General features: G+C 57.6%; 61 protein-coding genes (1 of these 61 only partly in view). 26 read left to right on the top strand and 35 right to left on the bottom strand.

The features are described 5' to 3' along the window. From RSK20926_RS05960 to hmgA, 3 genes are all read right to left on the bottom strand, one after another. A protein-coding gene (locus RSK20926_RS05960; protein WP_008205095.1) for an MBL fold metallo-hydrolase crosses the window boundary here: on the bottom strand, positions 1-918 show its 5' portion. It extends 33 nt beyond the left edge of the window; only the first 918 of its 951 coding nucleotides appear in the window; the start codon lies at positions 916-918; the stop codon falls past the left edge of the window. Positions 919-984: 66 nt separating this feature from the next. Continuing rightward, positions 985-2,244, bottom strand: a complete 1,260-nt coding sequence (fahA, locus tag RSK20926_RS05955) for a fumarylacetoacetase (RefSeq protein ID WP_008205093.1) — start codon at positions 2,242-2,244, stop codon at positions 985-987. A 118-nt stretch (positions 2,245-2,362) separates the two neighbouring features. Continuing rightward, positions 2,363-3,718: a homogentisate 1,2-dioxygenase gene (gene hmgA / locus RSK20926_RS05950; RefSeq protein ID WP_008205091.1), complete on the bottom strand. Its 1,356-nt coding sequence runs from the start codon at positions 3,716-3,718 to the stop codon at positions 2,363-2,365. Between the two features lie 70 nt (positions 3,719-3,788). Here hmgA and RSK20926_RS05945 point away from each other — a divergent pair, with 70 nt between their 5' ends. Both RSK20926_RS05945 and RSK20926_RS05940 read left to right on the top strand, forming a co-directional pair. Further along, positions 3,789-4,238 carry a MarR family winged helix-turn-helix transcriptional regulator gene (locus tag RSK20926_RS05945; RefSeq protein WP_037254046.1) on the top strand — a complete coding sequence of 150 codons (450 nt, stop codon included), beginning with the start codon at positions 3,789-3,791 and terminating at the stop codon, positions 4,236-4,238. An 87-nt stretch (positions 4,239-4,325) separates the two neighbouring features. Further along, positions 4,326-5,585, top strand: coding sequence for an adenylate/guanylate cyclase domain-containing protein (locus RSK20926_RS05940; protein ID WP_008205087.1), 1,260 nt, complete (start codon positions 4,326-4,328; stop codon positions 5,583-5,585). A gap of 67 nt (positions 5,586-5,652) precedes the next feature. Here RSK20926_RS05940 and RSK20926_RS05935 read toward each other — a convergent pair whose 3' ends face one another. The 16 genes from RSK20926_RS05935 to ffh all read right to left on the bottom strand — a co-directional run bounded on the left by RSK20926_RS05935 (position 5,653) and on the right by ffh (position 17,666). Then, positions 5,653-6,462, bottom strand: coding sequence for a division plane positioning ATPase MipZ (locus tag RSK20926_RS05935; protein ID WP_008205086.1), 810 nt, complete (start codon positions 6,460-6,462; stop codon positions 5,653-5,655). Between the two features lie 114 nt (positions 6,463-6,576). After that, complete coding sequence (locus RSK20926_RS05930) at positions 6,577-8,289, bottom strand: tetratricopeptide repeat-containing sulfotransferase family protein (RefSeq protein ID WP_198136560.1); 1,713 nt, start codon at positions 8,287-8,289, stop codon at positions 6,577-6,579. Between the two features lie 237 nt (positions 8,290-8,526). Further along, entirely contained in the window at positions 8,527-8,748 is a 222-nt protein-coding gene (rpmE, locus tag RSK20926_RS05925; protein WP_008205082.1) for a 50S ribosomal protein L31, read from the bottom strand. An 11-nt stretch (positions 8,749-8,759) separates the two neighbouring features. Beyond that, a complete protein-coding gene (rplS, locus tag RSK20926_RS05920; protein ID WP_008561639.1) occupies positions 8,760-9,134 on the bottom strand; it encodes a 50S ribosomal protein L19 in 375 nt (124 codons plus the stop codon). A gap of 262 nt (positions 9,135-9,396) precedes the next feature. After that, the gene (locus RSK20926_RS05915; RefSeq protein ID WP_008205079.1) at positions 9,397-10,854 is read right to left on the bottom strand and encodes a M20 family peptidase; all 1,458 of its coding nucleotides are present in this window, start codon (positions 10,852-10,854) and stop codon (positions 9,397-9,399) included. Positions 10,855-11,041: 187 nt separating this feature from the next. Further along, on the bottom strand, positions 11,042-11,392 hold the full coding sequence (locus RSK20926_RS05910) for a YegP family protein (protein ID WP_008205077.1): 351 nt from the start codon (positions 11,390-11,392) through the stop codon (positions 11,042-11,044). 121 nt (positions 11,393-11,513) lie between these two features. Further along, positions 11,514-12,344: a tRNA (guanosine(37)-N1)-methyltransferase TrmD gene (gene trmD / locus RSK20926_RS05905; protein ID WP_037254156.1), complete on the bottom strand. Its 831-nt coding sequence runs from the start codon at positions 12,342-12,344 to the stop codon at positions 11,514-11,516. A gap of 52 nt (positions 12,345-12,396) precedes the next feature. After that, positions 12,397-12,900: a ribosome maturation factor RimM gene (rimM, locus tag RSK20926_RS05900; protein ID WP_008205073.1), complete on the bottom strand. Its 504-nt coding sequence runs from the start codon at positions 12,898-12,900 to the stop codon at positions 12,397-12,399. Positions 12,901-12,904: 4 nt separating this feature from the next. Beyond that, a complete protein-coding gene (locus RSK20926_RS23005) occupies positions 12,905-13,045 on the bottom strand; it encodes a hypothetical protein (protein WP_008205071.1) in 141 nt (46 codons plus the stop codon). A 5-nt stretch (positions 13,046-13,050) separates the two neighbouring features. Beyond that, the gene (bluB, locus tag RSK20926_RS05895) at positions 13,051-13,740 is read right to left on the bottom strand and encodes a 5,6-dimethylbenzimidazole synthase (RefSeq protein ID WP_008205069.1); all 690 of its coding nucleotides are present in this window, start codon (positions 13,738-13,740) and stop codon (positions 13,051-13,053) included. Between the two features lie 6 nt (positions 13,741-13,746). Next, a complete protein-coding gene (rpsP, locus tag RSK20926_RS05890) occupies positions 13,747-14,103 on the bottom strand; it encodes a 30S ribosomal protein S16 (protein ID WP_008205068.1) in 357 nt (118 codons plus the stop codon). 41 nt (positions 14,104-14,144) lie between these two features. After that, positions 14,145-14,471 carry a chorismate mutase gene (locus RSK20926_RS05885; protein WP_008205066.1) on the bottom strand — a complete coding sequence of 109 codons (327 nt, stop codon included), beginning with the start codon at positions 14,469-14,471 and terminating at the stop codon, positions 14,145-14,147. After that, positions 14,464-15,066, bottom strand: a complete 603-nt coding sequence (locus RSK20926_RS05880; protein WP_008205065.1) for a GNAT family N-acetyltransferase — start codon at positions 15,064-15,066, stop codon at positions 14,464-14,466. The genes RSK20926_RS05885 and RSK20926_RS05880 overlap by 8 nt, the downstream gene beginning before the upstream one ends. Next, on the bottom strand, positions 15,063-15,590 hold the full coding sequence (locus tag RSK20926_RS05875) for a GNAT family N-acetyltransferase (protein WP_008205063.1): 528 nt from the start codon (positions 15,588-15,590) through the stop codon (positions 15,063-15,065). The genes RSK20926_RS05880 and RSK20926_RS05875 overlap by 4 nt, the downstream gene beginning before the upstream one ends. Beyond that, a complete protein-coding gene (locus tag RSK20926_RS05870) occupies positions 15,587-16,132 on the bottom strand; it encodes a GNAT family N-acetyltransferase (RefSeq protein WP_008205061.1) in 546 nt (181 codons plus the stop codon). Before RSK20926_RS05870 ends, RSK20926_RS05875 begins: the two co-directional genes overlap by 4 nt. A 4-nt stretch (positions 16,133-16,136) precedes the next feature. Beyond that, complete coding sequence (ffh, locus tag RSK20926_RS05865) at positions 16,137-17,666, bottom strand: signal recognition particle protein (RefSeq protein WP_008205058.1); 1,530 nt, start codon at positions 17,664-17,666, stop codon at positions 16,137-16,139. 524 nt (positions 17,667-18,190) lie between these two features. On the opposite strand from ffh, the gene RSK20926_RS05860 reads away from it, so the two are divergent. Together RSK20926_RS05860 and RSK20926_RS05855 are read left to right on the top strand one after the other, a co-directional pair. Continuing rightward, complete coding sequence (locus tag RSK20926_RS05860; protein WP_008205057.1) at positions 18,191-20,101, top strand: elongation factor G; 1,911 nt, start codon at positions 18,191-18,193, stop codon at positions 20,099-20,101. Between the two features lie 168 nt (positions 20,102-20,269). Continuing rightward, the gene (locus tag RSK20926_RS05855) at positions 20,270-20,797 is read left to right on the top strand and encodes a prolyl-tRNA synthetase associated domain-containing protein (protein WP_008205054.1); all 528 of its coding nucleotides are present in this window, start codon (positions 20,270-20,272) and stop codon (positions 20,795-20,797) included. Positions 20,798-20,830: 33 nt separating this feature from the next. On the opposite strand, the gene RSK20926_RS05850 is transcribed toward RSK20926_RS05855, so the two are convergent. Together RSK20926_RS05850 and RSK20926_RS05845 are read right to left on the bottom strand one after the other, a co-directional pair. Beyond that, positions 20,831-21,577: an aspartate/glutamate racemase family protein gene (locus tag RSK20926_RS05850; RefSeq protein ID WP_008205051.1), complete on the bottom strand. Its 747-nt coding sequence runs from the start codon at positions 21,575-21,577 to the stop codon at positions 20,831-20,833. A gap of 114 nt (positions 21,578-21,691) precedes the next feature. Continuing rightward, positions 21,692-22,273 carry an FMN-dependent NADH-azoreductase gene (locus RSK20926_RS05845; protein WP_008205050.1) on the bottom strand — a complete coding sequence of 194 codons (582 nt, stop codon included), beginning with the start codon at positions 22,271-22,273 and terminating at the stop codon, positions 21,692-21,694. A 162-nt stretch (positions 22,274-22,435) separates the two neighbouring features. On the opposite strand from RSK20926_RS05845, the gene RSK20926_RS05840 reads away from it, so the two are divergent. The 3 genes from RSK20926_RS05840 (at position 22,436) to RSK20926_RS05830 (ending at position 24,725) form a co-directional block, all read left to right on the top strand. After that, positions 22,436-23,314: a LysR family transcriptional regulator gene (locus RSK20926_RS05840; RefSeq protein ID WP_008205046.1), complete on the top strand. Its 879-nt coding sequence runs from the start codon at positions 22,436-22,438 to the stop codon at positions 23,312-23,314. After that, positions 23,311-24,213 carry a DMT family transporter gene (locus RSK20926_RS05835; protein ID WP_037254151.1) on the top strand — a complete coding sequence of 301 codons (903 nt, stop codon included), beginning with the start codon at positions 23,311-23,313 and terminating at the stop codon, positions 24,211-24,213. Before RSK20926_RS05840 ends, RSK20926_RS05835 begins: the two co-directional genes overlap by 4 nt. Before the next feature lie 101 nt (positions 24,214-24,314). After that, a complete protein-coding gene (locus RSK20926_RS05830; RefSeq protein ID WP_008205044.1) occupies positions 24,315-24,725 on the top strand; it encodes a universal stress protein in 411 nt (136 codons plus the stop codon). An 8-nt stretch (positions 24,726-24,733) separates the two neighbouring features. Here RSK20926_RS05830 and RSK20926_RS05825 read toward each other — a convergent pair whose 3' ends face one another. Beyond that, the gene (locus RSK20926_RS05825; RefSeq protein ID WP_008205043.1) at positions 24,734-25,081 is read right to left on the bottom strand and encodes an ArsR/SmtB family transcription factor; all 348 of its coding nucleotides are present in this window, start codon (positions 25,079-25,081) and stop codon (positions 24,734-24,736) included. Positions 25,082-25,418: 337 nt separating this feature from the next. On the opposite strand from RSK20926_RS05825, the gene RSK20926_RS05820 reads away from it, so the two are divergent. The 5 genes from RSK20926_RS05820 to RSK20926_RS05800 all read left to right on the top strand — a co-directional run bounded on the left by RSK20926_RS05820 (position 25,419) and on the right by RSK20926_RS05800 (position 28,117). Next, the gene (locus RSK20926_RS05820; RefSeq protein ID WP_008205042.1) at positions 25,419-25,763 is read left to right on the top strand and encodes an AtpZ/AtpI family protein; all 345 of its coding nucleotides are present in this window, start codon (positions 25,419-25,421) and stop codon (positions 25,761-25,763) included. Between the two features lie 40 nt (positions 25,764-25,803). Further along, complete coding sequence (locus RSK20926_RS05815; protein WP_008205041.1) at positions 25,804-26,604, top strand: F0F1 ATP synthase subunit A; 801 nt, start codon at positions 25,804-25,806, stop codon at positions 26,602-26,604. 89 nt (positions 26,605-26,693) lie between these two features. Continuing rightward, positions 26,694-26,930: a F0F1 ATP synthase subunit C gene (locus RSK20926_RS05810; protein WP_008205040.1), complete on the top strand. Its 237-nt coding sequence runs from the start codon at positions 26,694-26,696 to the stop codon at positions 26,928-26,930. An 88-nt stretch (positions 26,931-27,018) separates the two neighbouring features. Continuing rightward, positions 27,019-27,555, top strand: a complete 537-nt coding sequence (locus RSK20926_RS05805; protein WP_008205039.1) for a F0F1 ATP synthase subunit B' — start codon at positions 27,019-27,021, stop codon at positions 27,553-27,555. A gap of 4 nt (positions 27,556-27,559) precedes the next feature. After that, positions 27,560-28,117 carry a F0F1 ATP synthase subunit B gene (locus RSK20926_RS05800; protein ID WP_008205037.1) on the top strand — a complete coding sequence of 186 codons (558 nt, stop codon included), beginning with the start codon at positions 27,560-27,562 and terminating at the stop codon, positions 28,115-28,117. Between the two features lie 368 nt (positions 28,118-28,485). On the opposite strand, the gene RSK20926_RS05795 is transcribed toward RSK20926_RS05800, so the two are convergent. Beyond that, positions 28,486-30,426, bottom strand: a complete 1,941-nt coding sequence (locus tag RSK20926_RS05795) for an acyl CoA:acetate/3-ketoacid CoA transferase (protein WP_008205036.1) — start codon at positions 30,424-30,426, stop codon at positions 28,486-28,488. A 197-nt stretch (positions 30,427-30,623) separates the two neighbouring features. Between RSK20926_RS05795 and RSK20926_RS05790 the strand changes: the two genes are divergently transcribed. Next, positions 30,624-31,133: an AAA family ATPase gene (locus tag RSK20926_RS05790; RefSeq protein WP_083805741.1), complete on the top strand. Its 510-nt coding sequence runs from the start codon at positions 30,624-30,626 to the stop codon at positions 31,131-31,133. Between the two features lie 21 nt (positions 31,134-31,154). Here RSK20926_RS05790 and RSK20926_RS05785 read toward each other — a convergent pair whose 3' ends face one another. Next, positions 31,155-31,925: a FadR/GntR family transcriptional regulator gene (locus RSK20926_RS05785; RefSeq protein WP_008205034.1), complete on the bottom strand. Its 771-nt coding sequence runs from the start codon at positions 31,923-31,925 to the stop codon at positions 31,155-31,157. A 207-nt stretch (positions 31,926-32,132) separates the two neighbouring features. Here RSK20926_RS05785 and RSK20926_RS05780 point away from each other — a divergent pair, with 207 nt between their 5' ends. The 5 genes from RSK20926_RS05780 (at position 32,133) to RSK20926_RS05760 (ending at position 38,362) form a co-directional block, all read left to right on the top strand. Beyond that, positions 32,133-33,350 carry an aminotransferase-like domain-containing protein gene (locus RSK20926_RS05780; protein ID WP_008205033.1) on the top strand — a complete coding sequence of 406 codons (1,218 nt, stop codon included), beginning with the start codon at positions 32,133-32,135 and terminating at the stop codon, positions 33,348-33,350. Between the two features lie 64 nt (positions 33,351-33,414). Next, positions 33,415-33,738, top strand: a complete 324-nt coding sequence (locus RSK20926_RS05775; RefSeq protein ID WP_008205032.1) for a hypothetical protein — start codon at positions 33,415-33,417, stop codon at positions 33,736-33,738. A gap of 107 nt (positions 33,739-33,845) precedes the next feature. Next, complete coding sequence (locus RSK20926_RS05770) at positions 33,846-37,301, top strand: chromosome segregation SMC family protein (RefSeq protein WP_008205030.1); 3,456 nt, start codon at positions 33,846-33,848, stop codon at positions 37,299-37,301. Between the two features lie 156 nt (positions 37,302-37,457). Then, positions 37,458-37,925, top strand: coding sequence for a YbjN domain-containing protein (locus RSK20926_RS05765; RefSeq protein ID WP_037254031.1), 468 nt, complete (start codon positions 37,458-37,460; stop codon positions 37,923-37,925). Positions 37,926-37,993: 68 nt separating this feature from the next. Next, a complete protein-coding gene (locus RSK20926_RS05760; protein WP_008205027.1) occupies positions 37,994-38,362 on the top strand; it encodes a hypothetical protein in 369 nt (122 codons plus the stop codon). 8 nt (positions 38,363-38,370) lie between these two features. Here the strand turns inward: RSK20926_RS05760 and RSK20926_RS05755 are convergent, their stop codons facing one another. From RSK20926_RS05755 to RSK20926_RS05740, 4 genes are all read right to left on the bottom strand, one after another. Further along, positions 38,371-39,540 carry a lytic murein transglycosylase gene (locus RSK20926_RS05755; RefSeq protein WP_008205026.1) on the bottom strand — a complete coding sequence of 390 codons (1,170 nt, stop codon included), beginning with the start codon at positions 39,538-39,540 and terminating at the stop codon, positions 38,371-38,373. A gap of 40 nt (positions 39,541-39,580) precedes the next feature. Then, positions 39,581-40,492, bottom strand: coding sequence for an adenosylcobinamide-phosphate synthase CbiB (cbiB, locus tag RSK20926_RS05750; RefSeq protein WP_008205025.1), 912 nt, complete (start codon positions 40,490-40,492; stop codon positions 39,581-39,583). Then, positions 40,489-41,463, bottom strand: a complete 975-nt coding sequence (locus RSK20926_RS05745; RefSeq protein WP_037254143.1) for a threonine-phosphate decarboxylase — start codon at positions 41,461-41,463, stop codon at positions 40,489-40,491. Before RSK20926_RS05745 ends, cbiB begins: the two co-directional genes overlap by 4 nt. Positions 41,464-41,592: 129 nt before the next feature. Continuing rightward, entirely contained in the window at positions 41,593-42,582 is a 990-nt protein-coding gene (locus RSK20926_RS05740) for a glutathione S-transferase family protein (protein WP_037254029.1), read from the bottom strand. A gap of 302 nt (positions 42,583-42,884) precedes the next feature. Here RSK20926_RS05740 and RSK20926_RS05735 point away from each other — a divergent pair, with 302 nt between their 5' ends. Further along, positions 42,885-43,256: a hypothetical protein gene (locus tag RSK20926_RS05735; protein ID WP_008205022.1), complete on the top strand. Its 372-nt coding sequence runs from the start codon at positions 42,885-42,887 to the stop codon at positions 43,254-43,256. A gap of 62 nt (positions 43,257-43,318) precedes the next feature. Here the strand turns inward: RSK20926_RS05735 and RSK20926_RS05730 are convergent, their stop codons facing one another. Next, entirely contained in the window at positions 43,319-43,816 is a 498-nt protein-coding gene (locus tag RSK20926_RS05730; RefSeq protein ID WP_232281854.1) for a L,D-transpeptidase family protein, read from the bottom strand. A gap of 39 nt (positions 43,817-43,855) precedes the next feature. After that, entirely contained in the window at positions 43,856-45,028 is a 1,173-nt protein-coding gene (locus RSK20926_RS05725; RefSeq protein ID WP_008205020.1) for a MalY/PatB family protein, read from the bottom strand. A 176-nt stretch (positions 45,029-45,204) separates the two neighbouring features. On the opposite strand from RSK20926_RS05725, the gene def (RSK20926_RS05720) reads away from it, so the two are divergent. The 6 genes from def (RSK20926_RS05720) to RSK20926_RS05695 are packed head-to-tail and all read left to right on the top strand — an operon-like array spanning position 45,205 to position 48,169. Next, a complete protein-coding gene (gene def / locus RSK20926_RS05720) occupies positions 45,205-45,723 on the top strand; it encodes a peptide deformylase (protein WP_008205019.1) in 519 nt (172 codons plus the stop codon). A 7-nt stretch (positions 45,724-45,730) separates the two neighbouring features. Continuing rightward, complete coding sequence (def, locus tag RSK20926_RS05715; RefSeq protein ID WP_008205018.1) at positions 45,731-46,237, top strand: peptide deformylase; 507 nt, start codon at positions 45,731-45,733, stop codon at positions 46,235-46,237. After that, on the top strand, positions 46,234-46,731 hold the full coding sequence (def, locus tag RSK20926_RS05710) for a peptide deformylase (RefSeq protein WP_008205017.1): 498 nt from the start codon (positions 46,234-46,236) through the stop codon (positions 46,729-46,731). The genes def (RSK20926_RS05715) and def (RSK20926_RS05710) overlap by 4 nt, the downstream gene beginning before the upstream one ends. A 15-nt stretch (positions 46,732-46,746) precedes the next feature. Further along, positions 46,747-47,655 (top strand): methionyl-tRNA formyltransferase, encoded by a 909-nt coding sequence (fmt, locus tag RSK20926_RS05705; protein WP_008205016.1) that lies wholly within the window; start codon positions 46,747-46,749, stop codon positions 47,653-47,655. Between the two features lie 29 nt (positions 47,656-47,684). Further along, entirely contained in the window at positions 47,685-47,921 is a 237-nt protein-coding gene (locus tag RSK20926_RS05700) for a hypothetical protein (protein WP_008205014.1), read from the top strand. Between the two features lie 11 nt (positions 47,922-47,932). After that, positions 47,933-48,169, top strand: a complete 237-nt coding sequence (locus RSK20926_RS05695; protein ID WP_037254026.1) for a hypothetical protein — start codon at positions 47,933-47,935, stop codon at positions 48,167-48,169. 97 nt (positions 48,170-48,266) lie between these two features. Here the strand turns inward: RSK20926_RS05695 and RSK20926_RS05690 are convergent, their stop codons facing one another. From RSK20926_RS05690 to ispH, 5 genes are all read right to left on the bottom strand, one after another. After that, positions 48,267-48,890, bottom strand: a complete 624-nt coding sequence (locus RSK20926_RS05690) for a trimeric intracellular cation channel family protein (protein ID WP_008205011.1) — start codon at positions 48,888-48,890, stop codon at positions 48,267-48,269. A gap of 38 nt (positions 48,891-48,928) precedes the next feature. After that, the gene (gene rnhA / locus RSK20926_RS05685) at positions 48,929-49,390 is read right to left on the bottom strand and encodes a ribonuclease HI (protein ID WP_008205010.1); all 462 of its coding nucleotides are present in this window, start codon (positions 49,388-49,390) and stop codon (positions 48,929-48,931) included. After that, positions 49,383-49,970 (bottom strand): class I SAM-dependent methyltransferase, encoded by a 588-nt coding sequence (locus tag RSK20926_RS05680; RefSeq protein ID WP_008205009.1) that lies wholly within the window; start codon positions 49,968-49,970, stop codon positions 49,383-49,385. The genes rnhA and RSK20926_RS05680 overlap by 8 nt, the downstream gene beginning before the upstream one ends. Continuing rightward, positions 49,967-50,581, bottom strand: coding sequence for a LysE family translocator (locus RSK20926_RS05675; protein WP_008205008.1), 615 nt, complete (start codon positions 50,579-50,581; stop codon positions 49,967-49,969). Before RSK20926_RS05675 ends, RSK20926_RS05680 begins: the two co-directional genes overlap by 4 nt. 95 nt (positions 50,582-50,676) lie before the next feature. Further along, positions 50,677-51,630: a 4-hydroxy-3-methylbut-2-enyl diphosphate reductase gene (ispH, locus tag RSK20926_RS05670; RefSeq protein WP_008205007.1), complete on the bottom strand. Its 954-nt coding sequence runs from the start codon at positions 51,628-51,630 to the stop codon at positions 50,677-50,679. 407 nt (positions 51,631-52,037) lie between these two features. Here ispH and RSK20926_RS05665 point away from each other — a divergent pair. Next, positions 52,038-53,868 (top strand): hybrid sensor histidine kinase/response regulator (locus RSK20926_RS05665; protein WP_232281853.1); only part of this gene is annotated, 1,831 nt, incomplete at its 3' end.

The following is a 53,868-nucleotide window of genomic DNA, read 5'->3' as shown; positions in this document are numbered from 1 at the left end:
GCGCTCAGCGGTCCAGATGCGCGGGTGGGCAATGCCACGGGCCTCGTCGTAGGCACGGGCCACGTTGAAGGGCAGGCAGTGTTCGTAGATGGCGTAATCGGCAAATTTTGGGTCACATTCTGCGCGCACTGCATCCCAGGCTTCTTTCAGCGAACCGCCACGGGCTGCCACACGTGCGGCAGGCAGATAGGTGCTCTGGACAAAGTCACGGGTGCTTTCAATGGCGCGGTGTACCGCTTCCTTGCCGACTAGCGCGCCGCCACGGCCTGGTGCAATAGCATCCACGTCATAGGCCTTGATATTGTCCAGGGTCTGGCCCCAATCGGCAAAATGACCATCGCCGCAATAGCAGGCAGAGTGATCCTCGACGATGTCACCGGTGAACATGACGTTCTGGTCGGGAACATGAATAATCGCGTCTCCAGCGGTATGCGCACGGCCGATCTGCTTGATATTGACCCGGCGCTTGCCCAGGAAAACGGTCATTTCATCCGAGAATGTCGTTGTCGGAAATGTCAAACCAGGAATACTCTCGTGACCTTCAAACAGACGGGGAAAGCGCTGGAATTCGCTGTCCCAATCTTCCTGGCCGCGCTCCAACACCATGTTATAGGCGGCATTCGACATGATAACCTGCTGGGCGCCAAAGGCCGAGGCCCCCAGCACGCGCACTGCGTGATAATGGGTCAGTACCACATGGGTGATTGGTTTGTCGGTTACCGAACGCACACATTCGATGACCTTGTTGGCCAGGCGGGGCGTGGCCTGGGCCTCGACGATCATCACAGAATCATCGCCAATGATCACACCAGAGTTGGGGTCACCCTCGGCGGTAAAGGCAAAAAGCCCCTCACCGATCTCATCAAAAGTAATCTTCTTTTCGCTCATGTCCCCCTGGGACGCAAATGCCTTGGCCATATCTTCTATCCTTATGTCCGGGTCAGAGGGGGCTTGCCCCCTCCGGAATTTCTTGCTTAAGGGCGCTTATTCAGCAGGCCAGGTCTTGGCGGGCAGGATCTGGCCCACACAATCACCAAAGCCAATGGTATAGCCCTTGCCACGGGCATTGCCGCGCAGGGTTAGCGTATCGCCATCTTCAATGAAGCCACGGGTCTCGCCGGTTTCCAGGGTGAAGGGCTCACGTCCGGCCCAGCTCAGCTCCATCAGCGAACCAAATTCCGAACGTTCCGCCCCTGAGATGGTGCCAGAACCCAACAGGTCACCGGTGTTCATTTCACAGCCGCCAATCGCATGATGGCACAGTTGTTCCGCTGCCGAGTAGTACATCCGATTGTAGTTGGTCTTGGCGATGGAGCTGGCCTGTTCAGCGCCCTCGGGCTGCATCAGCACCTCCAGCTCAATATCATACAACCCATCCTTGCTGCCGTTGAGATAGGGCAGCAGTTCTTTTTCACGCGGTGGGGTCGGTGCCCGGAAGGGGTCAAGCGCCGCGGCCGTGACTATCCATGGCGAGATCGAGGTGCCGAAGGCCTTGCCCTGGAATGGACCCAAAGGCTGATATTCCCAGCCCTGAATGTCGCGGGCGGACCAGTCGTTCAGCAGAACATAGCCAAAGATCATGCCATCGGCCTCGTCCACAGTGATGGGCTGGCCAAATTCGGATCCGGTGCCGACAATGGCGCCCATTTCCAGCTCGATATCCAGGCGCTTGCTCGGCCCAAAAGAGGGCATCTCTGCGTCTGGCGCCTTGATCTGACCATTGGGGCGATGAATGGGCGTACCGGAGATCACAACAGACGAAGCGCGGCCATTGTAGCCAATTGGGATGTGCAACCAGTTGGCAGGCAGATCCGGAGAGCCGCGCAGGATTGCCCCCATGTTTTTGGCGTGCTGCATCCCGGCGTAGAAATCGGTATACTCCGCAACTGCGATCGGCATGTGCAACTCTGCCTCGGCCTGTGCCACCAGCAGCGGCTCCAGTTTTTCCTGCTCTGCAGCACCTTCGCTCAGCAGTGCGGTCAGGCGATCGCGAAGCGCGGCCCAAACGGCGGGGCCCTCTTCCATCATCTCGTTCCAGAAGGGCACTTCGAACAGCGGATAATCCGCCAGTTGCAGCAAGCCAGCCTCTTCAGCGGCCTGGCAATCCAGGATCATGTCGCCAATGGCTACGCCACAGCGCGGATCGCTATCGGCGGTGGAAAACACCCCATAGGGCAGGTTATTCAGTGGAAACGGGTGCGCGGCATCATTGGCCGAGGTAACCCAGGATTTTAGAAGCGGCATAGAGCCTCCAATACGTCTAGCGGGATAGAAACCCGCTTTTTCATTTTGCCGGAAATACCTCCGGGGTGAATGGGCCCCTCAGGCCCAGAGGGGGCAGCGCCCCCATCTTATGTCTTTGTTATTTCATACCGGGCGTGCCGTCGAATTTCTTCTCGATGTCGCTCCAGCAGTCGATGTAGTCATCCTGTAGCGGCGCCTCTTTGGCGGCAAACTCCGTCAGATGCTGCGGGAAGCGGGTCTCGAACATAAAGGACATGGTGTTTTCCAGCTTCTCCGGTCCCAGATTGGAATTCGATGCCCCTTCAAAGGCATTTTTGTCCGGTCCATGCGGGATCATCATGTTGTGCAGTGACATACCGCCAGGAATGAACCCCTGTGGTTTGGCATCATATTGACCATAGATATTGCCCATCAGCTCCGACATGATGTTCTTGTGATACCAGGGCGGACGGAAGGTGTTCTCGGCTACCATCCAGCGTTCGCGGAACAGCACAAAATCGATATTGGCTGTCCCCGGCACGCCAGAGGGCGCGGTCAAAACCGTAAAGATTGAGGGATCCGGGTGGTCAAACAGGATGGCACCCACCGGGCAATAGGTTTTCAGATCGTATTTGTATGGCGCGTAATTGCCGTGCCAGGCCACCACATCCAACGGGCTCTGGCCGATCTTTGTCTCATGAAACTGGCCGCACCATTTCACCGTGAGGGTCGAAGGCACCTCGCGGTCCTCATAAGCCGCCACTGGCGCCTTGAAATCACGGGGATTGGCCATGCAATTCGCACCAATGGGGCCACGACCGGGCAGCTCGAATTTCTGGCCATAGTTTTCGCACACAAAGCCACGCGCTGGGCCGTCCAGTACTTCGACGCGGTAAACCAGCCCACGGGGGATGATAGCGATCTCTTGCGGTTCCAGATCAATAATGCCCAGCTCGGTGGCGAAGCGCAGACGGCCCTCTTGGGGCACTACCAGCAGCTCGGAATCTGCCGAGAAGAAATAGGCATCTTGCATGCTTTCGGTGACCAGATAGACGTGGCTGGCCATACCGACTTGGGTGTTCACATCGCCCGCGGTGGTCATGGTTTTCATGCCGGTGAGCCAGGTCAGATCAGCGCCATCATGGGCCACCGGGTCCCAGCGATACTGGCCGAGGCTCGCCACATCCGGGTCAACACAGGGGGCGGATTTCCAATAGGGCAGATCAATTTTGGTGTAGCGATGCGAATGCTTCACCGAGGGGCGGATGCGGTAGCACCAAGTGCGCTCGGGCGGGTCGGCAGTAAAGGCGGTGCCCGAAAGCTGTTCGCCATAAAGGCCATAGTTGCATTTCTGTGGGCTGTTCATGCCCTGGGGCAGGGCGCCAGGCAGCACCTCAGTTTCAAAGTCATTGCCAAAGCCGGGCATATAGCCCTCGTGCGGGCCGGCAAGAGAGGGGGCCTGGATCATTTCCAGTGGATCAGCAGCTTTGTTCATGTCGCGCGCTCCTTTTCTGCTTGCGGAGTTAATAGTTGATTTTGTAACTAACAAGGGAAAGGACAGCCCCATGACAGAAAAAGATGATTTCGCTCTGCAGGATTTCCTGCCCTATCTCCTTAATCGAGCTGCGGAAGACAGTTCGCTTGAATTCCAGGCTCATTATAAGAATCGCTACGGCATGCTGCGCAATGAATGGCGGGTGCTGTTCCACTTAGGCACATACGGGCAGATGACGGCCAAGGAGATTGGCCAACGCGCCAAAATCCATAAAACTAAGATCAGCCGGGCGGTGGCAAAACTGTCGGAACGGCGGTTTGTTTTACGCAATCGCGATGAGAAGGACCGCCGGTCAGAGCATTTGGCCCTTACCTCGGCCGGAGAAGCGGCCTATCGTGATTTGACAGATCAGGCCAAGACCTATGACCGGCAGCTGGCCAGTCGCTTTAGTCCCGAAGAGGCGGCGCTTTTGCGAAACATGTTGCGCAGGCTTGCAGGTATAGAAGAACCTAGAGGGTGAGGTCTTGACCCCGGGGAAAACAGCCCCAGATAGGCAGGACGCAGGCAGGCGTGACCGTGAGTAGCGGAAGACTGAAAGGCAAATTGGATGAAATGCTTGAACGAAAGAGCGGCGCAGATCATCCCCTGGCTGATCGAGCAGGGGCTGCACAGCAGTGGCCGTCAGGAGCTGCTCAATACCTATTGCGAAAAGTTGGTGGAAATGGGCGTGCCCTTGATGCGTTTCCATTTGGCCCAGCGGGCTTTTCATCCAAAATTTGGCGGGATTGGTTACAACTGGACCCGCAGTGATGGCATCAGTCATGAGCATTACGAACGCCGGGAGACACCGCGCGAAGCCTGGCTGAAAAGCCCGTTTTATATTATGTTGGAACGCGAGCTTGAGTGTTTTCGATCGGACCTCACCGGAGAAAGTCTGGAGCGCTTTCCGCTGCTTGCAGAGCTTAAGGAGCGTGGAGTTACCGACTATTTTGCCCTGACCCAGCGTTTTACCGAAGTGGGAGAGCAGGTGAACCCCAACGCACCGCCTGAAGGGGTTTTGGCGTCCTGGTCGACGGATTCCCCCGAAGGCTTTTCCGAAGAAGATACAGAGCTTTTGAAGTCCGTCTTTCCCGTCTTGGGATTGGCATTGAAATCTATGTCCAACCGGCAGATGGCGAGTGACCTCTTGCAGGTCTATCTGGGCCGGGATCCAGGGCGGAGGGTGCTTTCCGGTGAGTTCCAGCGCGGCTCTTCAACGGAAATCGATGCGGTGATCGGGCTGTTCGATCTTAAGGGCTTCACAAGTCTTGCCGGGCAACTGCCAGGGCAAGAGCTCTTGGACATGCTGAACGACTATTTTGGCATCGCGGTGGAGGCGACCCAGGCCCATGGTGGCAATATCCTCAAATTCCTTGGGGATGGAATGCTGATCATGTTCAACCTGGGCTCGATCGAAGAGGATGCCAAAGCTGCATTGTCGGCGGCTTCAGAGTTTTGCCAAAACATCAGTGCCCGCAACAAAGAACGAGAGGCCGAGGGTCTGCCGATCACGGATTGGACCTTGGCGCTGCACGCGGGTCATATTCTCTATGGCAATATCGGAGCGGAGAACCGCCTCGACTTCACCGTTATTGGCCCAGCGGTCAATCAGACGGCCCGCATTGCCGGGATGCATCGGGCCGTCGGGCAGAATTTGATTTTTTCAGAAGTGGTTCAACAGGCCATCACCGAGAAAGAGCAGGATATGGTGTCCCTTGGACGTTATATGCTGCGCGGTGTTGAAGAGCCTATGGAGCTTTTCACTATCTACCGTCCACATAGCGAAGTGGTGCAGCTGGAGCCGCGTCTTGATGAGGCGGCTGAATAGGGCTTTGCACTCAAGCCTCTGGTAAACGCCCGCTGGAATGTCAGCGGGCGTTTTTCATGGTCGAAGCTTAGATGTCGATCTCTACACCGGGCAGGTTCACGGCCTTCATCATATCGCGCAGCTCCTGGCGGGCGGCGATGTTCGATATGTTGAGTTGTTTAACGCCAATATCCTTGAGGTCCAAAAGTGTTAGCCCGCGTGGAAACAGCTCTCGGAAGATAACGCGCTCAGAGAAGCCGGGGGCTACGCGAAAGCCGATCCGCTTGGAGAGCATATTGATGGCGCGTTCCATCTTTTCTTTGTTCACCATGCGCTGGGTGCCGACCCGGTTGCGGATGACGATCCAGTCGATGGGTTTCAGCCCCGCTTGGGCGCGCAATTGCCGCGCATTCCAGACCATCTCGGAATAGACGGAGGGGCCGGTGATTTTTTCTCCCTTCTGGTCCGTGTGGGCCAGGAGGTCGAAGTCAACAAAACTATCGTTGAGCGGGGTGATCAGCGTATCCGCCAGCGAGTGCGCCACCTGACTGAGCCGAGTATGCGATCCGGGGCAATCGATCAGAATGAAGTCGTTGTCGGGCTCCAGGCTGGAGACCGCGGCCGAAAGCCGGTGATCATAGATATTCTCACCGGGCTGCAGGCTTTCGGGGTCAATGTCCGGAAGCTCATGCAAATCAACGATAGGCAGGTCCAAACCCGCCTTGGTGACAAAGTCCTTACGGTTTTCCAGATACCGGCCCAGCGAGCGCTGGCGCAGGTCAAGATCCAGCGCCGCGATTTTATGACCAAGGCGAGCCAGAGTGGTAGCCACATGCATAGAAACGGTGGACTTGCCAGCGCCGCCTTTTTCATTCCCGACGACTATTATATGCGCCATAGCTGTCCCTTGTACCCCGGATATTGCTCGAATGCCTTCGGGCGGACCCTATAGTGTCTTCGTTCCAAGGAAAAGATTCAGCAGCGCGGATGTAGCCCTTTCATGTGAAAAAAATCACTCGAGCTCAGTACGAAAAAGGCCGCTCATGGCAGCGAGCTGTGCCTGATATGGTGTCCAATCCGGAGTTTTCTTGCGGTAGATCGGCTTCCTGACCTGGAGTGCGGATGCCGTCAGGATCGCTTGGGTTTGCCGCTCCGGGTGCAGGCAGTTTTCGGACCATTCCAGATCGCAGAATTCTACCAATGCTCGTGCTTGTTCCTCTGGGGACTTCGTTAGAGTTTCATGATCCAGATGATGGATGCGATCCGGGTAAAGTTCGTTCCACTGCTGCATTAACTCCATGGACAGGGAATGGAACCGCTCAGCGGCTTCCAGATCATAGGCAAAGCCATTGCCGTCTCCCTGGAAGCAGACTTTGTAAAGCGACCAGCAGTTGTCAGCTGCTGAGCGGGTGGTGTGAACCACCCGGGCCTCTGGGAAGGCTGCAAGCAGGGGGCCGACCCAACGCAGGTTCAGCGGCATCTTGTCAATCAGAACCGGTGCTCCCTTGCTATGGAGCATCATCTTCTCGCTCAGCTCAGCGCGCAGAGCAGCCACTTGCTCGGCAGGCATCGAGTTTTCGCCGGACAGGTTCATCTCTTGCAGATGCTGGACCATCGCAGTGGTGGCGTATTGCAGCTCACCGGCGCCGGTGACGCCATCACAGCCACAGAGGATCTGCTCGGTCAGAGTTGTCCCGGAACGCGGCAGGCCGACGATGAAGATCGGGCGAAAGGGGAGTGCGGAATGCGCTTCGGGAGCGGGTTTGTCAAACACCTGACGTAGGTGAGCAAACAGGGCTTCATCTGCTTCAATCGAATATCCGATCCGATCCCGTTTTAAGTGGTTTCCCTTCTTGAGGTGGGTAAAGGCTGTCTCAAAATCCTTGATGTCTTGATGTGCTTTGTACAGTGCGAATTCTATCTCGATCTGATTAGCTATGGATTGTTCGGGTTGTTTTGCCAGGATCTTCAGAGCTTCTAGATGTGGGTGACCCACTTCATATTGCGTAACCGCAGCGAGATTGCGGTGAGCGGTTGCCGATGTCGGAGCCAGTTCCAGAGCCTTAATGTAGTGCAGCCTTGCCTTTTGGGTATCGCCCTGCGCTTTTGCCAGAACTCCCAGATGGGATTGTGCCTCTGCTACTTCCTGCGGTGGCTCGTTGACCGCATTGTAGCAAAATTCGGCTTCTTCAAAGCAATTGAGGTGATAGAGGGCCAGCCCCAGAATGTTGAGTGTCGCCCCTTTTGACTGACCAGGTTTGAGCCAGGGAGTGAGGAGGTTTACTGTGTCCAGATAGCGACCCATTGCGTTCAGGCAGAGGCCCAGCGTTTGGGCCATGTTCTGGTTTTGGGGGTCTAATTCTAAAGCCTGTGCCAGATGCTGGGCCGCGTCGGAATAACGGCAGAGGTCGAACAGCAGGACACCGATATTAAAATGCGTATGAGCGGAAGGCCCTGAGATCTGCAGGCTACGTTCGAAGAAGGGATATGCCTCTCGCAGTTTGCCAAGCTTGCGCAATGCTGCGCCAGAAAGTTCCAGAAGTGGGACCACGTCCGGATCGCGCCTTAATAGTAATTGAGCACGCTCAAACGCCTCTTTCACTCTAGCGGATTGGAAAAGAGCCAGCGCCTTGTTTACCTCGTCCTGGGTAACAGGATTGAGGTTAAGGGGGGTGTCAGAGAACTTGAAATTCGAACCCCTGCTGGCGCCCTGCATTGCTATCATCGATGTCGCAGACTTGTTGAATTCCGCATTTGGCATGTTTTCGAATCCCAATTTGGTTCCCAGGAGTTTCGGGCAAATTGGTTACGATTTTCGAAAGTTTGTCTGGATCGTGTGGGGGCGTAGCTCCAGGGCAGAATGTGGCCGCGCCCTAGTGGATCGTGCTCTGAAACGTTAGCCTGGCAATAAAAAATGCCGCCCGAAAGGGGCGGCATTTTCGAAACTGCAAAGGTGCGGCGCTTAGAAGCCCAGACCTTCGTATTTCTTTTTGAACTTGGAAACGCGGCCGCCGGCGTCCATCAGGCGGGTGTTGCCGCCGGTCCATGCGGGGTGCACGGTTGGATCGATATCCAGCGCCATGGTGTCACCTTCTTTGCCCCAGGTGGAACGCATCTTTAGGATGGTGCCATCGGTCATTTTGACGTCGATAAAGTGGTATTCGGGATGGGTGTCTTTTTTCATGATACCACTCCTTAGGCTTTTTTGGCTTTGTAGGTTGTATCTTCAGCGATACGTGCGGACTTACCACGGCGCGAGCGCAGGTAGTACAGCTTGGCGCGACGGACGCGGCCACGGCGCACAACGGTGATGCTGTCGATATTGGTCGAGTGCAGCGGGAACACACGCTCCACGCCTTCGCCAAAAGAAATCTTACGAACGGTGAAGGAGCCGGCGATGCCAGAACCATTCTTGCGGCTGATGCAGACGCCTTCATAGTTCTGAACGCGCGAACGCGAACCTTCGGTTACTTTGTAGCCAACACGGATGGTGTCACCGGCTTTGAAGTCGGGGATGTCTTTCCCCAGGGCGGCAACTTGTTCCGCCTCCAGCTGTGCGATCAGGTCCATCTGATCATCTCCTAATTTGCTCGTGGTTTTGTCCACGAAGATTTGCGCGTCCCAAGAGCTCTTAGTCTTCACCGGGTCCCGCTTGTAGCAGCCCGCCAGAGGTCAGTCCGTCCGTTCCTTGTTGTCCGGGCCTGCCTGCGCAGCACTGGCCGAAGAAGACCAGAAACGCTATCTAAGCACACCCCAACGACTCGGACCGCAAAAGCGAATCCAAGCAGGGCTGCTTTACGGCAAATGGCGGGCCCGATCAAGAGCCGCCGGCTCATTGCTTTTGCAGAAGGGCCCCGTAGAAATTGATGCCGCGTTCCAGGTTTTCAATAGAAAGCCTTTCATTGGTGCCATGGATGCGGGGCAGGTCGGAACCGGTGATCTTGAAAGGGTTGATCCGGTAGGCATTTTTGGCTGCCTTGCCATAGTGGCGGGCATCGGTGGCGGCGATGGTTAGGCCGGGCACCGTGGCCAGCGGGCCAAAGGCATCCAGAATTGAGGATTTGATCTGCGCATAGCCCTCGGCCTCCGAAGAAGACACCGGCGAAGCGGGGGTGGCGCGTTCGCTGTCATAGAGGATCTCGACCTTGGGGTCATCGATGGTGCGGCGCACATGCTCGACGATGTCTTTGATGCTGTCGCGTGGGTGGATGCGGAAATTGATCTTAGCCGAGGCCTCTGCTGCCAGCACGTTTTCCTTGCTGGATCCGGTCAGCATTGTAGGGGCCGTGGTGGTCCGCAGCATGGCGTCGGTCGAGGGCGCGCCAGAGAGGATCTTCTCGAGCAGGGGCCGGAACAGCCACTGATTGGCAAAGACCACGCGTTGGCCCAGAGGGAAGTGCTGGCCGAGGCTGTCAAAGAACTCGGCTGAAATGCCGTTCAGCCCGCCGGGCACCGGCTTGTCCTGCAGGCGTGCAACTGCTTGAGAGATGCGCCCCACGGCGGTCGTGCGCGGCGGCATCGAGGAGTGGCCGCCTTCCGCTTTGGCCACCAGCTCCAGCGTCAGAATGCCTTTTTCCGAAAGGTTGATGCTTGCCACCGGCTGCTCCAGACCCGGAATGATCTTGTCGAGCACAAAAGAGCCCTCGTCCAGCATCCAATCCAGTTCCACACCTTGTTCTTTAAGGTGCAGGGTCACGGCAATTGCGCCCAAGCCGCCAACCTCCTCATCGCCGCCAAAGGCGAAATAAATTGTACGCTTGGGCGTGAAACCCTGCTGGATCATGTGCTCCGCTGCGGTGAGGAGCGCAATCGCAGCCCCCTTATCGTCCAAAGTGCCGCGTCCCCAGACAAACCCATCCGCAACGACGCCGGAAAAGGGCTCATACTCCCAAAGATCATGTGAACCCGGAGCGATGGGCACTACATCATAATGTGCTGCCAGAAGGATCGGTGCCTGGCTTGGGTCGCTGCCCTGCCATTTGTACAGCGGCGTCTTGCGGGCCAGTACCTCGCGCGCCATAGTCGTATGCACCGCAGGGTAGGTTTTTTGTAGGAATTCTAGGAAATCCTCGAAATCCGGATGCGTCATCTCCGTTGAAATGGTTTTAAACTTCACAGCTTGCGAAAGGTTGGAGGTGGCTGCTTCAAGATCTGCCCCCAGTTCAAAGACGGGGGCGTCTTCGCTGACGTGTTCTGGTGTGTAGCGAAGCGTATTGAAACCTATCACCGTGACGAGGGTGAGTAGGGCGACAGCCAGCCCCGCCAGAACGCGTTTGATCAGTCGCAGCATCTTGCACCATCTCCCCAAAGTTTTGCGCATATGATGCAGATGGGAGCGGTGACTGTCGCCTCTTACGAGGCGTCATTTCAATGTGCCCTTTGCCATTGGTGCTTTCAGTTACTTGCGGCCACTGAAACAGAAAAGCCCCCGACATTTTCATCGAGGGCCATTTGGCTTCGCCAATTGTGCGATTTGATCAAGCGGTCTGATCGTCGAGCTTGGCCTCTGGCGCATTGCGCATCACGGATTCGATGCCGTTGTCGCGCCCAGATGCACTGGTATAGCTCTGCGAGGTGCCGATCACCTGGCCATTGCCGGCTTTCAGGTTGAACATATGCTTGCCCGAAGAGGTTTCCTTGCGCTCATAGCGCTTATCTTCCGAAGCATTCTTGCGCACGGATTCAATACCGTTCTCAGCGCTGCTTTTCTGCTTGTAGCCCTCGCTCGCCAGAATGTTCTCGCCATTGCCTGCTTTCAGACGAAACCGGTATTCACCCGCCTTGTCTTGATAAAGTTCGAACTTCCCTGCCACTTTCTGCGCTCCCATGTTTTCAGTTGGTGATGCACAAACTAAAGCATGACAGGCCGTTCACGGCAATGTTTTCAGTTCAGGAAAGGTACTTGCAGAAAATCACCGCCGACCGTGGGCCGAGCTCTGAGCAAGATCCTCAGTCTTTGTTGTCCCGCTTGCGCTGGTAGGCTTCCCACAGGTCGGGACGCCGCGCCTTGGTGATCTCTTCGCTCATCTCCTGGCGCCATTCGGCGATTTTCCCATGGTGGCCGGACATCAGAACCTCGGGGATTTTGCGGCCCTTCCACTCGGCGGGGCGGGTGTATTGCGGATGCTCAAGCAGGCCGGAAGAGAAGCTTTCTTCCTCGGTTGAGGCCTGGTTGCCTAGGACGCCCGGGATCAGGCGCACGGTGCCATCGATCAGGGCCTGTGCCGCCAGTTCGCCGCCGGTCATGACAAAATCCCCAAGGGAGACTTCCTGGATATTGTAGTGCTGCAGAACCCGCTCATCGACGCCCTCGAAGCGGCCACAAAGAAGGGTCATGCCGTCGCAGCGGGCCAGGTTCTGCATCATGGCCTGATCCATCCGGCGCCCACGCGGTGAAAGATAGATCAAAGGCCAGTTGCCCCCCTGCGGCGCGGTGGTATCGACCATGGCATGCTCAATCGCGCTGCCCAACACATCCGGGCGCAGCACCATTCCGGCACCGCCGCCTGCGGGGGTGTCATCCACATTTCGATGTTTGGTCAGCCCAAACTGGCGAAGATCAATTGCTTCCAGCTGCCACAACCCTTCCTGCAGGGCCTTGCCGGTCAGGCTTTCGCCCAACACACCCGGAAAAGCGCTTGGAAAAAGCGTCAGAACCTTGGCTTTCCATACGCCAGCCAGGTCCGGTGTTGGAGTAATCAGCTCGCGCGGCTTCAAAGTGGGGCGAATGGCCTTGCGCCCATGTGATTTTGAAGGGGAAGCTTTGGGGTCTTGGGTCACGTGGCTGTCCTTTGCGCCGCTCACATTCGGTGAGAGGATGGATCTTGCAGTCTTAGAATAGGCCTTCGGGTGGGTCGGCGATGATACGGCCCTGTTCCAAGTCCACCGTGGGGACTGCAGCCATAGTAAAGGGCAAAAGTGCTGTGCCTTTGATCGCCTCGCCCTGCAATTCCAACAGATCGCTGGCGCCGTGGTTTTGGACCGATTTCACGGTTCCAAGCAAGACGCCGCCAGTGTCATAGACTTCCATGCCGACCAGATCGGCATAGTAATACTCATCACTGGGTAGGCTGGGTAGGCGATCACGCGGCGCAAAGAGTTTCAGGCCTTTGATTGCATCGGCCTGTTCCTTGGTCTCCACACCGCCCAAGTATCCGGAAAATCCGCCCTTGATTGCGCGGGTGAGCGTCAGAGAATAGCTCTGGCTGCCATCTTCGCTAGAGAGCGGCGAATAGGCCTCGATCTCTTCGGGGACTGCGCAAAAACTCTTGAGCCGCACCTCTCCGCGCACCCCATAGGATCCTGCGATGGCCCCAACGCAAATCAGTTCACTCATGGCTTCACTCTCCGGCACAGAACCCGCCGCGGATCCATTGCCCGCCGGATTTTGCGCATAGGTCCTTTTGATGGCTGCGCTCAAACAGAATGCCTGAGATAAAGGCGATCCCGGTAAAAAACACAAGGCGGATCAGGCGGCCCATTGGGTTTACCTGGTCTCAATTGGGAGATCTGCCTGGCGGCTTTCCCAACCTTTGAGTTCCAGTTCCGGTGTTTCTGAAGTCTTCTCGGGCCAGCCAATACAGAAATACCCAATCAGTTGCCAGCCTTCAGGGGCCTGCAAATCCCGGCTCAACTGGTCTGGATCCAGGACCGAGACCCAGCCGAGCCCCAGGCCTTCACCACGCAGGGCAAGCCAGAAGAGTGTGATGGCCGTGACTACCGAATAGCGCCGCATTTCCGGCATGGTCGCCGCGCCCAACCCGTGGCCCTGGTTGGTCTCGTCATCGCAGTAGATCGCCAGCTGTACTGGGGCTTCCTGCATGCCAGAGAGCTTCAGCCCGGCATAAAGGCTGGCCTGCTCGCCGGAATAGCCGGCCAGGGCTTCGGCATTGGCTGTCTGGAAATTCTTCAGGGCGGCATCGCGTGCGGCATCACTGTCGATGCGCAGGATGCGCCAGGGTTCGCTCAAGCCCACAGAAGGGGCCAGCTGGATGGCAGAGAGGCAACGCGCGAGCACTGCCTCATCCACCGGATCCCGGCGGAAGCGGCGCACATCACGCCGCAACCGCATGAGAAGATCAAGCTGGGCGCGGAACTCTTCCGGAAAAGCTCCCTTTGGGAGGTCTTCCTTCTGCCCCTTCTGAGGCTCAGCCTGCGGCTGGTCCCGCGCGTCCATATCCGATTACTCGGCTTCGGCAGCTTCAGCAGCCTTGGCTGCTTTTTCTTCTGCGCGCTCCTGAGCTTTCTTGCCAGGGGTGCCCTTCTTGGGGTTGTTGCGCTCGGCCTTTTCGCGAACGCCGGCAGCTTCCAGCATGCGGGCAACACGGTCGGTGACCTGTGCGCCTTCGCCCAGCCAGTACTGAACGCGCTCCAGATCCATTTTCACGCGCTCTTCGCTGTCTTTGGGCAGCAGCGGGTTGTAGGTGCCGAGCTTCTCGATGAAGCGGCCATCACGTGGCATGCGGCTGTCAGCAGCAACGATGCGGTAGAAAGGGCGCTTTTTAGAGCCGCCACGGGCCAGACGGATTTTGATAGCCATGGGTTTGTTCTCCTTTGATGGCGTTTACAGGGAGGTCCCTGTTATTCCTGGTGTTTCTTGTGGTGTCTGATGACTTCCTGAATGATGAAATTCAGGAAAGCCTTGGCGAAATCGGGGTCCAGGTCGGCCCGTTCCGCCAGATTCTCAAGCCGTGCAATCTGCTTGGCTTCGCGGGTCGGGTCCGAAGGCGGCAGGTCATGCTCTGCCTTCAGGCGCCCAACGGCCTGGGTATGCTTGAAGCGCTCCCCCAGGGTGTAAACAAGGATGGCATCAAGCCGGTCGATGCTTTCACGGTGCCCTTTCAGGAGCTCCGCGGCGCGTGCGACCACATCTTCGGCTGTGCCGGAGGTATTTATGCTGTCAGTCAATGGCCCATCCTTTTGGTTTGAACAGAGGGTCGGCGTAGTGGCTGATTTCCATCTCGATGCCATGGGCCAGCTGACTGCCCTTGAGGGCCCCGGGGCTGGGATGGCGGTAGACGGCGTCATTGCCATCAATGGTGGCAGCCTCCCGGTCCTTTAACGCACCCAGCCGTTCGGCCAGGCGGATCGAGTCCAGGTTTTTCGGGTCGATATAGCTGACGGCGGTCTCCCAACCGCAGCTCTCATAGAAATAGGCACGGGCGGCATTGGTCGCTTCCAAGGCGTAGCCATGCCCGGCGGCATCCGGCCAGATGATCCAGGCGATCTCGCGCTCGGGCCAGCCAGCGGGCATCCAGCCGCCTGCCATGCCATAGGTCTCATCCGTCACCTTGTCGTGGATCATCCACATGCCAAAACCATTGACCTGCCAATGGCCGATCTCAGCGGCATAGAGCATCCAGGCCTCATAGGCGTTCAAGGGCCCGCCCATGAAGCGGGAGCGGTAAGAGGCAAAGGTCGCCTTGAAGTCCGGGTAATCCTCGGCTTCGGGGCCGCGCAGTACCAGGCGCCGGGTTTCGATCACGGGAATACTCAGGCTCATGCCGTGCCCTCCAGGACCGGGTGGCGCCAAACCTGGCAGGGTTTGCCCAGGAGTTTGCCGTCACGCTCGAACACCGCGCCGAGCCTTTGGGCCAATGCCTGCGAGCGGCTATTGGCCGGGGCAATATAGCTGATCACGCCGTTCTGTTTCTGATGGCGCGCAGCATAGGCGCGGGCCGTTGTGGCAGCTTCAAAGGCATAGCCCTTGCCCTCGGCCCCTTCCAGCAGGGTCCAGCCCAGCTCCGGCTCATCCCAGGCGGGGGCAAAGATCATGCCGGCCCAGCCAATAAAGGCGCCGCTGGGTTTTTCCTCGATATGCCAGAGCCCATAGCCATTGAGCGACCAATGGCCAATGCGCGCGACCATGGATTGCCAGGTTCCCATGGCATCACGGGGCCCGCCTACATACTGGCTGCGCTCCGTTTCAAAGAAAGCCGACATCGGCTTCAGATCTTCAATCTGGGGACCGCGCAGCACCAGACGCTCAGTTTCCAGCACCGGAATCGGAAGAGGCATCGCCATCATGCGTAGGCCTCCATTCCGCCTTCGTTCAGGTCATCCGCACCGATGTGGCGCCAGACTTCGACTGTGCCAAAGCGGTCATGGTTGAAGTTGCCGTCACGTTTGGCGCCCAGGCGTTGCGCTACTTTGCGCGAGGCATGGTTCTCTGGTGCGACAAGGCTGATCGCGGTTTTCCAGCCCAGGACGCCATAAGCGTGTGTGCGTGCGGCAGTCGCCGCTTCGGTGGCGTAGCCTTTGCCGCCAAAGCCCTCGAACAGGTCCCAACCGATTTCCGGCTCTGGCCAGCCTGCCGGGTTCCATAGGCCAATGATCCCCGCAGCTTTGCCGCTTTCGCGTTCCACCAGGGTCCAGCGCCCGTAGCCCAGCATCTGCCAGTGGCCGATCTCAACTGCGAGGTGGCGCCAGACCTGTTCCGGCTCCATCTGTCCACCCACAAATTCAGCACGCGGGGAAGCATAGAAGGCGCACAACGCGTCGAAATCCTCGAGCGTTGGGGCGCGCATCATCAGCCGCGATGTCTGAAGTGTGGGGACAGAGAAACTCATCTCGTTACTTCTTCTTCCCGAAACCGGAAAGGCCACCGGGCAGGCCCATGCCACCCATACCGCCGAGACCGGGCAAGCCGCCGGGCATTCCGCCCTTGCCGCCAAGCGCCTTGGCGGCCGCTTCCAGCGCTTTTGGGTCCATCTGACCGGGATCCATGCCCGCCATATCGGGCATGCCGCCGCCTTTGCCGAACATGCCGCCGAGCGCCTGTTTCAGCATCTTGCCTTTGCCCATCTTGCCCATCTTCTTCATCATGTCCGACATCTGCCGGTGCATTTTCAGAAGCTTGTTGAGGTCAGAGACCTGCATGCCGGAACCGGCGGCGATGCGTTTCTTGCGCGAGGCCTGCAGCAGGGCCGGGTTGGCGCGCTCTTTCTTGGTCATGGACTGGATCATGGCGATCTGGCGGGTGATGACTTTGTCATCCATGCCGGCGTCCTGCACCTGCTTGGCCATTTTCCCCATGCCGGGCATCATCGACATCATGCCCTCCATGCCGCCCATCTGCTGCATTTGCTGAAGCTGCATCTTCAGGTCATTCATATTGAAATGACCCTTCATCATGCGCTTCATCATCTTTTCGGCCTGCTCGGCCTCGATGGTTTCCTGGGCCTTCTCGACCAGGGCAACGATATCGCCCATGCCCAGGATGCGCCCAGCGATACGCTCCGGTTCGAAGGTCTCGATGGCATCCATCTTTTCGCCAAGGCCGACAAAGCGGATCGGCTTGCCGGTGACCGCGCGCATTGACAGCGCCGCACCACCGCGCCCGTCACCATCCATCCGGGTGAGGACCACGCCTGAGATGCCGATCTTGGCGTCGAATTCTTCCGCAACCTCAACCGCAACCTGACCGGTCAACCCATCGACCACCAGCAGTGTCTCACGCGGGGAGACCACATTGCGGACGTCCTCGACCTCTTGCATCAGGGTTTCGTCGATATGCAAGCGGCCCGCTGTGTCGAGCATATAGACGTCATAGCCGCCGAGGGTCGCCTGCTGCTTGGCGCGTTTGGCGATGTCGACAGGTTTCTGGCCAGGTACGATGGGCAGGGTATCAACGCCAATCTGGGTGCCGAGAACCTTCAGCTGGTCCATCGCAGCGGGGCGGTAAACGTCGAGCGAGGCCATGAGGACGCGTTTGCCCTCTTTCTCTTTCAGGCGTTTGGCCAGCTTGCCTGTGGTTGTGGTCTTACCTGAGCCCTGCAGGCCGACCATCAGGATCGGCGCGGGCGGGTTGTCCACTTTGAGGGTGCCCAGATCTTCGTCGCCGCGCAGTACTTCAACCAGCGCGTCGTGAACAATCTTGACCACCTGCTGGCCCGGGGTCACCGATTTGGTGACTGCCTGACCGGTGGCCTGTTCCTGAACCTTTTTGACAAAGTCGCGGGCAACCGGCAGCGAAACATCGGCCTCCAAGAGGGCGACGCGCACTTCGCGCAGAGCGGTTTTGACGTCTTCCTCCGACAGCGCACCCTGTTTGGTCAGCCGGTCAAAGACCCCGGAAAGCCGTTCGGATAGATTTTCAAACATGCCCGCGGCCTCCTACGCCGATTTCAGTTCTGACGCTCCCTATCTAGTGAAGGGGGCGCCCATGCGCAAATGCCCTTGACCCGTTGTGCATGCGTCGAGAGGGCAATCCAAACAGAATTGCCCCCACGGGCGTAACACGCTGGTGGGGGGCGATCCCTGACAGGTCAGGGACCGGAAGACTCAGATCTTCCGGATGTTGGAGTTGCGTTACGCCGAACAGGTGTCAGAGTCAACGGGATATAGGGTATTTGAGCCAAACCGGTGGTCGAGAGGGGGTTTCAGTGCCAGTTTGACGCAGTTGCAGCATAGGCATAGGGGCTTTGCCTTGACAGAGAAAGCCTAGGCTGGTGATGATCAATCTCGCACCGGCCCTGAAACCGGGTGAGTCCTTCTGTGGCTATACCCTTTGACCGGTCATGACCTGCGCCTTTGAGGCAGGGCGCCATTCAGACAAGCACTACGACTTGCATCCGCAAGCCGCATCCTTCTGCGAGCAGCCATTCAGCTGAAGGAGGATCGAAGACATGCGCGTATTCACTATTCTCGGACCGTCGCAGTCCGGCAAAACGACCCTTGTCAGGGCGCTGGCAGGCCTCGAAGGGGCGGCGGGAAAACGGCGGGAGACGGCAGCGGTTGCAGCGATGCAGCCGTTTTCTTTTATGGGTGAGGACTGGGCCGCAATCGATATTGCGGGCGGGGCTGAAAACCTGGCTCAGGCGGGGCCGGCGTTGGCGGCCAGCGATGCGGCAGTGCTCTGTGTTCCCGCCGAAGCAGAGGCGGCGGTTCTGGCAGCACCCTATCTGCGAAAACTGGAAGAGGCAGGGATCCCCTCCTTTATCTTTGTGAACAGGATGGATCAGGCAGCAGACCGGGTGGCGGATATCGTCTCGGCGCTGCAGACCTATGCCAATCACAATATCATTCTGCGCCAGGTGCCGATCCGCGAGAAGGATCAGGTTGTCGGCGCGGTGGATCTGATCTCGGAGCGGGCCTGGAAGTACATCGAGGGCCAGCCCTCGGCGCTGATCGAGCTGCCGCAAGGGATGCAGAACCGCGAACAGGAAGCCCGCACCGAAATGCTGGAAGCCCTGGCGGATTTTGATGATCACCTCCTGGAAGAGCTAATCGAAGACCAGCAGGTCCTGCCGGAGGAAGCCTATGAGATTGCAACCCGGGTGCTGCAGCACAATGATCTGATCCCAACCTTGATGGGATCAGCCGAGCATAGCAATGGCATCCTGCGGCTGATGAAATGCCTGCGCCATGAGGCGCCGGAGGTCTCCGCTGCGCGGGAGCGTTTGAGCGAAGTTGGAGAGGTGGTCGCAGTCGGCTGCCTAGCGGATCAGGTGAAACACATCGGCAAGACAGTGCTCCTGCGTTCGATGGCGGGTGGTCTGGGCAATGGCGTGCCTGTTGCTGGGGATACCCTTGGCAGCCTGACCGGGGTTGGCAGTACCGCAAACGGCGGCGGCTTGGCTGCTGGTGATATGGGGCAGGCGGTCAAATCGGACCATCTGAAGCTGGGCTATTGCTACATGGCTGATGGCAGCGAAACCCTTCCGGACTGGGCCCAGCCCCGGCCTTCGACCTACCGACGGGTGGTGACACCACGGCATGAGCGGGATGATGCGCGGCTCTCCACTGCGCTGGAGCGCCTGACGGAGATCGACCCGGCGCTGCAGATTGGGCAAGACGAGGCATCAGGTCACGCGCTGTTGCATCTGCAGGGGCCGCTGCATCTGCGGCGGGTGATGGCAACTCTGCACGATGAGTTCGGTATCGAAGCCGCAGGAGAGAAGGTACCGCCCTCACTGTGCGAAACCGTCACTAAGCCGGTGGAAATCCGCTACCGCCATCGCAAGCAATCCGGCGGCGCTGGGCAATTTGCCGATGTGGTGATCGAAGTGCACCCCTTGCCGCGTGGCAGTGGCTTTCAGTTCAGCGATACGGTCAAGGGCGGTGCGGTACCCAAAAACTATATCCCCTCAGTCGAAGCTGGAGTGAAGGATGCCCTGTCAGAGGGGCTGAACGGGCATCAGGTGGTGGATATCGCGGTCAATCTGAAGGACGGTAAACATCATGCGGTGGACAGTTCTGATTTTGCTTTCCGCACCGCCGGTAAGAACGCCCTGCGCGAAGCCCTGCAGGAGGCCGGGCTGGTGCTGCTGCAACCAATTATGAAGGTCTCCATCCATGTGCCGGCGATCTTTACCGGTGGGCTGGTGCCCATGGTGAGCGGCATGAAAGGGCAGATCCTGGGGTTTTCGGCGGAAGAGGGTGCTGCGGGCTGGGATGTTTTCGAAACGCTCCTGCCGCAGGCGGCCCAGGATGAGCTTTGCCACACACTTGCCAGCGCCACCCGCGGCACTGCCTGGTTCGAGACGGGCTTTGACCATTATGAGGAGGCGCGCCGGGTCGAGTTTGCCGATGCCTGAGCGCTGGTTCCACCCTAAACTGGCCTGCTACTAGACAGGAAAGGGGCGCTGCACTGATCGCGACGCGGCGCCTCATCGCACGAAACCACCGCATCTCCTCTTGCATCTTTCGGCTGTTCCGCGTGATCTGCACGGCAACTTGGAAATGACCTAGCGGAGAAATCCCCCATGGATGCATCATCAGTCCACCAGGATAGCCTGCCTCTTTCGTCGGATGCGCTTTTGACGCATCTGCAGGACTTGGGGCTTGCCTATACTCTGCATGAGCACGTTCCGCTGCGCACCGTGGAAGATGCCAAAGAGGTTGAGGCTGACATGGAAGTGCCGGGAGTCCACAGCCTGAAGATCAAGAATCTCTATCTGCGCGATCGTAAGAAACGCAATTACCTGATTTCGCTGGAGCAGGATCGGGAGATTGACCTCAAGGCGCTGGGCAAAGAGATCGGTGCACCGGGCCTCAGCTTTGGTTCGGCAGATCGGCTGCTGGAAAATCTTGGTATCCGCCCCGGTGCGGTCAGCCCCTTGGCGATGATCACCGGCGTCGAGAAGGGTGTGATCTTCTACATGGATAGTGCTGCACAGGAGGTTGATGTGATCAACATGCACCCGCTGGTCAATGACCGGACAGTCGTGATGACACGAGCCGATTTTCTGAGCTTTATGGGACGCATCGGCTGCGAAGTGCGCTGGCTCTAATTTCCCCACAGTTTGCCAGCGCTTGGGCAGGGCTTAGCCCATTGCCCGTTCAAGCGCGGCAGTGATATGTGCGGCAGAGGTATTGATGAACAAGAAGCCCTCGGCTTCAAAAATGGGGTCATCAATCTGATCCGGAAAGGCCAGCGGCAATTCGGTACAGGCCAGGATCACCGCAGTTCCGGGCTCTGCGTTGCGGTGGCAGAACTGGAGCAGGCGCTCTCGAGCATTCTCTGATGCACCTCCGTGGAAATCCTCATCAATCATGGCCTGCGCTTCGGCGATCTCCTCTTCCGGCAGGGGGCCGAGGGTGCGGATACTGTGCTCCGTCATTACCTGGGAATAGTTCGGGGATTGCAGTGTTACCGAAGTACCGATGACCAGGGCCTTCTTCGCCCCTGCCAGCAATACAGCACTGGCAGTTGCCTCATAGATGCTCAACACGGGCATGGCCACGCCCCTTGTTATGGAGTGCAAGCGTGCATGGGGGGTGTTGCTGGCGATGACTGCAAAGTCGCAGCCAGCAACTTCGAGCGTCAACAAGGCCTCATGAAACACTGCATCAAAATCCGCCCAGCTTTGCTCATCGTCCTGCATGCCGCGCAGGCTGCGGGTTTCAGCCTGGTTGACAGATTCTATGGTGATCCGCGGGACCGGTATAGGGCCGCTCTTGGGGGCGGTTCCAGCCTCGCGTTGGTGGCTCCAAGCTCCGGCGCAGATGCCGCGGTAGTAGTCCAGGGTTGAGGCCCAGCCAACGCCGCCCAAGATGCCGATCTTTTTCATACTGCCTGCTCCCGGAATCTGTTTTGGCAAAGCATGCCAGTCAAGCGCGGGAGGGAACAGCCTCAGCACCGCCCTCTTTTGGAGGCGGTGCTGAGGCTGTTTGCCTTGGCTGGATCAGGCTGCCAGCGCTTCGATCGCGGATTTTGCCTTGGCCATGGAGCCTTCGGCATCCACTGCCAGCAGATCAGCGGCAACCAGTTCCACCTCGGTGATGCCGATAAAGCCCAGCACGTGGCGCAGATAGGTGGTGGCAAAATCAACATCAGACCCTGCCTGAGTGCCACCCGAAGCCACGGCGATAATGGCGCGCTTACCTTCCAAGAGACCCTTGGGTCCGGTTTCACTGTACTGGAAGGTTACGCCAACACGGGCAACCAGATCGATCCAAGCCTTGAGCGTGGAGGGGACCGAGAAATTGTAGATCGGCGCGCCGATGACGATGGTGTCTGCCTCTTTCAGCTCAGCGATCAGGGAGTCTGAGAGTGCGAGCAGCGCCTTCTGGTCCTCAGTGCGCTGATCTGCCGGGGTGAAATTGGCGCCAACCCAGGCTTCGTCCAGCAGCGGCAGCGGTGCGGAAAGATCGCGGCGGATAACACGCGCTGCGCCCAGTTTTTGGGTGATTTCGGCACTCAGCGAGCGGGTGACGGAACTTTCACTGCGGGCGGAGGAGTCGATATGCAAAACTGTGGAGGTCATGGGGAGATTTCCAAATTGTGAGGTTTCGTCTTCCTCACAAATGGGTTATTACAAAAATGAACGCAATCTGGGTCTCGACACATCTTCTGTGCGAATTTGTTGGATTTCCTGATCTTGAAACAGGGGCGCTCTATGCCAGCGCAGCGAAGAGGGAGAAGGCTTATGGAAAATTGGGATGAGGTCCGCACAGCCTATCAGGTGGCACGGATGGGCACTGTCAGCGGCGCGGCCGAGGTTCTGGGCGTGCATCATGCAACCGTTATCCGGCATATAGATGCCATCGAGGCGCGGCTTGGCGTGAAGCTCTTTCAGCGCCACGCCCGCGGCTATACGCCAACCGAGGCAGGTCAGGACCTTTTGCGTGTTGCTCAGGCGACGGACGATCAGTTCAGTCAGCTGGTCGGGCGGCTCAAAGGGCAGGGGGATGAGGTTTCCGGTGAGCTGGTGGTGACCTCCCTCTCCTCGATGTCCCATTTGCTGGTGCCAGTGCTGAGCGAGTTTCAGCAGATGCACCCAGGCCTGGTGATCCGCTATCTGACCGGCGAGCGTCTGTTCCGTCTGGAATACGGTGAGGCCCATGTTGCGCTGCGCGCCGGCAATGCCCCGGATCAGCCGGACAATGTGGTGCAGCCTTTCCTGAAGCACCGGATCGGGCTCTTTGCCGCCCCATCCTACGTCGAGCGCCGCGGCATGCTCAAAGGGCTGGAGGACTTGAAGAACCACCAGTTCGTCAGTGCCGATAACGAAAACAGCCGCGCGCCTTTCAACAAATGGCTGCGCGAGCACACCGCTGATGAAACGATCATCTTCCGCTGCTCGGACGGGGTTGCCATCCGCGAGGCCATCATGGCCGGCGCTGGAATTGGGTTCATGTCCATGTGGGAGGCCGCCCGCCGTCCGGATCTGGTCAAGATGATGGATCCGCAAAAGGAATGGGAGGGCAGCATCTGGCTGGTCACCCATGTGGATCTGCACCGCACCAACAAAGTCCAGAGCTTCCTCTCCTTCCTGAAAGAGCGCGCCAAGGAGTGGAACGCTTGAGCCCGGCGCTGCGTGCCCATGGTGCTATGCTGCTGTTTTCGATGCTGGTGGCCGGGTCCTTTTCGCTGGGGGTGCTGATCGCCAACGATATTACGCCCATGGCCTTGAATGCGGCCAGGTTTCTGATCGCGGCTGCGGTAATCGGTGCAGTGGCCGCCGCAGGAAGGCAGCTCCGCCGGAGCTATTTCTCCGCTTTCTGGCGCTACATCGTCATGGGAGCGCTTTTCGCCAGCTACTTTGTGCTGATGTTCTACGGGCTGCAGACCGCAGAAGCCGTAAGCGCAGCAGCGGTTTTTACCCTGACCCCTGTGCTGAGCGCGGGTTTTGGCTGGATGCTCTTGCGGCAGGTCACCACGCCACGCATGGCTCTAGCGCTGAGCATCGGTGGGGCAGGGGCGCTCTGGGTGATCTTTCGTGCCGATCTTGCGGCTCTGCGGGCCTTTGACATAGGGCGGGGGGAGATGATCTATTTCGTGGGCTGTGTCGCCCATGCCATCTACACCCCTGTTGTGCGAAAACTGAACCGAGGCGAACCCGCGATTGCCTTTACGTTTGGTACTCTGGTCGCTGGTGCTTTGGTGCTCTGTGTTGTGGGCTGGAGAGACGTAGTTGCAACCGATTGGCTGAGCCTGTCCCTTCTGGTTTGGGTGGGGCTTCTTTATGTGGCACTCTTTGCCAGCGCTGCCACTTTCGTGCTTTTGCAATTTGCTACCCTGCATCTGCCCTCGGCTAAGGTGATGGCCTATACTTATCTTACGCCGAGTTGGGTGATCGTCTGGCAGATTGCGCTGGGCAATCCAGCCCCAGGCGGGCTGATCCTGATCGGCATCGGGCTGACTGTGGCTGCTCTGTATCTGCTGCTCGAAGGGGCGCATCAGCGGCACCCGGTCCGGAGCTAGTCTGGCTGCGCCCGCGCATTGAGGGATATCAAGGCCCCGGACCCGTGCTGTGCTATCATCCGTACAAGGGAAGCGCGCCTTTAACAAGGAGGAGCGCAAGCATGTTCAAGCACATTATGATCCCCGTGGATCTCAGGTTGCCGGATCCCGTGCCCAAGGCACTGAAGCTGGCGATCAAATTCGCCCGCACAGATGGGGCGCGCCTCACCCTGGTCAATGTCTACGGAGAGCAGGCGAGCGACGCGCCCGGCGGCAAGGCGGCTGAGGAAATGGTAGCTGTGCTTGCGAGGGAAATCGGAGCAGGACTAGGCAATCCGGTGGATGGGATCGCGATCTATTCCGTTGATATCGCCGCTGAGGTGGATTCAATCCTGGCCAAAACCGCTGAGGAGATCGAGGCCGACCTGGTGGTGGTGGGCAGCCATGCGCCGCGGCTCCTGGACTATATCTTCTCGTCCCATGGCGGCTATCTGGTGCGGCACTCCAAAGCCTCGGTCTTTGTTGTCCGCTAAAGCCTGTATCAGGACCCGGCCTCAGCTGCCGGGTCATTTCCCAGCTCGCTTGCAAGGAAACGTTCAAAGGCGTCCAGATTGACCGGCTCGAACTGGCCAAACCCTTGCATCCAGACAGAGGCTGCCCGCATGGCGTCTGGCTGCAGTTTGCACCATTTCACCCGCCCTCGTTTCTCCTGCGCGATCAGTCCCGCACGGGTTAGGATAGTGAGGTGCTTAGAGATTGCTGCCAGTGACATCTCAAAGGGTTCGGCCACATCCGTGACGGCCATGTCATCTTCCAACAACATGGTCAGGATCGACCGGCGGGTCGGATCAGCCAGGGCGGCAAAAACTGTATCGAGTTCGCTGGTCATCGGCTGCACATTAGGCGTTGGGACCCATAAAGGGAAGTCGCGCAAAACCCGAGGTCAGGGTCTAAGGGTTTACCCTTCCCCAGATGTTCTCTTTGGCTGCAAACCCAATGAGGATTTCAAGGGGCTAACGCACCGGAATTCAAAATCAACCTCTTGGTTGAATATGGGTTTTTCGCTCGATCGCAGCCCTCAGCCAGGGCGACAGAAGCGCGCAGCAGGCCCAATTGAGAGATTTTCTGCTTAAAAATAACGACTTAAGGTCGCCGGAAAAGATGACTCTCTTCAATTGACTCTGTGGCCCCAGCACCTTAGCACACTGGCAAGATTTCGCGTGAGGATGGCGCCCGTGACCGATGATGACCAAAAGCAGCGCATGGCGCAGCTGGAGGAACGGCTCGCGGCGGCGCGTAAGGCCCAGGAGCCCAAGCCGCGCGTGGATGAGCACTACTCTCTGGCCAATCAGGCTTGGCGAATGGTGATTGAATTGGTGGCCGGTCTTGGGATCGGCTTTGGCATCGGATACGGGCTGGATTACCTGTTTGGGACTCTGCCGATCTTTATGGTGCTGTTCATAATGCTGGGCCTGGCGGCTGGGGTGAAGACGATGCTTCGCACCGCGCAAGAGATCCAGGAACAGAAACTGGCCGAAGAGGCCGACAAAAACGGAGAAGCCCGGGAGTGATCCTCATGATCATTCACCCGGCGACAGGAGAAGCGGAACGATGGGCAAGCTGTTCTTTTACGTAGCACTGGCACTGGTATTGGTGTCCGGCGTGATTTTTGCACCAGAGCACGCGGGCCTGGCGATCCATCCGATGGATCAGTTCGAGGTGAGCTCCTACACCAGCGACAACGTCAGCATGTTTGCGATCACCAATGTTACAGTCTGGCTCGCACTGGCCGTTGCGGCAGTCTTTGCTCTGATGGTCATGGGCTCCTCGCGCCGCGCCATCGTTCCCGGCCGCGCGCAGTCGATTGCTGAACTGGCCTATGGCTTTATTTACAAGATGGTTGAAGATGTTGCTGGCAAGGACGGCGTCAAATTCTTCCCCTATATCATGACCCTGTTCATGTTCATTCTGATGGCCAACTTCCTGGGTCTGATCCCCGGCTCCTTCACCACCACCTCGCACATCGCCGTGACCGCGGTTCTGGCGGCTCTGGTCTTCTTCACCGTGACCATCGTTGGTTTCGTGAAGAACGGTGCTGGTTTCCTCGGTCTGTTCTGGGTTTCCAGCGCGCCTCTGGCCCTGCGTCCGATCCTGGCCGTGATCGAGCTGATCTCTTACTTCGTCCGCCCCGTAAGCCACAGCATTCGTCTGGCAGGCAACGTCATGGCGGGCCACGCGGTTCTGAAAGTGTTCGCCGGTTTTGCTGCAGCCCTGGGCCTGTTCAGCTTCCTGCCGATCTTTGCCATCACCGCAGTCTATGCACTCGAAGTTCTGGTGGCCTTCATCCAGGCCTATGTCTTCACCATCCTGACCTGCGTGTATCTGAAGGACGCACTGCACCCGAGCCACTAAGGCCAGGATAGCACAACAAGTTACCGGGTGAGCCGCGCTTGGTTCACCCAGACCTGAAATCACCACATTCCATCGTAAGGAGAAAACCCATGGAAGGCGATATCGCACAACTCGGTCAGTTCATCGGCGCAGGCCTGGCAGCAATCGGTTCCGGCGCAGCCGCAATCGGTGTGGGCCACGTAGCCGGCAACTTCCTGGCAGGCGCTCTGCGCAACCCATCCGCAGCTGCTGGTCAGACTGCAACCCTCTTCATCGGCATCGCCTTTGCAGAAGCCCTGGGCATCTTCTCGTTCCTGGTTGCTCTGCTGCTGATGTTCGCAGTCTAAGACCTTAGGACACTTTATCCTTACGGCCGGGCAGTACGGCATCTGCCAGTACTGCCCGGTGTAACGGCAAGTTCCCAAGGAGAACGACATGGCATCAAATACACAAGACGCAGCTCACGGCGCCGCCGAATCTGCTCCGGGCATGCCGCAGCTGGACTTCTCGACCTTCGGGAACCAGATCTTCTGGCTGGCTGTCGCGCTGGTCGCGATCTACTTTATTCTGTCGCGTGTCGCACTGCCCCGCATCGCTGCGGTTCTGGCAGAGCGTCAGGGGACCATCACCAACGACCTCGCGGCGGCTGAAGATCTGAAAGCCAAGGCAGTTGAGGCCGAAAATGCTTATAACAAGGCTCTGGCAGATGCACGGGCGGAAGCTCAGCGTATCGCTGGCGAGACCCGCGCTGAAATTCAGGCTGACCTGAACGAAGCAATTGCCAAGGCTGATGAACAGATCTCTGCAAAAGCGGCTGAGTCTGAAAAAGCTATCGCTGAAATCAAGGCAGGCGCGCTGGAAAGCGTGAAAGAAGTTGCAGCGGATACCGCTGAAGCTCTGGTCGCTGCTCTTGGTGGCAAGGCAGATGCAAAAGCGATCGCAGCTGCGGTTGCCGAACGGACGAAAGGATAAGGACATGCGCACAGTACTGGCACTTGCCCTGACCCTTGGCACCGCAAGCCCTGCACTGGCAGCTGGCGGCGGCATGAGCCTGACCAACACCAACCTGGTTGTTGCCCTTGGTTTCCTGCTGTTTGTTGGCATCCTGCTGTTTGTCAAAGTTCCCAGCTTGCTGGGAAAACAGCTGGATAACCGTGCTGACGGCATCCAAAAAGAACTGGACGAAGCCCGCGCCCTGCGTGAAGAGGCTCAGACTGTTCTGGCGGATTACGAGCGCAAGCAACAAGAAGTTCAGGCTCAGGCCGACAGCATTGTTGCATCTGCACGTGAGGACGCTGCACGCGCTGCAGAGGAAGCAAAGGCTGAGCTGGAGAAATCCATCGCCCGCCGCCTCGCAGCTGCTGAAGAGCAGATCGATTCTGCAGAAGCTTCTGCTGTGAAGGAAGTACGTGATCAGGCCATCACCATAGCCGTTGCTGCTGCCGATCAAGTGATCGCAAAGCAGATGACCGCGGCTGAGGCAAACAAGCTGATCGACGCCGCCATCGCAGATGTAGACGCCAAGCTGCACTAAGCTGGCGCACTGCTCAGATCAAAGAACCCGGCCTTTTTGGCCGGGTTCTTTGTCTGAAGCCTTTCCAGGCCTTATGCCTCCCAGCAGGTGAGCACCATCCACAGGGTGACGGGCACTCGTCTGCTCGCCCCATGGCGTGCGGCTTTTGCTCCCGTCCGGGCTGGGGCCTAATGCGTGCGATCTTCCCTTTAGTGGGTTGCTCTTGAGCCGGTTCCTGAAAACTCAAACCGCTTTGCTTGCTAAGCCACACCCGGCCGATAGGCCGGGCAGCGCCCGGCCCCTCCCACGGGAGGGCGCTATCGCACCCGCCCTGGGTCAGGTGCTGCCCTGATGTATTCCAAAAAGCGTTTCAGCCTTTGGTTAGTTTCCTACGACCCCCAAATCGCCTGCTGCGCTTCTTCGCTGCTTTCAAAGATATGCGGTTGCACGCTTCGGGTAGACAGCGTGTCCTGCATTTTCAGGCGCATAAAGGCGCTGGTGGTGTAGTGGGCAATGCTCTCGCTGCCTGCCTCCAGCAGGGCCTCAACCGTAGCGGAATACTCATCCTGCAGGTCTTCTGCGACGCGGAAGCCGTTCTTGTTCACCACCAGGCTGACGCCCTTACCGCTTTTGGCAAAGGTTTCTTCCAGCACTCGGGCCAGATCTTCGATGTCCTGGCGTTTCTTGACGCTCCAGCCTTCGAGGTTGAGGAACAGAGTGTGCCGACCGGCATCATAGGTGACCCGTTTTGGCAGGTTCACATTCAGAAGATCATCCAAGAGCCCCATGGGTTCATCCCGGAAGATTCGCGGGTCCATGGGGATGACGTTCTCGATGATCGGCTTAAAGCCCATTAGGCTGGTGATGTCGCGTTCAATGTCGATGCCCGGCGCCACCTCGATCAGCTCCAGCCCGCGTGCGGTCAGCTGGAAGACACAGCGTTCGGTCACATAGATCACCGGCTGGGCCCGGCTGCAGGCATAGGTGCCAGAAAAGGTGATCTGATCGATGGAGCGCACGAATTTCTTGTTGCGCCCCTCCTGAACGATGCGCAACTTGCCGTCCTCGACTGCGATCTGCAGTCCGCCAGCAGTAAATGTCCCGGCAAAGACCACAGCGCGGGAGTTCTGCGAGATATTGATGAAACCGCCGGAGCCATTGAGGCGGCCGCCGAAATGGGAGGAGTTCACATTCCCCTCCCGGTCGCATTGCGCCATGCCTAGGCAAGTGAGGTCCAGACCGCCGCCGTCATAAAAGTCGAACATCTGATTCTGATCGATGATGGCATCCGCGTTGCGCGACGACCCAAAACTCGATCCGCCGGCCAGCACGCCTCCCACGGCCCCGGCTTCGGTTGTGAGGGTAATGTAGGGGGTGACCTTTTCCTCATTGGCAATGGCCGCGACCCCGTCAGGAGCGCCGACGCCCAGGTTCACAGCACCATTGGGGGGCAGCTCAAAGGCCGCCCGGCGGGCAATGATCTTGCGCGCATCCAGGGGCATTTTTGGCATGCCCTCGACCGGTACCCGGATCTGGCCGGAGAGGCCCGGATCATGCAGAACGCCGTAGTTCATCCGGTGCATCTCGGGCGTGTCAGCAACCACCACGCAATCGACCAGGATGCCGGGAATCTTGACCTCCTTGGGCTTGATCGAGCCCTCTTCGACGATGCGCTCCACCTGGGCAATGACAATGCCGCCATTGTTATGCGCGGCCATGGCCTGGGCCAGACAGTCCAAGGTCAGCGCTTCTTTTTCCATGCTGACATTGCCGGCCGGATCAGCGCTGGTGCCGCGGATGAAGGCGACATCGATCTTGGTGGCCTTGTAGAACAGCCATTCCTCTCCGTCGATTTCGTGCCGCTTGACGATATCCTCCTGGGTACGCTTATTGACCTTGGCGCCGCCGTGGCGCGGGTCGACAAAGGTATGGAGGCCCACCTTGGAGAACAGCCCCGGCTGACCTGCGGCGCAGGCGCGATAGAGCTGCGAGATCACACCCTGCGGCAGGTTATAGCCGCAGATCTTCTCTTCCTGCGCCGCCTGCGCCACCTTGGGCATGCGCCCGAAATTGCCGGCGATCACCCGGCGCAGCAATCCGTCATGATAAAGGCGACCGGTGCCCAGCCCCTTACTGTCGCCGGCACCTGCACACATGATCAGGGTCAGGTCCCGCGGCGCGCCTTCATCCAGGAACCGCTTTTCCAGCGCCGCATGCAGCATCTCCGGGATGCAGCTCTGCACAAAGCCGGTGGTGGTCACCACATCCCCGTCCCGGATCAGTGCCATGGCTTGTTCAACGGTTGTAATCTTGTTGCGGATACGGCTCATGTGTCCCGGTTCCCCCTGTCCTGTGAAACGCCGCTTGCGGCGGATCTGATAGGGTATTCTGGACTTCCGCTGGGGAAAGGTACTTTTCGATTGCGGCGAAGAATGGACTGTTCTCGCCAACCTTTGTCCTCTGGAAGCTGCGAGTGGCCTCTGCTTGCAAAGCGGAGGCTTGACACGCCCCGGTTTCTGTCAGCTTCATACCCTATCGCAATAGTGCATTTGATAGAATCCCAGACGGAGCCGGGAAGAGCACCTATGGGTTGCGGCTGGCCCGTGAGCACCGGACAGTTCTGCTCAATCTGGACTATTGGATGGCCCGTTTGTTCAGTCCGGACCGCCCGGACGGCCAGATCTGGGACTGGTACCGCACCCGCAAGGCCCGCTGTCTGGAGCAGATCTGGGAGCTGACCCGTGACCTGCTGCCGCACCAGGAACATGCGGTTCTGGAACTGGGCCTATTGCAGAGTGCCGCGCGGGTGGGTTTTTTCCAGCGTATTCAGGAGGCAGGATTTGAGTTCCGCCTGCATGTGCTTGAAGTGCCTTCAGATGAGCGCTGGCAGAGGGTGCAGCGCCGCAACAGGGAGCAGGGGGAAACCCATGCGATGCATGTATCGGAGGAGGTGTTTGCCTTGGCCTCGGGCCTTTGGGAAAGCCCCTCTGAAGCGGAAGGCACGCTTTATGAAATCATCCGCAAGGGTGCGGAATAGACGGGTTTCGGCAAAGGCTGCTCAGGATTTCTGCTTTTCGTGATCAAGGCGCTGTTTTGCAATCTCCGCGTTGCGCTCGCTGCGCTGGTGATCGATCAGAGATTGCTTCACATAGTCTAGGTGGTCTTCAACCGCTTGGCGGGCGCGAAGAGGATCGCGATCTTGCAGCGCAGCATTGATTGCCCGGTGCTGGCCCAGCAAGGCTTCATAGGTAGTGTGACGACTGAACATGATCCGCCGGTTGTAGAACACCCCCTCGTGCAGCAGGTCAAACATGGAGCGCATCATATGCAGCATGATAACATTATGGCTGGCATCCATGATGGCAGAATGAAACTGTGCATCCAGACTGGCGGCTTCATCCGATAGGGCAGGGTCGCCCGCTGCAACCATCTTGTCAAAGATGGTTTGGATCACTTCTAAGTCCGCATCAGAGCCGAATTGTGCAGCGCGTTCTGCTGCCAGGCCTTCCATGTCGCGACGAAAGCTGAGGTAGTCAAAGACCGCCTCGTCATGGGTGGCGAAAAGCCGGATCAATGCCGGTGAGAATGCTGATCCCAGCACTTCCGCGACAAAGATACCTGATCCGGCCCGCGCAGTGAGAAGGCCGCCTTCCTGCAACTCTGCGATTGCATCACGCAGAGAGGGGCGTGAAACGCCCAGCCTTTCAGCCAGCTCTCGCTCTGCCGGGAGGCGCTCTCCGGGAGAGAGGATGCCGCGTAGGATCAGCTGCTCAATCTGGCGCACAACAGAGGCAGAGAGCTTTTCGGATTGTATCTTCTGAAACGGCATGGAGGCCTCTGATGGGGTTTCTCATTGTTCGGGCCGTGGGGAACCCAATGGAAGTGGTAAAATCATATGACCGGGCGGCGAGCAAGGCCACAAGGATTGCGCAACAATGGCAAAGCCTATTGGGTGTTCTGTGAAATAAAAGGTCAATGATGTTGACTCTTATTGAAATGGACCTATGGTGAGATAGATAGGTCAGGAGTACTTACCATGTTTCTGGAAGAATTATTTGCAACGCGAAGCTCGCGTATGACGGCATCGGAAATCCGCGAGCTCTTGAAACTGCTGGACCAACCGGGGCTACTATCCTTTGCCGGCGGTATCCCCGATCCGTCGCTTTTCCCGGCGGCAGCCTTCTCTCAGGCTTTCCAAGGGGCCCTGACCCCGGAGAACCAGGCGGCAGCCCTGCAGTATTCTGTAAGTGAGGGGTACCTACCACTCAGAGAGTGGATCGCGGGCGAAATGGCAAAGCTAGGCATATCATGCACACCGCAGAATATTCTGATCACCTCCGGTTCGCAGCAGGCCCTGGATTATCTGGGCAAGCTGTTTCTGTCTCCGGGTGATACTGCGTTGGTCAATGCACCAACCTATCTCGGCGCGCTTTCCGCTTATAACGCCTATGAGCCCAACTATGATCAGTTAAATTCCGGCGGGAACCGCGACGCAGCCAGCTATGCCAAAGCCGCAGAAGAAGCTGGGGGCCGGGTGAAGTTTGCCTATCTCTCGCCGGACTTTGCCAATCCCACCGGTGAGACCATGCCGCAAGCGGGGCGGCAGGCGCTTTTGAATTTGGCGGAGGAGTTGGACTGCGCGGTCATCGAAGACGGCGCATACCAGGCGCTGCGCTATCAGGGAGAGGATCAGCCACCGGTTCTGGCGCTGGAGATCGCGCGCAAAGGAAGTATCGAAGATTGCCGGACCATTTATTGCGGTTCTTTCTCCAAAACGCTCTCCCCTGGTCTGCGCCTGGGCTGGGTGGTGGCGGCAAAGCCGGTCATTGCACAGCTGGTACTGGTGAAGCAGGCCGCTGATCTTCATACGGCGACTCTGAACCAGATCGCCGTACACCAGGTTGCCTCCCAAGAGTTTGAGGGACATGTTGCAAAGCTACGCGCTGCTTATGGCGCGCGTCTGGATGCAATGCTGACGGCCTTGAAAGAACACATGCCCAAAGGGGTTTCCTGGAGCAGCCCCGAAGGTGGGATGTTTGTCTGGCTGACATTACCAAGGGGTCTGGATGGGGCAGACCTGCTACAGCAGGCACTGAAGCGCCACAGCATCGCTTTTGTTCCTGGGCAGGCTTTCTTTGCGGATGGCAGCGGCAGCAACACGCTGCGGCTGAGTTTTTCCGCTCTTCCGGAGCGTGACATCATAGAAGGTATCAGGCGTCTTGGGCTACTTTTGCGGGAAGAAATGACTGACTAGATGTGGATGGCTTGGCTAGAAAAGGCTGGAGTTCTCGTCAGGGTTGAGCAACTCTGGCGATGCTATGCGGTTTCTTACCTATCTCCCCCTGTCTGTCTTGATTGCCTGCAGCACACCCGATCCCCATTTCAAAGGGCAGGTCGCAACGCGCGTTACCATTGAGGGCAGCACATTTGATGTCCGTCTGCGGGGTAACTTGGCCGAGGCCCTTCGCATCAATCCCGAATATGCCCCCCGCCTTGGGCCTTTGCGGCAGCGGGCAGCTAAGGCAATGGAAAGCGTGAGCGGGTGCCGGGTTTCAGGGGTGCTGGGAGATCAGGCGCTGATGACGGGAATTCTGAATTGTACCGGCTCTTCCACGCCTACCCTTGGTTATCCACAGGAATAAGCGGTTCCAGCGGGGTGATAGGTCCAGAGGCACTTCAGTTAGCGTTGACAGGCTGTGCCCTCTGCTGCTCGACTCGGAGGTCAGAAGAATCACAGCAGGGATAGGCGTTGCGCTTTTCCAAACTCAGGCTCAGTGGCTTTAAAAGCTTTGTTGATCCGACCGATCTGATCATCGGGGACGGTTTGACAGGTGTGGTTGGGCCCAATGGCTGTGGTAAGTCGAACCTGCTGGAAGCGCTGCGCTGGGTCATGGGGGAAACCCGAGCCAAGGCGATGCGCGGTGGCGGCATGGAAGATGTGATTTTTGCCGGTACATCGTCGCGCTCGGCCCGCAATTTCGCAGAGGTCAATCTCTTGATCGACAACTCCGAGCGGCTGGCTCCCTCGGGGTTCAATGACAGTGATCAGCTGGAGATTGTCCGCAGGATCACGCGAGATGCTGGCAGTGCCTATAAATCCAACGGCAAGGACGTTCGCGCCCGTGATGTGCAGATGCTCTTTGCGGATGCTTCTACCGGCGCCCATTCGCCCGCCCTGGTGCGGCAGGGGCAGATCTCTGAGTTGATCAATGCCAAGCCCAAATCCAGGCGTCGCATCCTGGAAGAAGCGGCGGGGATTTCGGGGCTGTATCAGCGTCGCCATGAGGCGGAGTTGAAGCTAAAGAACACCGAGCAGAATCTTCTGCGGGTTGATGATGTTGTGGAGCAGCTGGCCGGGCAACTGGGGCAACTTGCCCGTCAGGCGCGCCAGGCACAGCGCTATCGCGATATCGGTGAAAAACTGCGCCTTGCAGAAGGAATGCTGCTGTACCGGCGCTGGCGCGAAGCCGATGATGCCCGGCTTTCCGCAGAAGAAGAGTTGACCATCCGCGTGACCCAAGCTGCCAAGGCCGAGAGCCTATCACGAGCGGCGGCAGCCAAGCGCGCAGAGGCCGAAGAGGGTTTGCCCCCGCTTCGTGAGGAAGAGGCCATCGCCGCCGCGATTTTGCAGCGCCTCTCAGTGCAACGCGATGCCTTGGGGGATCAGGAAGCACAGGCCCGACAAGCTATCGAACGGCTGGTGAGTCGGATCCAGCAGCTGGGCAATGATATCGACCGAGAATCCGGGTTGAACCGCGACGCAGGTGAGACCATCGAACGGTTGGAGTGGGAGCAGCGGGAGTTGGCCAAGGCCAGCGAGGGCCATGACGACAAGCTGGCCGAAGCGGGGGAGCTTGCGCGGGAAGCTGGCCAAATCCTGGAAAGCCGCGAGGATCACCTGACCCATCTGAATGAGGATGTGGCGCGGCTGTCGGCGCGCTATCAGTCTGCACGCCGTTTGGTAGAGGATTGCCAACGCACCTTGGACAGAGCTGAACGCGAAGGGGAGGCCTCAGCAGCTGCTCAGGCCCAGGCGCGGGAAGCTCTGGAGCAGGCAGAAGAAGGCTTTGAGGCGGCAGTCGACGCAGAGGAAGAAGCGCGCGAGGCAGCCGAAATGGCAGAAGAGGCGCTGGCTGCAGCTGATGAAGCGCGGACGGAGACTCAATCGCTTGAATCTGATGCGCGGGCTCAGCGCTCTGAAGCAGAAGGCGAGCTTGGCGCTTTGCGCGCGGAGGTGACTGCTCTTGCCAAACTGGTGGAGCGGGACACGGCGGAAAGCGGTCAAATTCTGGATGAACTGAGCGTGGCCCCTGGCTATGAGAAGGCCTTGGGTGCGGCCCTGGCGGATGACCTGCGCGCACCATTGGCTGCAGTGGATGGGCCAACGGGTTGGATCTCTCTGCCAAACTATGAGCGTGATGCCCCGCTGCCCGACGGGGTGGAGCCCCTTGCGAAGCATGTCTCCGGACCAGAGGCTCTGTCGCGTCGAATCGGTCAGATTGGTCTGATCGATGGCGACCACGCCCGCGAGCTGCAGCCACAGCTTTTGCCAGGGCAGCGTCTGGTTACACTGGAAGGGGATATCTGGCGTTGGGATGGTTTCCGGGCTTGGGCGGAGGACGCGCCTAGCGCTGCTGCGCTGCGTCTGGAGCAATTGAACCGGCTGGAAGCGCTGAAGCAGGATATGGAACGAGTCAGTGCAAAGGCTGATGGGGCAAGGGCGGCCCATGAGATGTTGATGCGCAAACTCGAAGAAGTCAGCCAGGCCGATCAAAACGCACGCCAGGCACGGCGGGTCGCAGACCAGCGCGTCGCAGATGCAGCACGGGCGCTCAGCCGGGCTGAAGCAGAGCGTAACCTTGCTGAAGGAAAGCTGGAAACACTGGGAATTGCGGTTGCCCGTCATAGTGAAGACGCAATGAACGCGCGTTTGCAGCTAAAAGACGCTGAGACAGCGCTGGCCGATCTGGGAGACCTAGATGCTGCCCGTGCGGCGGTTGAGGATATCAAGCAGAGCGTTGAGGCGGCACGGATCACCATGCTGACGCACCGCTCTGCCCATGATGAACTGCGCCGTGAGGGAGAAGCCAGGATCAAGCGTGCGCAGCAGGTGACCAAAGAGGTTTCAGGCTGGCGTCATCGCCTGGATACGGCAGAACGTCGCATAGAAGAACTGGCCGAACGGCGCGAGACCTCCCAGGAAGAGCTGGAGGATGCCCATGCGGTTCCTGCGGAAATCGCCGAAAAGCGCGAAGAGCTGAATGAAGCCATTGAAGAGGCTCAGCTGCGCAAGACCGATGCGACCGAAGCACTTGTCACCGCAGAAGCCGCCTTGCGCGATCTGGTCCAGAATGAACGCGAGGCAGAGCGTCTAGCCTCTGAAGGGCGTGAGGCACGGGCGCGTTCGGAAGCGCTGTGCGAGGCGGCGCGCGAAACCGTGGGGCACGCAGCTGAGCGCATCTTTGAGGATCAGCATTGCACACCGCAGGTCCTGCTGGAGCAGCTTGATGTGAACCCCGAAGATATGCCGCGCTCGGAAGAGCTGGAGGCGGAAGTGAACCGCCACAAGCGGCAGCGTGATGCCCTGGGTGCGGTCAATCTGCGGGCCGAGGAAGACGCACGCGAAATCCAGACCGAACATGACGAATTGGTGTCCGAAAAGGCAGATCTGGAAGAGGCGATAAAAACCTTGCGTAGCGGCATTGCCAGCCTGAACCGCGAAGGACGTGAGCGCCTTTTGACCGCCTTTGAGGAGGTGAATGCCAGCTTTGCCAATCTGTTCACTCATCTTTTTGGCGGTGGAGAAGCCAATCTTGTTATGGTCGAAAGTGATGATCCGCTGGACGCTGGGCTGGAGATCATGTGCCAGCCGCCGGGCAAGAAGCTCTCGACTCTGTCGCTTTTGTCCGGTGGGGAGCAGACCCTCACAGCTATGGCACTGATCTTTGCGGTCTTCCTGTCGAACCCTGCGCCAATCTGTGTGCTGGATGAGGTCGACGCACCGCTGGATGATGCCAATGTGACCCGTTTCTGTGATCTTTTGGATGAGATGTGCCGCCAAACCGATACGCGTTTCTTGATCATCACCCACCATGCGGTGACCATGGCACGCATGGATCGCCTGTTTGGTGTAACGATGCAGGAAAAAGGCGTTAGTCAACTGGTATCGGTTGACCTTAAAAAAGCCGAAGCACTTGTCGCTTAGGCTTTTTTTGCACAGAATGGTATTGCCAGATTGCACCCGCGGAGGCGCAAAGGGGAATACTGGCAAAAAGCCTCCCCTTGCAGCTTGGCCTGTTGCAACAGTAGTTAGTCCGGGATGAAACCAAGGCCGAACGAGAAGAGCCAATTGGAGGGAACTATGAAACTTACGAATACTATGTTGGCAGCAGCTATCGCACTTAGCCCAGTTGCAGTTCAGGCGCAAAACATTGTTGCAACCACTGCTTATAGTGCCAAGAGCTTCTTTGAGAATGAAGGTGCCGAAGTTGAGGCGACCACTGACAATGTTGGTGATCCCAAGCTGAAGGTGAATTATTACGGCAATGAGTTCTCCGTTTATTATTACGGTTGCGACAATAACTCTGACTGTAACGCGGTGCAGTTCTTCTCTGGCTATAAAACAGATGGCAGTGTGCGCCTGTCCAAGATCAATACCTGGAATGCTGAGAACCGCTACGCACGGGCCTATATCTCTGATAGTGGCGCTGCGCGCATCGAAATGGATATTTTCTTGGGTCGCGATGGCGTCAGCGCCGATGATTTTGCTTCGATGGTAAGCCTCTGGGCCCGCTCGATGAGCGAGTTCGAGGACATGATCGACTGGTAAATGTGCTTTTCCGGTGTGATAACCGGAACGTGACACAGCACGGCGCTTTGAGGCGCTAGGATGGGGGCATGAAACTCTTCCTGCCCCTTTTTCTATGCCTTATTCCCATTCTGCCAAGTACTGCCGCTTCAACAGAGTGGCAATTGCGGACCGGGGATGCTCCCCTCTCAGTGGCAGAGCTTGAGGCCCTAGCTGGAACATACTTCAGGTTCTACGACGATGGAGAAGCCTTCTTTGGGACAGAAGGGGCCTATGCCTATACCTATGCACCCGCCAATGGCGGTGGAACAGCATGGGGCAGCTATAGGATTTCGGCTGATGGCGGGATCTGTGTCGATTTTGTCAATGGCGCGCAGAGATGCGACCTCTATGTGCGAAATGGCGCCCGCCTGATGCTGATCACCGCCGAAGGGGAGCGTTATCCCATACGCAACTAGAGATCGGCCTAGAGGCGGTTTAGTAGCGCAGGGGTGGGCCAGGCATCCGCAGGCATACCAAGGCGCTGCTGTTCTCTTTGAACGGCTTGGCGCGATTTTGCGCCCAAAATACCATCGACTTTGCCTACATCATGCCCCAAAGCCTGTAGCTTGCGCTGCAATTGCTTCATCTGCGACCCGCTGAGCCCCTGATCAGGATTTCCGGCTTGATACACTGGCTCACCCCCCAAGCGGTTGGCGAAATAGGCCGCAGTGAGCACATAGGTAAAGCTTTGATTCCATTCGAAATAGACATCGAAATTCGGATAGGCTAGAAAGGCGGGCCCTTTGTGACCCTGTGGTAGCAGGAGGGAGGCCTGCAGGTGGCCTGCTGCCAGGTTTCCTTTACGGGGTTCCACCCCCAGTTGGGACCATTCCTTGACCGTCAGTTTGGTGGCGGTGCCGCTTTTACTTAGATCCAGGCCCGAAGGTATATGCACCTCTTGCAGCCAGGGTTCGCCAGCTCGCCAACCAAGATGCGCTAGCATTTTGCCGCCGGACATCAGGGCATCAGGGGCAGAGTTTTTCAGACTGACCTGGCCGTCGCCGTCCGCATCGACCCCATTTTCCAGGATATCCTTTGGCAGCATTTGCACCATGCCGATCTCTCCGGCCCAGGCGCCCGTGGTGCGGTTTGGGGCAAAATTTCCACGCTTATAAAGCTCCAGCGCCGCAAAAATCTGCGGACGGAACAGCTCGGGGCGGCGGCAATCATGCGCCAGCGTGATCAGCGCATTGCGGGTGTTAAAATCCCCCTGGAAGGCGCCGTAGTCGGTCTCAAAGGCCCAAAAGGCCAGAAGAACACCACGGTCGATACCATAGGTGTCCTCAATCCGGCGGAAGATGCTGTCGTATTTCTTGGCCATGGCGCGGCCACGATCAATGCGATTCTGGGAAATCAGACGACGCGAAAACTCGATAAATGGTTTTTGGAAAACGCCTTGCGCTCTGTCCGCTTTCAGGACCTTGGGGTCCTGGCGTGCGCCTTTGAAAAAGGCGTTTACGGTTGCGACGTCATAGCCTGCTGTCACCGCCTCTTGTTTGAGGCCGGCAACGAAATTCGAAAAACTGCCGCCACATTGCGAATAGGCCGCAACCGGAGTCAGAAGGGCTGCAAGGGCGAGAGGCAAAATGCGCATGAAGACTAATCCTTGTTGAAAACCCGTGGCCTTCTATGTGCTAAAAGATCAGAGCAAAAGCAACCAGAAGCGCAAGAGCCAAGCCCCAGGCACGCCAGAGCATCTCCGCAGCGCGCAGGATTGAATACCCGGTGCTGCTTTTTGCGCCCTTTGCATTGACCCAGGGAAAATCGCGCATTTCGCCATCGTAGGATCGCGGTCCCGCAAGGGAAAGCCCAAGTGCGCGGGCAATAGCCGCCTCAGGCCAACCCGCATTGGGCGAGCGATGGCGCCGCGCGTCCGCTGCAATTTCAGGCCATTGCCGAAGTGAGCCTCCAACAGCCGCTAGCAACAGACCCGTCAGACGCGCAGGCAGCAGGTTCACCAGGTCATCCAGCCTGGCCGTCCCCCAGCCGAACTCTTCGTAGCGGTCATTGTGATAGCCAATCATGCTGTCACCAGTATTGATCATCTTATAGGCGATGAGGCCCGGCAGACCGGCAACCAGGAACCAGAAAGCTGGCGCGATCACCCCGTCGGACATGTTTTCAGAGCCGCTTTCAATCGCGGACCGTGCCACTTGTGGCGCTGTCATTTCTCCGGTGTCCCGACTCACGATCATGGAAACTGCTTTTTGACCCTGGGCGAGTGACTGGCCCAGCCCTATCGCAACCGCCTTGATATGTTCCACCAATGAGCGTTGGGCCAAGAGGATAGCGGCGATCAGCACCTCTGCAATTGGCCCAAGGAAAGAGAGCAGCCAACCGATACAAAGCCCACCCAACAATAGAGCAGCCGCTGCGAGGCAGCCCTTGAGGCGCTTCTTTGCACCTGAATTCAGTGTGTGATCCAACCAGGAGACACATTTGCCCATCAAGACCGCCGGATGCGGCAGTCGTGACCATAGCCAGTTTGGCTCGCCTACGAGGGCGTCCAGGATCAGCGCCGCGATCAGCAGGCTTGCTTGGCTCATAGGGCGGCCTCGAGACGGCTCCAGGCTCCTTTGGGTGGTAGGCCCAGGCGTAGAAAGTGTTTTGAATAGGGGAAGATGCGGCTCCAGAAATGCGCTTTGGCCAAACGCTCCTGCCAAGCCGCTGCATCTTCGACTTCATAAAGGCGGAACAGGTCTGTTCCTCCCGCAAGTTTGGCGCCCTTAGCAAGCATGAGCTGATCCAACTGCCCAGCGGATGCGGCCAGATCTATGCGTGTCTGCATAGCCCAATTCGGATCATTCAAGGCAGCGATGCCAGTTTTCAACGCTGGACCTGAAACGCCCCAGGGGCCTTGAAAATCCGCCAATCGTTGGATGAGATCAGGATCCCCAATGGCAAAACCCAGGCGCATTCCGGCTAGCCCCCAGAACTTGCCAAAACTCTTGAGGACAAGGGTTCCCGGTCTTCCTGCCATTGAGATGAGGCTTTGCTCGGGGCAGATGTCGCAAAAGCTTTCATCTATGATGGTCAGTGGCGCCGAAAGCTCCTCTGCTGTCCAAAGGCGACCATCGGGATTGTTGGGATGCACCGCCACACGGGCCTGAGCCGAGGCCTGATTGGTCACCTGCCAGCCATGGTTCTGGAAGGAAGCCGCGTGCTCATTGTAGGTGGGTGTCTCGATGCAAACCGTGCCGGGGGGCACCAGTCCCGGGATCTGAGCAATCAAAGCCGAAGCGCCGGGAGCCGCCAGAACAGCAGCTTCCATTGGAATGTTCCAAAAACCGCGTGCGGCAGTGATTAGATCGGCCAAAAGGCTAGCATCCGGTAGAGCGCACCAATCTTCCTGGGTGAAAGCTGGAATAGGGTAAGGAGATGGGTTGATGCCTGTCGACAGGTCAATCCAATCATCTGGTTCACCGCCAAAACGCGCGATGGCAGCACTCAGATTGCCGCCATGATCTCGCTTACCTGCCCCACAGCTTGCAGAGCTATCCGCTGCTTGTTCTGACATCATATACCCTGTTTTTGCCTGGACAGCAGGGTGCATTTTGCACCTGCTAGAGCCATATGAAACAGAGTTTGCGACAAAGCAACTGGGCTTTGAACCCGATACAGGGTAGGGTAAACCGACAAGAACCTACTACTTGGAAGAAAGATGCGCCCGCCCCGGCGCTTCGTGCCAGTTGATCTCGGGATTGATGGGCAAAATCCGGTGAGGGTTAATTGTGTCATGACTGTAGTAGTAGTGACGCACGATATGTTTCATGCCGATGGTCTCTTCCACACCGGGCCATTGATACAGCTCGCGGCAATAGGCCCAGAGATTGGGATAATCCATGATCCTCTTTCGATTGCACTTAAAGTGGGTGTGATACACCGGGTCGAACCGAACGAGCGTTGTGAATAGGCGCCAATCGGCCTCTGTCAGCTGATCTCCCAAAAGGTAGCGATGCTGGGAGAGCAGGTCTTCGAGCCAATCCAGGGTTTCAAAAAGTGGAGCCGCTGCGGCGTCATAGGCCTCCTGCGTGGTGGCAAACCCGCATTTGTAGACCCCGTTGTTCAAACTGCTGTATATCCGGGCGTTCACCGCTTCGATTGGTTCGCGCAGCTCTTCTGGCCAGAAGTCCAACTCATTCCCGGTGATCTCATCAAAGGCGGAATTGAACATGCGGATGATTTCAGCGCTTTCATTGGAAACAATGGTCTCCTGCATGCGGTCCCATAGAATGGGAACGGTTACGCGACCGCTGTAACTGGGATCAGCGCGGGTATAGATCTGGTGAGCGTGGCTGCTGCCATAGAGGTGATCACCCGTCGCCCCATCTTCATCTGTCTCAAAACTCCAGCCTTCTCCCAGCATGTCAGGATGCACAACTGAGACGCTGATGTGATCTTTCAGACCTTTGAGAGTGCGGAAAATCAGGGTGCGATGGGCCCAGGGACAGGCTAGGGAAACATAAAGGTGATAGCGCCCACTTTCAGCCTGGAAACCACCTTTGCCCTGTTCTCCGGGGCTGCCGTCCGGGGTGATCCAATTGCGAAACTGCGCTGCTGAGCGTTTGAAAGCACCACCGGTGGATTTTGTATCATACCAGCGGTCCTGCCAGACCCCGTCAACCAAAAGTCCCATGCTGTAGCGCCCCTTCATTCATTGCTTTCTGGCTATGCGAAAGCTAGCCCTACAATTGGCGCACTCCTATATCTGCTGACGCGCAGCCGCTCTGCAAAGTCGCACATCACTTTCGCGCAAACTCGTGCCCCGCCAGAAGATAGCGGGAGAGAGAAAGGAGAGATCGTGCTATCCATATGAGGCAGGGAGATTTCAAATGACCACAGTTTGTTTCAAAATGTTCACTTGATTTTAGGTGTTTCTCAGTCACCTTTAGAAAGCAACGACTCGCAGGGGTACACTCTGCACTGGGGGCCTGAACTATGACGACCTATGTTCCAAAAGCTGTACAAGACGCCCTGGATGACGCCCGTCTGAAAGGTATGAAAAAGAAGAGCCGCCTCCGGGTGCAGGTTGGCAATGCCTTTTTCCCCGTACTCAGAATGTGGAAGACCGGCTTCTCTGTCGAAGAAGAGACTGCACCGCAACTGCGTGGATTGGTGGACCTGTTTGATGGCGCGCGGCATTTGTCGCAGTGCCTGATCGTCGCCTCGGAGGCTGAGGGCGGTGAAATGCGTTATGAATTCAAGCGGGCCACTCCGGCTGCGGATCATGCGCCCCTCGATTTTTACCGCGCGCCAGATGCGCCTGTCGGCCTACTGGGTCAGGATGGGGCCGAAGGGCGCTTGCAATAGCGTCAGCGGGTACAAACTGCTGAAACAAACTGAAGCTTGTTTAATCGAGATCCGCGCTGGCATCAGGGGCGGATCTCAACTTTTGTACCAATATCAACCAACTGCCATAGGCGCTCCATCTCTGAATTGCTGATTGCGATGCAGCCCGCGGTCCAATCGCCCGGCAAGGTGAGCGCGCCACCAACCGCATTGGGTTGGCCATGGATGAAGATGTCCCCACCTGGGTCTATACCGGCGTCCTCGGCACGCTGCAGATCCTCTGCCTGCGGGTAGTCTAGCCCTAGGGAAAGGTGAAAACTGCTGTTGGCATTGCGGCGGTTCACCCGGAAAATGCCTTCTGGCGTCTTGCCATCGCCTTCTTCAGCCTTGTCACCGACCGGTTCAAACCCCAGCGCAATGTCAAACTCCAACACGGTTTCGCCTTGGCGGCTGGCCAGCAGACGTCGTGCGGATTTGTCGATCACTATCTGGTCAACCCGCTGCGCATCTTCCACCAAGGTGGGGATTGAAGGGGCTGGGGCAAAGGCATGCCAAAGCCCCCAGCCCAAAGCTGCGGTCAAACATAGTGCGGAGAGCTGTAGGGCGCGCCGCAACATAGTTTATTGAAGATCTGAGAAGGCCTTGGCCAGGCGCTCACCAGCCTCGGCGATACGAGCGCGCTGGGTGCCCAGATTGATCCGCAGGAAGCTCTCGCCTCCGGTGCCAAATGTCGTGCCATGATTGGCTGCGATCTTGGCATCCTTCTCGACGCGGCGGGTAAATTCTTCTCGGCTCATCCCCGTGCCAGAAAAATCGACCCAGGACAGGTAGGTTGCCTGCAGCCGCATGGAGTTAAGGCCGGGGATGCCAGCGATGGCGTCGTCAAAGACCTTTCGGTTGCCATCGAGATAGCTAACCAGCGCATCCGCCCATTCTGCCCCTTCTGGTGAATAGGCCGCGATTGTGGCGAGTTGTCCGGGAGAATTGGGAGAAAGCGCCAGAGCCAGCATCCGACGTTGAAACTGCTCACGCAGATGCGGATCCGGAACGATCACTTGCCCCGTGTGAAAACCAGCCAGGTTGAAGGTCTTGGACGGGGCCGTCAGCATGATGAGGCGCTCAGTCACCTCAGGTGCAGCATTTGCCATCGGGATATGGGTGGCGCCGTCAAACACTAGGTCGTGGTGGATTTCATCAGAAACCAGAAATAAATCGTGGCGCTTGGCAAAATCCGCGACCTCTTGCAGCTCTTCCTGGGTCCAGACCCGTCCACCTGGGTTGTGGGGCGAACACAGGATGACCATCTTTTCCTTGCCGGTCATCTGCGCGTCATAGGCGGCCATATCCAATTCATAGCGGCCGTCCTTATTGACAAGCTGGCACTCAACGACTTCGCGACCGGCGTTGCGGATCACCTTTGCAAAGGCATGATACACAGGCGTGAACAGGACAATGCCATCACCAGGCTGGGTGAAGGTGTCCAGGCACATGCCGACCCCATTCACCAAGCCGGTGGTGGTAAAGATCGAACCGGGTTCGACCTGCCAGCCGTGACGGTTCTGCATCCACCAGCAGATCGCATCCTTGTAGGTGCTGTCGCAGTTTACATAGCCGTAGATGCCATGGTCGGCCATTTCATGCATTTTGGCGGTGACGGGTTCGGGCACCCGAAACTCTGTATCAGCAACCCACATCGAAAGACCGTCTTCAGGCGATACGCCGTAGAGATCCTCCATAAAGTCCCATTTAACGCTCTGTGTGCCACGCCGGTCGATGATACTGTCAAAATCCATTTGGACGCTCCGCTTGTTTGCTTGCGAAGCTAACGGGAATTGCGGCGGGTGCAAGTGGTCTCGGTGGGAAGAGGTGTAGATCCAGGGCGATTGCTTTTGACCTGCGTTGAATGGCCCAATCAGCCCCGCTTTACGCAACCGTTGCAGTGACAGAGGTGATGGCCTAAATCAGGCACATGAAACACCCGATCCTGATCCATCCAGATCCCCGCCTCAAGAAGACCTGCGTGCCAGTTGCGGATCTTTCCGACAAGCTGCGCATTTTGGCCGATGATATGCTGGAGACCATGTATGCGGCTCCCGGCATTGGTCTTGCGGCGCCGCAGATCGGGATTATGCAACGGTTGATCGTGCTGGATTGCGAAAAGGAAGAGGGCAGCTCCGGTAAGCCCCTGGTCATGTTCAACCCGGAAATTCTGGCCTCCTCCGAGGAAACCAATGTCTATGAAGAAGGCTGCCTGTCGATCCCAGAGCAATTCGCCGAGGTAACACGGCCTAAAGTGGTGGATGTGCGCTGGATTGACCGTGACGGCAATGAGCAGAGTGAAACCTTCGATGGTCTATGGGCAACCTGCGTGCAGCATGAGATCGATCACCTGGACGGCAAATTGTTCATTGATTACCTGAAACCGCTAAAGCGTCAGATGATCACCCGGAAAATGCAAAAGCTCAAACGTGAGCGGGCGCGGGGCTGAGACTGCGATGGCGCTTTTGCCGATCCTGCGCTGGCCCCACGAAGGGCTTTCAAAACGCTGCGAAGAAGTTGCCCCCTCAACTCTGGGTTCTCTGGTCGCCGACATGTTCGAGACAATGTATGCGGCACCTGGCCGGGGCCTTGCCGCTCCACAGGTTGGAGTGATGCATCGTCTCTTTGTCATGGATGCGACCTGGAAAGAGGGACCTGGTTCGCCAGTGGTAATGATCAACCCTGAGATCATGGCCTATGATGGAGGGACGGATATCCTGGCAGAGGGTTGCCTCTCCATTCCGGGAATTACCATCGATGTCGAACGGTCAAAATCGGTCAATATGCGGTGGCAGGATCAGGCTGGCGACTGGCAGGAGCGGTGGTTCAGTGGCTTTGAGGCGCGTTGCATCCAGCATGAGTTTGATCACCTCGAAGGACGTGTGACCTTTGACCATCTAGAGGCTGAAGCCCGCCGAGAAGCCGAAGCCCGCTATGCATCAGCATTGGAGAATGAGATATGAGTGTTCGCCCCTGCCTGCCTTGGCCGGATCAACGGCTGCGCACCGCTGCCACAGAAGTTGTCGAGATCACTGATGAAGTTCGTACTACCTGGCAGGACCTGATAGATACCATGGAAGCCATGCCAGGTGTTGGTATGGGCGCCAATCAGATTGGTGTCATGCTGCGGCTGGCGGTGGTTGATGGCTCTTCCGAACGCGGCCGCGCGGTGCGAATGGCCAATCCAGAGATCCTGCACGCCTCCACCCAGTTGCGGGAGCATGAAGAGGCCAGCCCGAATCTGCCGGGTGTATCGGCTAAGATCAAACGCCCGCGCGCCGTAACCGTTCGTTACATGGATGAAAACGGTGAAATCACCGAGCGGGATTTTGTCGGGATTGAAGCCACCAGCGTACAGCATCAGATCGATCACTTGGACGGCAAGCTTTATTTTGATCGTCTGAGCAAAGTGAAACGCGATATGTTGATCAAGAAATCGAAGAAATTCAGTGGATAAGATTGGGAACGAGTAATGCGTATTGTCTTTATGGGGACGCCTGAATTTTCCGTCCCGATTCTTGATGCTTTGGTTCAGGCTGGTCACGAGATTGCTGCGGTTTATTGCCAGCCACCACGCCCCGCGGGACGCGGCAAGAAAGAGCGCCCCTCACCGGTTCATGCGCGCGCTGCAGCCCTGGGGCTAAAGGTGCGTCACCCGGTTTCTTTGAAAGGTGAAGAAGAACAGGCAGAATTTGCGGCACTTGAGGCTGATGTCGCGGTGGTGGTAGCCTATGGTCTGATCCTGCCACAGGCAGTGCTGGATGCGCCAAAACAGGGCTGCTTGAATATTCACGCCAGCCTTCTGCCGCGCTGGCGCGGTGCAGCGCCCATTCACCGGGCAATCATGGCCGGGGATGCGGAAACGGGTATCTGTATCATGCAGATGGAGGCAGGCCTGGATACTGGGCCGGTTCTGCTGCGCGAGGGCACCGAGATCGAGGATGCAGAAACCACTGCCGGGCTGCACGATAGGCTTTCGGAAATGGGGGCCTCTTTGATCGTGACAGCGCTGCGCCACCTGGAGGGTCTCTGCCCCGAAGTACAACCTGAAGAAGGCGTCACCTATGCGGCCAAGATCGACAAGAGCGAGGCGCAGATCGACTGGTCCGCTCCTGCTGAAGAGGTCGACCGCAAAATTCGGGCGCTCTCCCCATTTCCGGGCGCCTGGGTTGAGGTCGATGGACAACGGGTAAAGCTCTTGGCGTCACGCCTAACCACGGGGCAAGGTAAACCAGGAACAGTGCTGGATGCGGAACGCCTGATTGTGGCCTGTGGCAGCGGGGCGGTCGAACTCCTGCGTCTGCAGAGGGCCGGGAAGGGCGCACAGGATCGAGAGGTCTTTCAACGCGGTTTTCCCCTCGCCCAAGGGCGTCAATTGTAGCAGGCTCAGCTGATACAGGAGGGTAACCAATGTTTCTGACCTTGATGGGCACTGTGGTGATCGCGGGTATCGTCGGCTATGCCGCCGAGCGAACCGGGTTCACTCGGAATGGCTATCTGCCCTCGATTATCATCTGTGTTGGCGGGGCTTTCCTGTTCTATTTTGTGCGCATCATGTTTGGAATTGGCTTTGCCGCACCGGGGATCAATGCCATTCTCTCCTCTATTGGGGCGCTGATTATTGTGCCCTTTCATTGGCGACGGTAGAGGAGAAAACTGTGAGTATCGTCTTCTTGGTAATTATCGGAGCCGCCGCTGGGTTTCTGGCGACCCGCCTCATGCGGATTGAGGCAGACATCATCACGACTATTGCGATTGGAATAGCTGGCGCTTTGGTTGGGGGCCTGCTTTTGCGCGCGCTCTTGGCCGTGATGGGGATGATGGCTGGCTTTGTTGGTGCCGTGCTGGGCGCGCTGGCGCTGATTTGGCTCTGGCAAACCTATATCAAACGGTAGAATTCTTGCAGGCTGCAATCATCAGATCGTAGGTGCAAACCAGTGGGCACAAAGCCGAATTAGATTCGCGCCAAACCATATAGTAATGCTTAAAGGGCTAGTGCCTGGGTGGGCGGCTCTTGTAGACCGGTAGATGCCAGCCAAAGGCTATGGAGCCTGCCCGCAAAATCCAGCAAGCGCTGGCTCCGAGGATGAGAGAAAGCGGCACAGGAAGCCCAATCCATTGGCACATGACGGCGGTCGAGGCGCCTGCCATGGCTGCGGAGATATAGAGCTCTCCCTGCTTCAGAACCAAGGGAACCTCGCCAACGACCACATCGCGCATCAGACCGCCCAGACTGCCAGTGGCCATTCCCATCAGCACCACGATTACAGCGTGTTTTTCCAAGGACAACGCCACGCCGGTACCCGCAGCCACAGCAATGGCCAGAGCAAAACTATCCAGCCAGATCACCCAGCGAAGACGGCTCTCGACCAGATGTGCGGTAAAGAAGACCATGACCGCTGCAGTTGCAGCGAGCAAAACGGGGGCGGGGTCGGCAACCCAGAACACAGCATCACGGTTCAACAGAAGATCCCGTACGGTGCCACCGCCTACCGCAGTCAGGCAGGAGATAAAGGCAAATCCAACAATGTCGAGCTGCGCGCGGCTGGCTACCAATGCGCCAGTCAGGGCAAACACCAGAACGGATGCATAGTCGAGCAGGGTGATAAGGCTCATGGCCTAGCCCTCCAAGCTTTGGTTGCCATAGTGCAATGTCAGCCCTTTGATTTCTTATAAGGGGCCATTCCTGCTCTGGCGAGTTCGTCAGCGCGTTCGTTTTCTGGGTGGCCGGCATGACCTTTGACCCATTCCCAGGTAACCCGGTGGCGGCTTTGGGCCTCGTCCAGCCGCTGCCAGAGTTCGACGTTCTTGACCGGCTTTTTTGCGGCTGTTTTCCAGCCATTCTTTTTCCAGCCAAAGATCCAGCCTGTCACGCCATTCTTTACATAGGCGGAATCGGTAACAACGGTGATGGTGGATGAGCGTGCCAGGCTTTCCAGCGCATTTATCGCTGCCAGCAGTTCCATGCGATTGTTTGTGGTTTCCGCTTCGCCGCCCTGTAGCTCTTTCTCTTTGATGATTGCCTCACCATCCATGGCGCGCAGTAAGACGCCCCAGCCTCCAGGGCCAGGGTTTCCGGAGCAGGCTCCATCGGTGTAGGCATAGAGGTCAGGCATAGGCAATCATCAGAATGTAAGGGTCAATTGTTCCAGCCAGTCCTTTGCCCTCTCCTGTCACGCTCTGCAAGCGCCCAAAGCCATTCTCTGACAGGATATTTTCGAGTTCTGCCTTTGTGTAATAGGCATAGAAACGTCCCATACTGTCACGCTGCTCCCCGGTGCCGAGTTTGAGGCCCAGATAGAGACATCCCCCAGGGCGAATCGCGCGCTTGCAGGCCGCGATATGGCGGGGGAAATCGGCCTTGCGGGCATGCAGCAGCGAAAAGCTGGCCCAGATGCCATCATATAGGTCGATTTCTGTTAGATCATCAAAGGTGCCGATGCGCGCGCTGACACCTCGCTTTTCTGCGGCCATCACGAATTCTGGCGTTGGGTCTATCGCTTCAACAGTAAATCCGCGTTGTTTCAGTTCCGCAGCTTGAATGCCGGGCCCGCAGCCCAGATCGAGCACATGGCCGCCATCTGGAAGTGCAGCGCAGAACAGGTCTAGCCCTTCGATCTGGTCTTTGGACAGGGGCAGATCGGCATAGTCTTCTGCATTGCTGGCATAGACAGAGACAGTTTCCTTGTCAGTCATGCGCGCTCCACCGCCAGGCGGGCAGCAAGTGCAGCAAAGATCGCCGCAAAACTGCGGTTCAGCCAAGCCATGGCCCGTTCTGATCCCAGAATGAACCGCCGCGCCTGGGCCGCAAAGAGGCCATAGCACAGGAAGATACCAAAGGTCATTGCCATGAAGACCGCGCCAAGGAGGGTCATCTCCAATGTTGCGGTTGCAGGATCTCCGGACAGAAAGGGTGGGAGCAGGGCCAGAAAGAAAATGGAGAGTTTGGGGTTTAGGATATTGATCAGCGCGCCGCGTTGGACGATCCGCCAACCGGATTGCCGTTTTGGGTCAGACGAGATTGACAACGCGCCGCCGGATTTCAGAGCCTGCCAGGCCAAATAGAGGAGGTAAAGAACGCCCGCTGCCTTGACCAGTTGGAACAACACCGCTGAACTGTGCAAAACCGCTGCCAGTCCCAGGGTCGCAGCGGCCAAATGTGGTAGAATGCCAATTGTGCATCCAATAGCCGCCCAGACCGAAGGGCGCGCGCCTTGGCCTAATCCAAGGGCAAGCGTATAGAGGACGCCTGTGCCTGGTGCGAGCACCACAACAAAGGCTGTGACCAGAAACTGCAAAGAAATCATGCGAAAGAACCTCCAAGAACTTCTTGGCAGCCTAGGGGGCGAGCAGATGCACGTAAATAGCTGTCGCTCGCTTCGCAGGACTTTCTATGGTCCGGTTAGGCGCCAGTATGGCGGAGGACCCGTGGGACCTTGAACTCAACGCGTTCTACAGCTGTTTCAACCACTTCTACCGTTACATCATAGCGGTCTCTGAAGGCGTCGATCACCTCATTCACCAACAGTTCTGGGGCGGAAGCGCCGGCGGTGATTGCGATGGATTTGATACCTTCAAGGGCGCGCCAATCGATGTTTTCTGCGCGCTGCACCAATTGCGCATAGTCGCAACCGTTCTTAGCCCCAACCTCAACAAGGCGACGGGAATTAGAGGAGTTTGGCGCTCCAACCACCAAAAGCGCATCGGCCCTGGGCGCGACCTCCTTGACCGCCTCTTGGCGGTTGGTTGTTGCGTAACAGATGTCTTCTTTGTGTGGGCCGATAATTTTGGGGAAACGTGCTTCCAGCGCAGCGACGATCCCTTTGGTATCGTCGACTGACAGGGTTGTCTGCGTCACATAGGCGAGCTGAGCGGGATTGCGGACCTCAACATCGGCGACATCGCTGGGGGTTTCTACAAGCAGAACCTCACCCTCTGGCAGTTGCCCCATGGTGCCAATGGTTTCCGGGTGGCCTTTGTGACCGATCATGATGATCTGCAGGCCTGCCTCGGCGTGGCGCTGGGCTTCGATATGTACCTTGGAAACCAGCGGGCAAGTGGCATCGACATAGGTTAGTTCGCGCGCATCCGCAGCCGCAGGAACAGATTTGGGAACGCCATGTGCAGAGAAGATGACCGGGCGACCATCCGGACATTCATCCAGTTCTTCAACAAAAACGGCTCCTTTTGCGCGCAGCCCATCGACAACAAATTTGTTGTGCACGATTTCATGGCGCACATAGACCGGAGCCCCCCATTTTTCGAGCGCCATTTCCACGATCTTGATTGCGCGATCGACACCGGCACAAAAACCGCGGGGGGCTGCCAGGAACAGGGTGAGTGCTGGTTTGGTCATCGGGCGTCTCCTTGTGTTTCTGACCTAAGCTTTTCAAAGACGAAGGTCCAGCCTGTCGGGAGGTGCTCAGTTTCGTCGCCGACACAAGCACGCCTGCAAAGCGCTGTCGACAATGGAAAATAGTGAAAACTCTATAGGTTCGGGGTGAAACGCAAGGAAAATTAACCGCTTCACCTCATTCTCATGACAAGGAGGCCGGTCGTTTTGCGGGTCTTTCTTCGAAGCTAGGTCCCCGGAAGCCTGGAACTTGGGTTTTGATGGGTGTGGTTTTGCATGTGAAAAGAGCAGATTGAGTGAGTTTTGTGTCGATAGCAGCGAAATTTGGTCAACTCTTACAGGTGGGTGAGGCGTCTCAGCGTCCGCTTTGCAAAGAGGAAACCGCTTCCCTGGGGCGGCGCCTACAAACGGTGCGCCAGACATCTCGCGTGGTTGTGCTGCTGGGCGCCATATGGGCGTCGATTGGTTTTCTATTACAAGAACCTGCCATTTCCATCCTGGCATCAATCGCGGCAGTGGGGTCCGCCAGTGTTTCTCTCTTGCTGCAGCGAGGCTATCAGAATCTGGCGAGATTGGCCTGGTTTGGGTCAGGTCTGGTTGTCGTGGTTGGAGCCTGTTTCACCCTGCATCCCGCCAGCAATGTTGAACTGATGTTTGCAGCTTTACTAGGGGGGCCATTCATGGCCTTCTCGTTGCGGCGGGAGAGGAGCCTGATCCTACTGGTTCTGGCGATGAATGTTGCGGGCTGGTTGCTGGTTCGAGCCCTGGGACATGATTATTTTGGCCCTCCAATCGTTGGAGAGGAAATTTCGCAGAGCTACCTCTCCGCAGGTTTGCTTGGCACCATTTTTGCCATTCTCATTTTTGAAATGTGGTCCTTTAGTCATTTGGCTGACCGCTATGGTGAAGATCTGAGACGTGCCCATGAAGAGGAAAGCAAAGCCAACCAGGCCAAGAGCGAGTTTTTGTCTGCGATCAGTCATGAAATCCGCACTCCAATGAATGGCATCATCGGAATGGTCGAGATTTTGGAAGGCACAGAGCTGGACCCAGGGCAAAGGCGGAGTTTGCAGACGATCCGCGACTCTTCCAATTCCCTGATGTGGATTATCGATGAGATTCTCGATGTGACGCGGTCCGGGCCGAGCTCCGTCGAATTGGCGATTGAGCCGATGCGCTTGTTGCCACTTCTTGAAAACGCCGTCTCAACCCTGCGCCCCTATGCTCAGCAATTGAATGTGCAGTTTTCCTTCTCGATAAAACCAGATCTCCCTGAGACAATCATGTGTGATGCCGGCAGGTTGAGGCAGATCCTCCTCAATCTGATGGGGAATGCTATCAAGTATTCTGAAACAGATCCCGAACGCGGTGTGGGGCAGGTTTCACTTCGGGTCCAGTCGCGGGAGCCAGGATGGGTCGAATTTCTTGTTGAGGACAACGGGGCTGGGATCGAACCCGAATTGCAACAGCGGCTTTTTGCGCAGGATGGGACGGTTGAGCCAGTTGGCTACCGGCGCAATGAAAAGGGTAAGGGTTTTGGGTTGACCGTTGTGCGCCAACTGGTAGCGCACATGGGGGGGGAAACTGATCTGAAGAGCGAAGTCGGTAGAGGGAGTTTGTTCACCGTCAGGCTTCCCGCCACTGATCCGAAGGGGGTGATCAGAGGGCCCAAATTGGATGGAATTCAAGTGGTTGCCCAGATGCCGCGTCAGGGAGAGATCTGTACTTGGCCGACCTTTGTCCTTGCTGCTGAATGTGATCTCAAATGGGTCGCAAGCGAAGAAGAGCTTTTGGGTGCGATGCGCTCCAGCGATGCGGATACAATCTTTGTTTTGCCCTCGTTTTCCCGAACGGACGCGATGCAGGAGATCTTCGAGGAGGCTCTCAGGACTATGCCGAAACACCTGAAGCTCCTTGAAGTTTGCGACCGGGGGGGAGGGTCAAGCATCGTTGAGCAGGGAAAGGTCGTAGAGGTTCAATCTAGCCCTGTACTGCCCAGCGATTTCTGGGACGCTCTATTGGCTCTGGCCGAAACCCCAGGAAAGCAGAAGGTGGATGCCGCGCAGGGAGAAGGAAAATCCTTTAAACAAGGGCGCATTTTGGCAGCGGAAGACAATGAGATAAATCGCGCGGTCCTAGAGAGCCAATTGCAGGTCTTGGGGTGCGTCGCAACGGTGGTGAAGGACGGCGAAGAATGTTTGAAAGAGTGGAAAACCGGACTCTATGATCTGGTTCTCACGG

It is taken from the genome of Roseobacter sp. SK209-2-6, assembly GCF_000169455.1.
Lineage (GTDB): Bacteria > Pseudomonadota > Alphaproteobacteria > Rhodobacterales > Rhodobacteraceae > Pseudophaeobacter.
The sequence above is the reverse complement of the archived record's forward strand: the minus strand, read 5'-3'. Positions and strand labels throughout refer to the sequence as shown.

What these genes read in the sequence shown, in the direction of transcription:
- fahA (WP_008205093.1), bottom strand. Translation starts at nt 2,244, where the DNA reads ATGCCGCTTCTAAAATCCTGGGTTACCTCGGCCAATGATGCCGCGCAC.
- hmgA (WP_008205091.1), bottom strand. Translation starts at nt 3,718, where the DNA reads ATGAACAAAGCTGCTGATCCACTGGAAATGATCCAGGCCCCCTCTCTT.
- RSK20926_RS05945 (WP_037254046.1), top strand. Translation starts at nt 3,789, where the DNA reads ATGACAGAAAAAGATGATTTCGCTCTGCAGGATTTCCTGCCCTATCTC.
- RSK20926_RS05940 (WP_008205087.1), top strand. Translation starts at nt 4,326, where the DNA reads ATGAAATGCTTGAACGAAAGAGCGGCGCAGATCATCCCCTGGCTGATC.
- RSK20926_RS05935 (WP_008205086.1), bottom strand. Translation starts at nt 6,462, where the DNA reads ATGGCGCATATAATAGTCGTCGGGAATGAAAAAGGCGGCGCTGGCAAG.
- RSK20926_RS05930 (WP_198136560.1), bottom strand. Translation starts at nt 8,289, where the DNA reads ATGATAGCAATGCAGGGCGCCAGCAGGGGTTCGAATTTCAAGTTCTCT.
- rpmE (WP_008205082.1), bottom strand. Translation starts at nt 8,748, where the DNA reads ATGAAAAAAGACACCCATCCCGAATACCACTTTATCGACGTCAAAATG.
- rplS (WP_008561639.1), bottom strand. Translation starts at nt 9,134, where the DNA reads ATGGACCTGATCGCACAGCTGGAGGCGGAACAAGTTGCCGCCCTGGGG.
- RSK20926_RS05915 (WP_008205079.1), bottom strand. Translation starts at nt 10,854, where the DNA reads ATGCTGCGACTGATCAAACGCGTTCTGGCGGGGCTGGCTGTCGCCCTA.
- RSK20926_RS05910 (WP_008205077.1), bottom strand. Translation starts at nt 11,392, where the DNA reads ATGGGAGCGCAGAAAGTGGCAGGGAAGTTCGAACTTTATCAAGACAAG.
- rimM (WP_008205073.1), bottom strand. Translation starts at nt 12,900, where the DNA reads ATGAGTGAACTGATTTGCGTTGGGGCCATCGCAGGATCCTATGGGGTG.
- RSK20926_RS23005 (WP_008205071.1), bottom strand. Translation starts at nt 13,045, where the DNA reads ATGGGCCGCCTGATCCGCCTTGTGTTTTTTACCGGGATCGCCTTTATC.
- bluB (WP_008205069.1), bottom strand. Translation starts at nt 13,740, where the DNA reads ATGGACGCGCGGGACCAGCCGCAGGCTGAGCCTCAGAAGGGGCAGAAG.
- rpsP (WP_008205068.1), bottom strand. Translation starts at nt 14,103, where the DNA reads ATGGCTATCAAAATCCGTCTGGCCCGTGGCGGCTCTAAAAAGCGCCCT.
- RSK20926_RS05880 (WP_008205065.1), bottom strand. Translation starts at nt 15,066, where the DNA reads ATGAGCCTGAGTATTCCCGTGATCGAAACCCGGCGCCTGGTACTGCGC.
- RSK20926_RS05875 (WP_008205063.1), bottom strand. Translation starts at nt 15,590, where the DNA reads ATGATGGCGATGCCTCTTCCGATTCCGGTGCTGGAAACTGAGCGTCTG.
- RSK20926_RS05870 (WP_008205061.1), bottom strand. Translation starts at nt 16,132, where the DNA reads ATGAGTTTCTCTGTCCCCACACTTCAGACATCGCGGCTGATGATGCGC.
- ffh (WP_008205058.1), bottom strand. Translation starts at nt 17,666, where the DNA reads ATGTTTGAAAATCTATCCGAACGGCTTTCCGGGGTCTTTGACCGGCTG.
- RSK20926_RS05860 (WP_008205057.1), top strand. Translation starts at nt 18,191, where the DNA reads ATGCGCGTATTCACTATTCTCGGACCGTCGCAGTCCGGCAAAACGACC.
- RSK20926_RS05855 (WP_008205054.1), top strand. Translation starts at nt 20,270, where the DNA reads ATGGATGCATCATCAGTCCACCAGGATAGCCTGCCTCTTTCGTCGGAT.
- RSK20926_RS05850 (WP_008205051.1), bottom strand. Translation starts at nt 21,577, where the DNA reads ATGAAAAAGATCGGCATCTTGGGCGGCGTTGGCTGGGCCTCAACCCTG.
- RSK20926_RS05845 (WP_008205050.1), bottom strand. Translation starts at nt 22,273, where the DNA reads ATGACCTCCACAGTTTTGCATATCGACTCCTCCGCCCGCAGTGAAAGT.
- RSK20926_RS05840 (WP_008205046.1), top strand. Translation starts at nt 22,436, where the DNA reads ATGGAAAATTGGGATGAGGTCCGCACAGCCTATCAGGTGGCACGGATG.
- RSK20926_RS05830 (WP_008205044.1), top strand. Translation starts at nt 24,315, where the DNA reads ATGTTCAAGCACATTATGATCCCCGTGGATCTCAGGTTGCCGGATCCC.
- RSK20926_RS05825 (WP_008205043.1), bottom strand. Translation starts at nt 25,081, where the DNA reads ATGACCAGCGAACTCGATACAGTTTTTGCCGCCCTGGCTGATCCGACC.
- RSK20926_RS05820 (WP_008205042.1), top strand. Translation starts at nt 25,419, where the DNA reads ATGGCGCCCGTGACCGATGATGACCAAAAGCAGCGCATGGCGCAGCTG.
- RSK20926_RS05815 (WP_008205041.1), top strand. Translation starts at nt 25,804, where the DNA reads ATGGGCAAGCTGTTCTTTTACGTAGCACTGGCACTGGTATTGGTGTCC.
- RSK20926_RS05810 (WP_008205040.1), top strand. Translation starts at nt 26,694, where the DNA reads ATGGAAGGCGATATCGCACAACTCGGTCAGTTCATCGGCGCAGGCCTG.
- RSK20926_RS05805 (WP_008205039.1), top strand. Translation starts at nt 27,019, where the DNA reads ATGGCATCAAATACACAAGACGCAGCTCACGGCGCCGCCGAATCTGCT.
- RSK20926_RS05800 (WP_008205037.1), top strand. Translation starts at nt 27,560, where the DNA reads ATGCGCACAGTACTGGCACTTGCCCTGACCCTTGGCACCGCAAGCCCT.
- RSK20926_RS05795 (WP_008205036.1), bottom strand. Translation starts at nt 30,426, where the DNA reads ATGAGCCGTATCCGCAACAAGATTACAACCGTTGAACAAGCCATGGCA.
- RSK20926_RS05785 (WP_008205034.1), bottom strand. Translation starts at nt 31,925, where the DNA reads ATGCCGTTTCAGAAGATACAATCCGAAAAGCTCTCTGCCTCTGTTGTG.
- RSK20926_RS05780 (WP_008205033.1), top strand. Translation starts at nt 32,133, where the DNA reads ATGTTTCTGGAAGAATTATTTGCAACGCGAAGCTCGCGTATGACGGCA.
- RSK20926_RS05775 (WP_008205032.1), top strand. Translation starts at nt 33,415, where the DNA reads ATGCGGTTTCTTACCTATCTCCCCCTGTCTGTCTTGATTGCCTGCAGC.
- RSK20926_RS05765 (WP_037254031.1), top strand. Translation starts at nt 37,458, where the DNA reads ATGAAACTTACGAATACTATGTTGGCAGCAGCTATCGCACTTAGCCCA.
- RSK20926_RS05760 (WP_008205027.1), top strand. Translation starts at nt 37,994, where the DNA reads ATGAAACTCTTCCTGCCCCTTTTTCTATGCCTTATTCCCATTCTGCCA.
- RSK20926_RS05755 (WP_008205026.1), bottom strand. Translation starts at nt 39,540, where the DNA reads ATGCGCATTTTGCCTCTCGCCCTTGCAGCCCTTCTGACTCCGGTTGCG.
- cbiB (WP_008205025.1), bottom strand. Translation starts at nt 40,492, where the DNA reads ATGAGCCAAGCAAGCCTGCTGATCGCGGCGCTGATCCTGGACGCCCTC.
- RSK20926_RS05745 (WP_037254143.1), bottom strand. Translation starts at nt 41,463, where the DNA reads ATGTCAGAACAAGCAGCGGATAGCTCTGCAAGCTGTGGGGCAGGTAAG.
- RSK20926_RS05740 (WP_037254029.1), bottom strand. Translation starts at nt 42,582, where the DNA reads ATGGGACTTTTGGTTGACGGGGTCTGGCAGGACCGCTGGTATGATACA.
- RSK20926_RS05735 (WP_008205022.1), top strand. Translation starts at nt 42,885, where the DNA reads ATGACGACCTATGTTCCAAAAGCTGTACAAGACGCCCTGGATGACGCC.
- RSK20926_RS05725 (WP_008205020.1), bottom strand. Translation starts at nt 45,028, where the DNA reads ATGGATTTTGACAGTATCATCGACCGGCGTGGCACACAGAGCGTTAAA.
- def (WP_008205019.1), top strand. Translation starts at nt 45,205, where the DNA reads ATGAAACACCCGATCCTGATCCATCCAGATCCCCGCCTCAAGAAGACC.
- def (WP_008205018.1), top strand. Translation starts at nt 45,731, where the DNA reads ATGGCGCTTTTGCCGATCCTGCGCTGGCCCCACGAAGGGCTTTCAAAA.
- def (WP_008205017.1), top strand. Translation starts at nt 46,234, where the DNA reads ATGAGTGTTCGCCCCTGCCTGCCTTGGCCGGATCAACGGCTGCGCACC.
- fmt (WP_008205016.1), top strand. Translation starts at nt 46,747, where the DNA reads ATGCGTATTGTCTTTATGGGGACGCCTGAATTTTCCGTCCCGATTCTT.
- RSK20926_RS05700 (WP_008205014.1), top strand. Translation starts at nt 47,685, where the DNA reads ATGTTTCTGACCTTGATGGGCACTGTGGTGATCGCGGGTATCGTCGGC.
- RSK20926_RS05690 (WP_008205011.1), bottom strand. Translation starts at nt 48,890, where the DNA reads ATGAGCCTTATCACCCTGCTCGACTATGCATCCGTTCTGGTGTTTGCC.
- rnhA (WP_008205010.1), bottom strand. Translation starts at nt 49,390, where the DNA reads ATGCCTGACCTCTATGCCTACACCGATGGAGCCTGCTCCGGAAACCCT.
- RSK20926_RS05680 (WP_008205009.1), bottom strand. Translation starts at nt 49,970, where the DNA reads ATGACTGACAAGGAAACTGTCTCTGTCTATGCCAGCAATGCAGAAGAC.
- RSK20926_RS05675 (WP_008205008.1), bottom strand. Translation starts at nt 50,581, where the DNA reads ATGATTTCTTTGCAGTTTCTGGTCACAGCCTTTGTTGTGGTGCTCGCA.
- ispH (WP_008205007.1), bottom strand. Translation starts at nt 51,630, where the DNA reads ATGACCAAACCAGCACTCACCCTGTTCCTGGCAGCCCCCCGCGGTTTT.